Below are 57,061 nucleotides of genomic sequence, written 5' to 3'. Positions count from 1 at the left end.
AGGATGGGGAGTGCGCCGTAGGGATCCGGGCCGAGGGACAGCAGGGCTCCCTCGGCCAGGAGCGTGTGCGCGACGTCGTGCAGCGAGGGCGACGGCGCGGAGGCCCTCCCCTCGACCAGGGAACGGGCTCCAGCGGCGTCACCGGCGGCCAGCAGCGCGAGCGCGCCGAGCGGCTCCACTCCCGGTGGGCGGAGGGCTGCGGCCCAGCGGTGGACATCGGCCGCACGCGCCATCATGCCGCGGTGCGCCCAGAGCGCGCTGGATACCCGTACCGCCCGGGCGAAGTCCGGGAGGGTCAGCTCCTCCTCCGGTGGCTGATGCCCGAAGTAGGTGTCCAGGACGCGGGAGGCGGCATCGAGATCGCCCACCCCGAGCGCGGCCTCGGCCCGGCGCGGCGCGGTGGCCAGGGCATCGGCGCCGGCGGCGACCGCGAGGTCGAGCGATTCCAGCGCCCCGCCGGGATCGGTGCCGAGGAGGCTGGTGCCCTCCTGGTCGAGCAGGCCCGCCAGGCGTTCGTCGACGAACCCCTCCGCGGCGAGCTGGCGCGCGAGGCGCCCGAGCGGCAGTCCTTCGGAGCAGTACAGGTCCACCAGCGCGCGCTGCAGCCGCCGCACCTGGTACACATCCGCATCCTCCAGCACGGAGGCGCGGAGCTCGGGGGATGGCCGGCCGTCCGCCTGCACGAAACCGGCAGCCCTTGCCCGGTCCACCAGGTGCTCGGGCGGCGTTCCCTCGCTGTACAGCAGCGGCGGGACGAGACCGGGGATCGAGAAGCCGACGCACAGCGCGAGGACGACCTCGTAGGTTGCGGTGTCCAGTTCCAGCGGGTGACTGCCGTGCGAGCGCACGTCCGCCTCGAGGTAATGGGCCACCACGATCAGGCCTCCGCGGGTGCGGAGGACGCGGTGGGGTCCCCACCAGGCGCCGGCGGATCGGTGGGCGTCGGCTCGACGGCCGGCGGTGGCGGCTCGGACGCAGGCTCGGTGGTGGGCGAGGGGTCCGGCGAGGGAGGTGGGGGCGTGGTGGGGTCTGGGGTGGGGTCGGGAGTCGGTTCGGGTGCAGGCGGCGGGGTGGTCGGCTGCACGACGGGCGGCGCCGGAGTGGGCACCGGGGCCGGGCTCGGAGCTTGGCTCACGGGAACGGTGGGGCTCGGGGAGGGGCTCGACGGCGGGAAGGGCGCGGGCGGCGTCGGACCGACCGGGCTCGTCCCGGGCTTCTGCGCGGACGCCGGTGCCTGCGAGGACGGCGCGGGCGAGGACCCTGCGCCTGCCGGTGCTCCGCCGGGTGCTTCCTCCGCTGTCGGGGCTTCGGGCCGTGCGGCCTCCGAGGCCTTGCTCGTGCTGCGGCTCGTGCCGTCGGCAGGAGACTCTTCCGCGGCCTTGGGCTTGTCCTCCGATGCGGCGTCCTTGACCCCTGCCCGCTCCAGGAAGGTCTGGCCCTCGTCCGGGGCCAGGGGTCCGACGGGCCCTTCGCTCGCGCTCCCACCGGGCTCGGGGGTTGCACTCGGCGTCGCCGGTGCAGCTACCGGCTTCTCGGCGGCCTCGGCCCGGGGGTCCCCCGCCAGCGCCGAAATGGCAGGAAACAGGTTCGGGGCGTTCGTCGCACTGGCTGTCGCGACGCCCAGCAACGCCACGGCTGCAGCGATGGCCCCCACCCGGATCCCCAGCCGCTTGTTCGGCGCCATGGACACCGGGCCGTGACGGGGCGCCGTGGCCGGCCGCCGGGCGGAGGGCAGGGAGAAACCAGCGGCATTGGTGCGGGCGGCGGGTACTCCGCTCCCCTGCACCGCACTGCCGACCTCCTGGTCCGCGGCGCCTGCCGCGGCCGGGTCCTGGTCGGAGGCATCCTCGAGGGCCGCCGTCGCGAAGGCCGCGCCGAGGGCCACGGAGGCCTTGGGGTCGAGGTCGATGGCCAGAGGGCGGTTGAATTCGTCGGAGAGCAGCTGAGCCACCAGCGGGATGCGCGACGATCCGCCGATCAGCAGGATGGCGGTCAGGTCCTCCGGGCCGACCTCCGCACTCTCGAGGGCCGAGCGCAGGGTGTCGACCGTCTCCGCGAGCGCGGGTTCGATCATCGCCTCGAATTCCGACCGCACCAGCCGTACCTGCGAGTGCACTCCGGGAATCATCACCGAGACCGTCGCCTCGGAGTCCGACGAAAGGGCTTCCTTCGCTTCGGCACACTCCCGGCGCAGCCGGTTGAGGGCGGCAAGGACCTCGGGAGCGGACGGATCGAGGTCCGCCGGGGAGATCTTCGCGCTGGCCAGGACGCTGTGGAAGACCTCCTGGTCGAAGTCCGCGCCGCCGAGGCGCTCGAGGCCCTGAGGAACCCCCAGGACCGTGAAGGAATCGGCGTCGGCCTTCCGGACCACCGTCGCATCGAAGGTCCCGCCGCCGAGGTCGTAGACGGCGAGCGTGCTCCCGCTCGCGACCTGCTCGCGGGAGGCGTACGAGAGCGCTGCGGCCTCGGGCTCGGTCAGCAGCTCGACGTCGTGGATGCCGGCATCCGAGAGCGCTCCCCTGAGGAGGGACTTCCTGTGCTCTCCCCAGCCCACCGGATGGGTCAGGGTGACGACGTCGGGAGATCCGCCCTCCCGCTCGACGGCGACGCCGACCACCCACGAGACGACGGCGGCGAAGAGGTCCTGCGGGAGGACCTCCGTGCCCCCCACCATCAGGGGGACGTCATCGCCCATCCGCCGCTTGAATTCCCGGGTGACACACTCCGGCTGCGCAAGTCCCCTGCGCTCCGCCGCCTCTCCGACCAGGCGTGTCCCGTCGTCACCGATGAAGACGACCGTCGGTATGGCCGATGCGCGGCTGCCCAGCGGGAGGATCTGCGGCGCGTTCGGCCCCTGGCCGCCTGTCCGGATGACAGCCGCGGCCGTGAAACTGGTTCCTACATCAATGCTGAGACCGTAACTCATAGTTTCCCCATGTCATGCTCGTCCTTGACCACCAGGGCCCAGCTAACCGGACGGTCACGAGCAAAACGAGAGTAGTCTCGCGCACCCGATACTTGTCTTCCGCGCAGGACTACTTGCCCCCTTCGGCGTCACTTCGCGCAAGGATTTGCAAGCATTCACTCAGGTTCCCCTTTTTATTGCAAGGCTGCGCCCCGGACAGTACAAGCCCTGCCGGGAGCTTCGCTAACCTCTGACGAACTGGCCCGCAGACGCGGGAAGGTCTCACCAGAAAGTAGCCCATGCATTCTTCCTTCAGCCTGCGCGCAGGCCGAGCAGCGGCCGGCGTCGCCCTCACCGCCGTTGCAGTGTCCTCCCTCGCAGCACCTGCGTCGGCGGCACCGCCCACCGTCCTCGCCGATGGGACGGCACTTGCCGGCACGCTCCAGGGCGATGGCGCCTTCACGGCATCCGTGGATGCCCCTGCCGGCTCGAAGGTGAAGTTCAAACTGGACGGCACCTTCCTGGGCCAGGACGACACGGCCCCCTACTCGTTGCCCGTGACCACGGGCGCCGGACCGCATAAGCTCAACGTCCGGTGGGAGACGCCCACGGGACGGGAGGAGGCCACGGTGTCCTTCTCCGTCGGCGCATCCGCGCAGCCCGCGCCTCCCGTGAAACCGGCCGCTCCCGCACCGGCACCCGCGCCTGCTCCTGCGCCGGCACCCGCGCCCGCGCCCGCACCTGCGCCCACGCCCGCACCCGCGCCCGCGCCAGCCGGCGTCGTCCAGGTCTCGACCGCGGCCGGGCTCAAGGCGGCCCTCGCCTCCGCCCTGCCCGGGCAGGTCATCGAACTGCGGGACGGCCGCTACGTGGGGGCCTTCACGGCGTCGGCCTCCGGCACGGCCCAGGCGCCCATCACGCTCCGGGGATCCCGCAGCGCGGTACTCTCCTCCGGATCGATGTCCTCCGGCTACGGCCTGCACGTCACCGGCTCGAACTGGCGCATCAGCGGCCTCTCGGTCGCCTCGTCCAGCAAGGGGATCGTCCTGGACGGATCGAGGAACACGGTCATCGACGGCGTCGACGTCGGCACCATCGGCGCGGAGGCCGTGCACTTCCGCTCGGGCAGCTCCGACGGCGCCGTCCTCAACTCGTCCATCCACGACACCGGGCTCACGCAGCCCGAGTACGGCGAGGGCATCTACCTCGGCAGTGCCAAGAGCAACTGGGTGGGCGGCGCACCGGACCGGTCCGACCGCATCACGGTGCGCGGCAACCGCATCACCAACACGGCCGCCGAGGGCATCGATATCAAGGAAGGGACCACGGGCGGCATCATCGCAGGCAACGTGTTCACCAACGCGGGCTCCTCGGGCGAGAACTACGCCGACTCCTGGATCGATGTGAAGGGCAACGGCTACCGGGTCGAGGGCAACTCGGGCACCGGCACCAGGCTCGATGCCTTCCAGGTGCATGCGGCCCTGGACGGCTGGGGAACCGGGAACGTGTTCACCGGGAACTCCGTGCAGGGTGGTGTCCCGGGCTACGAGGTCTGGGTCCAGTCGGCAGGCCTCGGCACGACGATCACGTGCACGCCGAGCGGTGCGGCGCGCGGGTTGAGCAACATCGCCTGCCGGTAGCGGCACGGCGAAGCACGAAGGCCCGGGCGGGACGATTCCCACCCGGGCCTTCGTGCGTCCGGTCGAGCTAGAGCGCGAGCGTCGGGGCCTCGTCGCGGACGTCGGAGGCGAGCTCCACCGTCGCCGCCTGGGCGGGACGGCCGAGCGCCCGGTACTGCCAGCCCTTGGCGGTGTACTCGTTGGCGTTCAGGGCGTGGCGTCCGTCGAGGATGCGCCGGTGGTTCACCAGGGCGCCGAGCGTGTCCGGATCCGCGTTCCTGAACTCGGACCACTCGGTGAGCAGCGCGACGACGTCGGCCTTCTCCACCGCCTCGGCCATGGAGCCGACGTAGTTGAGGTCCGGGTAGGCACGGTGCGCGTTCGCGTTGGCCTCCGGATCGTACACGGAGACGATCGCACCCTCGAGGTACAGCAGGCGTGCGACGTCCAGGGCCGGAGCGTCGCGGACGTCGTCGGAGTTGGGCTTGAACGCGGCACCCAGGGCGGCCACGCGGACACCGGCCAGGCTGCCGCCGGCCAGCTCGCGGATGAGGTCCACGGTGCGCACGCGGCGGCGGTTGTTGATGGAATCCACCTCGCCGAGGAAGCTCACGGCCTGCCCGACACCCAGCTCTTCCGCGCGGTGCTTGAACGCCCGGATGTCCTTCGGGAGGCAGCCGCCGCCGAAGCCGAGGCCCGGCTTGAGGAAGCGGCCGCCGATGCGGTCGTCCAGGCTCAGGGCCTTCGCCAGCTGGTTCACGTCGGCGCCGGTCGCCTCGCAGATCTCCGCCATGGCGTTGATGAAGGAGATCTTCGTGGCGAGGAAGGAGTTCGCGGCCACCTTCACGAGCTCCGACGTCGCGAGGTCGGCGACGATCACCGGCGTGTCGAGGTCGAGGATGGGCTTGAAGACCCTGCGGAGCTGGTCCTCGGCCCACTCGGAGCTGACGCCGAAGACCAGGCGGTCCGGGAACAGCGTGTCCTGCACGGCGAAGCCCTCGCGGAGGAACTCGGGATTCCAGGCGAGCTCGAGCTCCGTGCCGAGCGGGGAGAGCGACTGCACCATGGACGTGATGCGGGCCGCCGTACCGATGGGAACGGTCGACTTCCCGACGAGCAGGGCCTTCCGGTCGATGCGCGTGGCGAGCGCGGTGAACGCGGCTTCGACGTAGCGGAGATCGGCGGCCGAGGAATTGGGTGCCTGGGGTGTTCCCACGCAGACGAAGTGGACGTCGCCGAAGGCGGCGGCCTCGTCGAAGTCGGTGCTGAACCGGAGGCGGCCGGAGGCGAGGGCTTCCTCGAGCTTCTCGGGCAGCCCCGGCTCGAAGAACGGCACCTTGCCGGCGGACAGCATGTCGATCTTGCGCTGGTCGACGTCGACGCCGAGGACGTCGAAGCCCATGATGGCCATGCAGACGGCGTGGGTGGCCCCGAGGTAGCCGGTGCCGATGACCGTCACCCGGGGTGCGGGCTGGTCGTTCTCGTGGGAAATGCTCATCGTGTGTCCTCTTTTGGGGTAGGGGATAGCGCGGATTGTCAGGGGAGGTGCAATGCGGGGTAGGTGGTGGGGTCAGCCGGAGGTGCAGGGTTCGTTGGACAGGCCTTCTCCGGCGTCGGAGGCCGTGTTGCTGCATTCGACGACGTTGTCGCGCACGGGCTTCAGGGAGTAGCCGAGGCCAGGTCCGTTGACCTGGGCGACGTTGTCCCGGAAGACGTTCTCGGTGCCCCAGCCGTCAACGATCTCGTGGGTCTGGAAGCCGTCCTGGGGTGAATCGGCACCGGTGTTCTCCTCGATCACCCAGCCGCGGCCCTTCACGTCCACCCAGGAGTCCGCCTCGATGATCCCGGAGCCGTTGAAGCTGTTGGCCCGCAGGACGCCGTCGGAGGTGCCCTCCTTGATGTCGACGTTCTCCGAGGTGGTCCCGGAGATGGTGTTCCCGGAGATCTCGTTGCGGTCGCTGCGATCGGGCTCGCAGTTGCTGATGTCGCACCAGTTGCTCTCGGCCGTGCCGATGTAGATGCCCTCACCGAACTTGGGCTTCCGCAGGCCGGTGTCGCTGATGGTGTTCCCGATGACCTGGTTGTCGGTGCTGAATTTCCGCAGGTGGATCGCCTCGTCGCCGATGGTCGTGACGGTGAGACCGGAGATGACGGTGTTGGTGCTCTGGTCCACCATGACCCCCTTCTGGCCGTTGCGGACGGTGAATCCCTGCAGTACCCAGTAGGAGGAGTCCTCCAGGTGGAACACGTAGCCGTCGTCCGTGGTGCCGCCGTCGAGGATGCTCTCCGCGTTGCCGCAGAGCATGATGGGCTGCTCGGCCGTGCCGGCCGCGGCGGCCGTGAAGTTGCCCGTGTACACGCCGGCCCCGAGGCCGATCACGTCGCCGGGCTGGGCGGCGTCGAGCGCGTTCTCGAGCTCGGTCGAGTTCGCCACCCGGACGGTCGGCTCAGGGCACTCGACGGGCGTGGCCACCGGTCCGGGCGCCGGTTCGGCCTCCTGGCTGGTCTGCGGCGCGGGCTCCTGCTCGTCCCGCGCGGAGCCCTTCCCGTCCGTCCGGTTCAGGGCCACCACCACGACGACGGCGGCGACGACGAGCGCGACGACCGCGAGGACCAGCGCGGTGATCCCGCTGCGGCGCGTCACTGGGCCTTCCGGACGTCGTCGATGCGGACGATTCCCCGGCTGAGGGCCGTCAGCGGGACGCGCTCCTCGTAGGGGTTGCGGATGGTCCGCACGCGGAGGTGCCGCTTCCGGGTGAAGGCGGTGGCGACGAGCAGGGCTCCGAGGATCAGCCAGACGAAGGTCAGCGGCTGGAAGACGGAGTTCATGACGCTGTGGACGGTGGGAGCGGGATGCCAGTTCAGCAGTTCGTTCTCCTCGACCAGGGCGCCCGTGGAGGTCTCGTCCCAGATGGCCACGGTTCCGTAGCCGCCCACGTTGTTGCCGGTGACCTCGGTACCGGGGACGTTGCCCAGCAGCGAGATGCCGTGACCGGACAGGGAGGTCATGGTGTTCCCGGTGACCGTGGCGGTGGCGTCACGGACGTACACGCCGGTGTCGCCGCCGGAGATGGTGTTGCGGCGGATGTCCGCGTTGGCGCCGGCGTCCCGCACGGCGATGCCCTGCCGGCGCTGGTCGCGGATCTCGTTGTCGATGATGTGCACGCTCTCGGCCGCGTAGTTGACCACGACACCCACCTCGTTGCCGCGGATGGTGTTGCCCGTCAGGCGCAGGTTGTTGCCGCCGCTGAGCTCGACGCCGTAGCGCCCGTTGTCGGCGAGGGTGCTCTTCAGCACGCGGTTCCCGCCATAGGTGACCACGGCGGTCCCGACGGCGTTCGGGCCGTCCGCGAGCGGCTGGCCGTCGAGCGAGATGCCGTTCCGGCCGTTGCCGCTCGCCGTGACCTCCAGCAGGTCCACCCGCGTGCTGGAGCGGCCCACGGTGATGCCGTCCACCGCGTTGTCCGAGGAGGTCGTCGCGGTGATCGTCGCGTCCTTGACGGAGCGGTGCAGCACGAGGCCGTCCACCAGGCTTCCGGTGATGGCGGTGTCGCGGATGGCGACATCCCGTGCGTTGGTGACGAACAGGCCGAAGGCGTTGTCCTTCACGGTCAGGTTGTCGATGCCGGCGGTGACCACGCTGTAGTCGAGCTCCGTCTGGTCCCCGAGGGACTGCAGGTCCGCCTCCGGCAGCAGCCGGGCGCCCGCGGGGGCCACGGGCTCCGGCGTCGCCGGGGCGTCCTGGAACGTACCGGCCGTGTCCGTCCCGGTGAGGGCGAGGCCGCCCGTGTTGCCGCTCCAGAAGCCGAGCGAGGAGACGGTCGCGTGGGAGAACGAGGCGTGCCCGCCGATCACGCGGACGTAGGCGCGTCCGTCGGAGGTGTCGGTGTCCGCTCCGGAGCCGTCCCAGCTGGTGATCGCGACGTCGGACTCCTCCGTGCCGGCGATCGTGAGCGAGCCGCCGAGCGCCACGACGGACACGAAGGCGTCCTCGTTGCTCTGCATCCGGACCGTGATGCCCTCTCCCCCGGCGAACGAGAGCGTGGCGCCGGGCAGCACCACGATGTTCTCGGTGAGCATGTAGGTGGACGACGCCAGCTGCTTGAAGGTGTCCGGGGCGAGCTGGAGCAGGTCCGCCGTCGTGTACGGCTCCGTGCGTGCCGGCAGCACGAGCGTGTTCGTGGCTCCGGTGTGGAGGCGGTAGGGCCCCTCGAGCCCGTCCACGCGCCAGCGCGCGGCGGAGGCGATGGTCCGGACGTAGACGAGGCGTTCCTCCTCGCTCTGGACGATGCGCGCCTCGCTGCGGGGATCCCCCGTGTAGAGCTCCCCCTGCACGTTCCCGTTCGCGGCGATCTCGTTGCGTCCGACGGCGTCCGCCTCGGACTTCTTCCAGACGTTCCCGGCCGCGATGAATCCGGCCCCGACGAGGGCGATGAAGACGAGCGCGAGGAGGCTGAGGAGGATCGGTTTACGGTTCGTCATGCCACGGCCTCCTGTTCGTTCCGGGCGTCGTCGGTCTTGGACTCGAGGCTCACGGCGTCCTGGCCGTCGCCGCCGATCTGGTCCGCATGACGCGTCAGCCAGCCCTGCTTGTTCATGGTGGCGAAGGCGTAGAGCTTGATGGGCAGCGCCACGAGGATCACGGCGAAGGCGAGGACCGGGAGGATCAGGATGTCCTGCGGGTGGCGGCGGAGGTGGGAGATGCCGCGGATGCCGCGGCCGAGGAGCAGCCAGCACAGCGCGGCGGCGACGCCGAGCACCGTGAAGTCCAGGCGGTTGAAGATGAGGTAGAACATGGTCAGGCCCATGGTCACCGGCGTCAGCAGGATCTGCAGGACGGTGATCTTGGTGATGAAGGGGACGCGCCACAGCCACCCGGTGCCGATGGCCGTGAGGTAGCAGCGGTAGGAGTTGCGGCTCCAGCGGATGCGCTGCTTGACGAAGGCCCGGAAGCTGGCGGGGAACATCGAGAGGGCACGCGCGGTGGACTGGTGGACCGTCTTGTAGCCGGAGGCGAGGACCAGCCAGGTCAGGCGGCCGTCGTCGCCCGAGATGCAGCGCTTGCCGAGGAAGTACTCGTTCTCGAGGTGCTCGAGGACGGGCATCACGGCGGAGCGGCGGTAGACGGCCGTCCTGCCGGAGATGCAGGGTACGGCGCCCGCGGCGCCCATCGCGGGCACGTAGTCGAGGTAGCGCAGGTTCACGAGCCAGTCGGCCACGCGGCGCCAGACGCTCGTCTCCCGCTTGTAGACGGTCTGGTGGGTTCCCACGGCTCCCACGAGCGGATCGATGAACGGCATCTGGACGTTCTGCAGCAGGTCCGGCTGCCACCACGTGTCCGAGTCGGTCAGGACCAGGATGTCGTACTTGGCCAGGCGGATCCCCGCCCCGAGCGCGGACCGCTTGCCCACGTGGTGGAAGAGGATCGGCTTGATCGTGGGGTCCTGCAGCGCCTCGATCCGGGCGTAGGCGTCGAGGTCCTCGACGTCGAGCACGATGATGATCTCGTCCGGGTGCTGGGAGCGCCATGACTCGAGGGCGCTCATCAGGATGTCCGGGTCCTCGTGGAAGGACGGCACCACCACGGACGTCGTCGTCCGGTAGTTGGTCACGATCGGCTTCGCCCGGTGCGAGAGGATGAACCGGTACAGCCAGAGCCCCCACACGATCGCGCCGGCCACGGCGACGGGGAAGTAGGGCGAGACCTCGGCCCAGAAGGCGCTGACGTCCGTCCAGTCGAGGCTGGAGGTCCAGGCGGACAACTGGGAGCCGAGGACATCGAGTCCGACGTCGAGGGTCGAGCCGGTGGTGGCTGCTAACGGAAATGGGTGCACGGGTGTCCTCGGGCAGAATGGAGCGGCTGGTGGACTGCACGTCAGCGGGCATGATGCGCCAGGCTGAAGCTTCGCAGTCGGGCTGCGGAGCGGCGGGCGCATGGTCGCTGAAAGAACATCAGCAACCTTCTGAATCGACACTAGGGCAGCCGCCCGGCGAGCTCATTACTCGAATATCCCGGCCGCTCCACTTGGACGCAGAGCCCCGCTTACTCTGATGGAAGACCGGGCGGCGACGCGTCCGCGGCCCGGCCGGCCAGGGTCCCGAGCGCGGCACGGATGCGCGGCGGCGGACGCCGACCAGCCCCTGACTAGGCCCTTTGCCGGCAACGCGGAGTGACCTGGCAGCCGGCAGGCAGGAGCGCCGGGGCGGAGCGAGTAGTTCCTGCGCTACTGCCCGGCGGAGGCCCCGGCCGGTGCTCCCGGCCCCGGGGAGAAAAAGTCAGGTGTAACAGAGCTCACCTCGACCGGAACGTGCTAGCGGGGTTCCGCCCCCCACCCGGTCGGGAGGAGCTACTCCCCCAGGACCTCGGCGGCTTCCATCCACTGCGCCTCGAGGTCCTCGATCTCCACCTGCAGCTCCTGCAGGCGCGTGTTGAGGCCCGCGATGTGCTCGAAGTCGGCGTCCGCCTTCGCGCCGGCGTCGTTCATCTGCTGCTGCAGCTTGCCCTTCTGGGCGTCCACCTTCGTGATCTGCCGTTCGATCCGCGCGAGGTCCTTGCGGGCCTGCCGCAGCTCCGCCTCCGACGAGCCGCCCGTGGAACCGCCGCTGATGGCGGGCGAGGCCGCGCTCCCGGTGGCCGTCATGGGGCCCGCGGCGTTGCGCAGCTCGAGGTACTGGTCCACGCCGCCGGGCAGGTCCCGCAGCCGTCCGTCGCCGAGCAGGGCCATCTGGGTGTCCGTGACGCGCTCGAGCAGGTAGCGGTCGTGGGAGACCACCACGAGGGTGCCCGGCCAGCCGTCCAGGACGTCCTCGATCGCGGACAGCGTGTCGGTGTCGAGGTCGTTGGTGGGCTCGTCGAGCATCAGGACGTTCGGCTCGCCGACGAGCAGCCGGAGGAGCTGCAGGCGCCGTCGCTCGCCGCCGGAGAGCTCGCTGACCCGCGTCCACTGCTTCTCGTTGGTGAAGCCGAGCTGCTCCACGAGCTGGCTCGCGGACACCTCCTTGCCGCCGACCGCGAAGACCCGCTTCTCCGACTCGATGACCTCGATGACCCGGCTGTCGGAGACGTCGTCGAGCTCGCGGACCTCCTGCGAGAGCACGGCCGTCTGGACGGTCTTGCCCTTCTTCACCTTGCCCGAGGTGGGCTGCAGCTCGCCGTTGAGCAGCCGCAGCAGGGTGGTCTTGCCCGAGCCGTTGACGCCCACGAGCCCGAGGCGCTGACCCGGGGCGAGCCGCAACGTGATCTTGTCGAACAGCTGCCGTTCGGAGCCCTCGCCGTCGTCGATGGTCAGGCTGACGTCCTCGAGGTCGAGCACGTCCTTGCCGAGCCGGGACATCGCCATCTTGCTGAGCGCGAGGGAGTCACGCGGCTCGGGGACGTCGGCGATGAGCTCGTTCGCCGCCTCGATGCGGAACTTCGGCTTCGCGGTGCGTGCCGGAGCGCCGCGCCGGAGCCAGGCGAGTTCCTTCTTGACGAGCTGCACGCGCTTGGACTCGATCACCGAGTTCATGCGGTCCCGCTCGGCGCGTGCGAGGACGTAGGCGGCGTACCCGCCGTCGAAGTCGTCGACGACGGCGTCGTGCACCTCCCAGGTGTGGTTGCAGACCTCGTCGAGGAACCAGCGGTCGTGGGTCACCACGAGGAGACCGCCCTCGGTGGCCCGCCAGCGCTGCTGGAGGTGCCGCGCCAGCCAGGCGACCCCCTCGACGTCGAGGTGGTTGGTGGGCTCGTCGAGCATGATGACGTCGTCGTCGCCGATGAGGAGCTTGGCGAGGGCCACCCGGCGCTTCTGCCCGCCGGAGAGCGAGGACACCTTCGCGTGCCAGTCGACCTCCGAGACCAGCCCGCCCATGACGTCGCGGATCTTCGGGTTCGAGGCCCACTCGTGGTCCGCCTGGTCGCCGACGATGGCCTGCCCCACCTCGAGGTCGCCGTCGAGCACGTCCGACTGATCGAGGTAGCCGACGGCGACGTCGCGGCGCTTGGTGACGCGGCCGTCGTCGGGCGTCATGCGCTGGGCGAGGAGGCGCATGAGGGTGGACTTGCCGTCACCGTTGCGCCCCACCATGCCGATGCGGTCGCCGTCCTCGAGTCCGAGGGACACGTTGTCCAGGATGGTGCGGGTGACGAAGGCGACGCTGAGGTTTTCCGCGCCGAGGAGGTGTGCCAAGGGGATGCTGCTTTCGGTTGGAGCGGTGGTGGGTCAGCCCGCGGGGTCGGTCGCGATGCGGGCGCCGTGGGCCGGGCCGTGCACGGACATCGCCTGGAGTCCCTCACTGGTGAGGAGCGACTCCAGTTCGGCCGCGTGGCCGGAGCTCTTGGTGAGGAAGGCGATGGTGGGACCGGAACCGGACACGATGCCGGCGAGTGCACCGGCGGCCTTCCCCAGGTCAAGGATATCGCCCAGGGCGGGAGCGAGCTCGAGCGAGGCCTGCTGCAGGTCGTTGTGCAGCAGCGGGGCCAGGCCCAGCGCGTCCCCGGCGCGCATGGCACCGAGGATCGCCGGATCGATGGACGGCTGGGGGTCGGGCTCCACGCCGTCGCGCAGGCGGATCTCGTCGAGCCTGCGGTACACCTCCGGTGTGGACAGCCCGTAGTCGGAGGTCACCAGGACCCAGTGCAGGGGCGTCTTCGAGATGGCCGGGGTGAGCCGGTCCCCCACGCCGAGGCCGACGGCGGTGCCGCCGACGAGGGCGAACGGGACGTCGGCGCCGAGGTCGACGGCGATCTTGGCCAGTTCGTCCCGGGAGAAGCCGCTGCCCCAGAGGGCGTCGCAGGCGAGCAGGGCCGCGGCGGCATCCGCCGATCCGCCGCCCATGCCCCCGGAGATGGGGACGCGCTTGGTGATGTCGAGGTGCACGCCGGTGCGGCCGGGGCTCACCTCGGCGAGGAGTTCGGCGGCACGCACCGCGAGGTTCGTCCGGTCGAGCGGGATGGACTCGGCGGGCAGGTTGAGCGTGCCCTGGCCGTTGACCGTCACGCTGATGCCCTCGACGGCCGTCTCGGTGGCCGTGACCTCCTCGTACAGGGAGACGGCGAGGAAGACGCTGGCGATCCCGTGGTAGCCGTCCTCGCGGGGCGGGCCGACCATGAGCGAGACGTTGATCTTGCCGGGGGCCCTGACGCGCACCGAACGGGCGCCGGAGCGCATGTCGACTGTTCTGCCCGAGACCATACCCTCCAACCTAGCCCACCGTTCCCCTGCGCCGTTCAGCTCGCGCCGGGGGCGCCCGCCGCTTGCACCCGGGCTTCCGCGATGCGGGCGAAGGCGACGACGTCGAGCACCTCGCCGCGGGCGGTGGGATCCACGCCCGCCGCACGCAGCGCCTGCTCCGCCAGCACGGGCGAACCCGCCCAGCCCGCGAGCGCGGCCCGCAGGGTCTTCCGGCGCTGGGCGAAGGCGGCGTCGATCACGGCGAACACCTGCTCGCGCGTGGCGGTGGTGGCCGGGGGTTCGCGGCGCGTGAAGCGGACCAGGCCCGAGGCGATCTTCGGGGCGGGCCAGAACACGTTCATGCCGATGATGCCGGCCTTGGACATGCTCGAGTACCAGGCCGCCTTGACCGACGGGACGCCGTACGTCTTCGAGCCGGGAGGGGCTGCCAGCCGGTCCGCCACCTCGTCCTGCACCATCACGAGGCCGTGGCGGAGGGAGGGGAAGCGTTCGAGGAGGTTGAGGACCACCGGGACGGCGACGTTGTAGGGCAGGTTGGCCACGAGCGCCGTGGGGTCCTGCGGCAGCTCGGTGACGCGCAGGGCGTCCCCGAGGACGACGTCGAGGGAGGCTGCGCGCTCCGGCCGCCACTGGGCGATGGTGCTCGGCAGCTTCCTCGCGAGCACGGGATCGATCTCGACCGCGACCACCCGCTCGGCGGCGTCGAGCAGGCCGAGCGTGAGGGACCCGAGGCCGGGGCCCACCTCGAGGACCGTCTCGTCCGTCCCGAGGTTCGCCGCGGCGACGATCCGGCGGATGGTGTTGCCGTCGATCACGAAGTTCTGCCCGAGGGTCTTGGTGGGGCGGATGTCCACCTCGGCTGCGAGGCGCCGGATGTCGGCGGCTCCGAAGAGGGGTGCGGGCGGGCCGGCGGCAGGGGGCGTTGTCACCCCGTCATCGTATCGGTCCTGCCGGAAGGACCTGTCGCGCGCCCGCGTCCGCCTCCTCCAGCCTGTGAGCGTTCCCGGGAGTCGGCGACGCCGGGTGGAAGCCCTGGTCTCAGGAGGGCTTCCGGCGCCGCCGACCCACTCGGGGGCAGAGTCCCTGCTGGGGGGAGGGACTCTGCCGGACGCACCGCCGTCTTCCGGTCTCAAGAGAAGGACGGTACTGGGAGGGCGGGCCGGCCACAGCACGATGGCGGGCGGACCGCGCTCTCCCTGCCCACACACTACGAACACGGTGCACTCCCGGGCACCAGTGCGCGCCACCTCAGTTGGGGAGGCCGGTACTCGGTACGCCGCCGAGAACTACTCGTGCCCGGCGGTCCGTGGTGCCGCGCGCCGGCCGGACCTCAGTCCCAGCTGCCGTACACGGCCTCGGTGTTCGCCGCCAGCCGGGCGCAGAGGGCGTCGAGGCCGGTGTCGAGGATCCCGGCCATGGCGCGCACCGTGTAGGGCACCATGTAGGCGGCGTTCGGGCGGCCGCGATGCGGATGCGGCGTGAGGAACGGGGCGTCGGTCTCGGTGAGCACGAGGGCGGGGTCGGCGACGAGCAGCGCCTCCCGCAGGTTGTCGGCGTTCCTGAAGGTCACCGTCCCCGCGAAGGACATGTACCAGCCGTGCTCGTTGCAGATCCGGGCCAGGCCCGCGTCGCCGGAGAAGCAGTGCAGCACCACGCGCTCCGGGGCGCCGTCGGCGAGGAGGGTGGCCACGACGTCGTCGTGGGCGTCGCGGTCGTGGATCTGCAGCGCCTTGCCCAGCCGCCTGGCGATGTCCAGGTGGCGGCGGAAGGACATGAGCTGGCTCCCGCGGCCGCCCTCCCCGGTCCGGAAGTAGTCGAGCCCCGTCTCGCCGAGCGCGCGGATGCGCGGACCGGCGGCGAGCTGCTCGATCTCCCCGAGGGCGTCCTCGAGCGTCCCGGCCTCCGCCAGCAGGGGCGCCTCATTGGGGTGCAGCGCCACGGCGCCGAGGAGCCGTGCGTCCTGTTCGACGACGGCAGCCGTGAAGCGCGACGACGCCCGGTCCGTCCCCACCTGCACCGCCCCCCTGACCCCGGCAGCCTCGGCGGCGTCGAGGGCCTCCGTGATGGACACCTCCACCGACCCCTCGCGGAAGTCGAAGTGCGTGTGGTTGTCGATCACGGGAACGGGCAGCGGCTCCGGCAGCGGCGGGTAGCCGCCCTTCCGGCGCCGTCGCGCCCCGGACGCGCCGCCGTCGTCGCCGGTCGTCCCCGTCGTGCCGTTGCCACCGTCCGTGGTTGCCGTGCCGGCCGGCTCCCGGTACGCCGGTGGGGTCTCCCCCGCCGCGTAGGGATGCCGGACGCCTGCTCCGCTGTTACACATGCTTCAAGCCTAGTTCCGGTGCGGAACTTATCCCCCGGGGAGCAAGTTGAGCTAGTAACCTGTTGAATCATTCAGCTGCGGCCTGTCCTGCCTCCCGCAGGGCGGGCCGCGGCCGTCCACTGCGTGTCGATCGCCCGGCCGTACGGCCGCCGCCTGCCACCGCAGCCGCACGCATGGAAGGTACCCATGGACGTCCAGCACAACATCGCCGAGGTCGCAGCGGATCCACGACTGGCGGTACCAGCGGAGCCGGACGTTCCCGGAGCCAGGTTCCACGACATCAGCACGCGGATCCTGCACTCCATCGACACGGTGATCGACGGAAAGCCCGAGGCCGCGCGGCTCGCCCTCACGGTACTGCTGGCGCAGGGCCACCTGCTCCTCGAGGACGTGCCCGGCGTCGGCAAGACCATGCTGGCGAAGACCCTCGCACGGACCATCGACTGCACGGTGAACCGCATCCAGTTCACCCCCGACCTCCTGCCCTCCGACGTCACCGGGGTGTCGATCTTCAACCAGGACTCCCGCCGCTTCGAGTTCCGGCCCGGTCCGGTCTTCGCGAACATCGTGATCGGCGACGAGATCAACCGTGCGTCCGCCAAGACGCAGTCCTCCCTCCTGGAATGCATGGAGGAGCACCAGGTGACCGTGGACGGGCACACCCACTCGCTCGGCGAGCCGTTCATGGTGGTCGCCACGCAGAACCCGATCGAGATGGAGGGCACCTACCCCCTCCCCGAGGCCCAGCGCGACCGCTTCATGGCCCGGATCTCCATGGGCTACCCGGATGCCCGTGCGGAGGCCGACATGCTCGAGAGCCACCAGTCCGTGTCCCCGCTCGCGGCGATCCGCCCCGTGGCGAGCGTCGCGGACATCGCCTCGATGATGCGCCAGGTCCGCGGCGTCTACGTCTCCCCGGCCGTCAAGGACTACACGGTGGCTATCGGCCGCGCGACGCGGGAGCACCCGCGGCTGCGGCTCGGTGCCAGCCCCCGTTCCCTGCTGCAGCTCCTGCGGGCGGCGAAGGCGGGCGCAGCCCTCGAAGGCCGGGACTTCGTCCTCCCGGACGACGTCGCGGCCATCGCCGACGCCGTGCTCGCCCACCGCCTCCTGCTCGACCGCAAGGCCACCAGCGCAGGCGAGACGGCGTCGACCATCGTGCGGGACGTCCTGTCACGCGTGCCAGTGGCCCGCGAGGCGCAGCGGCGATGACTCCCACCCCCGATACACGCCCCTCCTAGCCCCGGCGGATCCAGATGGCACTCCTCGACAAGCTCCCCTCGCGCATCCTGACCGTGCGCGGGTGGGGCTTCGTCCTCACCGCCGGAGTCGCACTGCTGTTCGCGCAGGTCCTCGGACGCCGCGACCTCCTGTACGTGGGCGTCCTGCTCCTGGCGCTGCCGCTGGTCTCGGTCCTCGTGCTGAGGATCGTCAAGCCCCGGTTCACGGTGGGCCGCCGCTTCCAGCCGCAGTCCATGGAGATCGGCTCGACGACGACCGTCACCCTGTCCCTCACGGCATCGGTGGCCGGCGGAGCGAGCATCTCGATGGAGGAGCGGCTCCCCGCGCGGTTCGGGCAGGCACCGCAGTTCACCTACCCGTCGCGCAACCCGACGCGCGACGGCGTCTCCCTCTACGAGTACCGGCTCCGCTCCGCATCGCGCGGCGTCTACGACATCGGCCCCGTCACGGCCGAGTTCACCGATCCCTTCGGGCTCGGCAAGTCACGCCACGTGCTCGGTGGTACGGACGCACTCGTGGTCACGCCGGCCCCCGTCGAGCTGCTCGCGTCCGCCCTCGCCGGCTCCCGGGGCAGTGACGGCAGGGCCGCCACGCGACGCCAGGCCAACCCGAGCGACGACGACGTCATGACGCGCGAGTACCGGCACGGGGACTCGATGCGCCGGGTCCACTGGGCCGCGACGGCGCGGCACAGCGAGCTCATGGTGCGGCAGGAGGAGTCCGTGACCACGCCGCAGGCCACCCTGCTCATGGACCAGCGGCACCACAGCTTCAGCACCGGGTTCAGCGCGGCGTTCGGCGTCGACGGCGGCAACGGCCTGTCCACCTCGCCCACCTTCGAGTGGGCCGTCACCGCGGTGATGTCCATCAGCGCCCACCTGCTGGAGCGCAACTACGCGCTGCGGTTCCTCGACCACCAGGGCGCGCCCGCACTGCTGCACTCGCCGTCCGCACCCTTCCCGTCCGACGAGGAGCACCACGGCCAGGGCGCCGTGGCAGGCATCGCGGAGGGGCTCGCCGCCCTCGAACTCGCTCCGGAGACGGGGCGCCGCGCACCGGCGGACGAGACCGGTGGCAGCACGGTGGTGCGGGCGGGCGAACTGGCGCGCAGTGCCGCGCAGCGCATCCGCCGCTCCGCCGTGGAGACCGCCCAGAAGACGCCGCACGCCGCCTACGGGGACGATCTGCTGGACAAGCTCGCCGCGACACGGCACCGCGGGCCCCTCATCGCGGTCCTCGGCACCCTCACCAGCGAGGAGGCACGGGCCCTGGCCTCGGCATCCGACTACGGCTCGGCGTCCTACGCCATCATCACCACCGAGCGGCCCGCCGACTCCCAGCGGCAACTCGACATCCTGCGCGGAGCCGGCTGGCACGCCACAGCCGCCTCTCCCGCCGCGCACCTGCCCGCCGTCTGGGCCGGACTCGAGAACGCGGTGCACGCAGCGTCCGCCCAGCCCTCGCCGTCGTCGCATCCCTCAGGACCGATCCGCGCCTCCCGCGCCACCGCACGAGACACTGCACGAGACACCACCTCCAGGGGACCAGCATGACCTCGACGCTCTCCCGCCCGGCACCCGCCTCCGCGCCCGCGCCGCCGGCAGCCACCCGCCCACCCCTCGCCGACCCCTGGCACTGGGCGGTGACCGGGGCGTCCCTCCTCGCGGTCCTCGCGGCGGCGACCAGCCTGAACGGCGTCGTGGAGCCGTGGGTCTGGCTGTCCCCCGTGCTGCGCACGCTCGTCCCCGTGCTCCTGGCCATGGCGCTGACCCGGACCCTTCGCCTGAGCGGTGTCCTCTCGGCGCTCGTGGGCGTCCTCGCGCTCGTCGGCGCGCTCACCGCCCAGTTCTTCCCGCGGCAGAGCATCCTCGGCGTCGTCCCCGGGCCGGGCACGACGTTCGAGCTCCGGCGCCTCCTCGCGCAGGCCGAGGAGACCGTCGTCTCCCAGGTGGCCCCGGTGCTGCCCGGCGCCGGCATCTTCCTCGTGATCTGCGCGGCGCTGGGACTCATCGCCATCATCGTGGACGTCTTCTCGACGACGATGCGCATGCCCGCGGCCAGCGGGCTCGGGCTCCTCACCGTCATGATCGCCCCGGCCATCGTGAAGCCCAACGGTGTGGGCATGTTCGCGTTCATCACCACCGTGCTCGCGTTCCTGCTGCTCCTCGCGCTCGCGCAGTGGCGCGAGAACCGCATAGCGGCCGGTGGTGCCCGCGCGTCCTCCGGCTTCGCGGGTCGCAGCGCGATCATCGGCGCGGCGGCGCTCGCCGTGACCGTGATCCTGCCGCTGTTCATCCCCGGCTTCAATTCCGGCGCCTTCCCGCAGGGGGCGCGCATGAACGTCTGGGGCAGCGCCACGGGCCTCAACCCCGCGGTGACGCTCGGCAACGACCTGCGCAACCCCACGGGCTTCGGGCGCATCGCCTACTCCACCAACTCCGATGCACCCCTCTACCTGCGCGCGGTCACCCTGGAGGACTTCAGCGGGCGGCGGTGGGAACCGGACCAGAGGATCGACGACCGCGAGGGGGGCGTCGCCGAGATCGGCGCGGAGGAGGGCACCCCGGTGAACCCCCCGGAGGGCAGCACCGTGTTCACGCGCATCACGACGCAGAGCTACGCGAGCCCCTGGCTCCTCTCCCCCTACGCGCCCGTCGGGATCCGCAACCTCTCCGGGAACTGGGAATGGGATCCGGCGAACCTCTCGATCCTCGCCACGGACGGAGGCTCCACGGCCCGCCAGGAGTACGTCGTCGAGAGCCGCGCAGCCGAGCTGACGCGTGAGGGCCTCGGCTCCATCGGGCCCTCCGACTCCGAGCTCGTCCCGGAGGTCTTCTCGGAGCTGCCCGAGGACACCCCGGATATCGTCCGCTCGACGACCGATGAGGTCGCCGGCGAGTTCGTGAACCCCTACGACAAGGCCCTGGCGATCCAGAGCTACCTCCGCAGCGCCCAGTTCACGTACTCCGTGGAGGCGCCGGTGGACGGCGGGTACGACGGCAGCGGCATGGACGTGATGGCCCGCTTCCTGGAATCGAAGTCCGGCTACTGCGTCCACTACGCCGGCACCATGGCCGTCATGGCGCGTGCCGCCGGGATCCCCAGCCGCGTGGCCATCGGGTACACCCCGGGCAGCCCCACGGGAGATACCGAGGAGGGCCCCGAGGGCACGGAGCTGCGCGAGTTCGTGGTCGATTCCCGCAACGCCCACGCGTGGCCCGAGCTGTACTTCGAGGGCGTGGGGTGGGTCCAGTTCGAGCCGACACCGTCCCGCGGCGTCGTCCCGACCTACGCCCAGCGGGCGTTCGCGCCGGTGGGTCCGCGGGCAGACGACACCGACGCCCTGAACCCCGGCGGGATCCTGGGCGGAACGGGCGCAACGGACCCGTCCGCCGAGGCCTCGGAGAACGCCGACGACCCCCAGGGGGCGGGCCCGCAGGACGAGGCACGGCCCATGGCGGGCCTGCTCGCCGTCGGGGGGATAGCGCTCCTGGCGCTCCTGCCGCTCCTCCTGCGCACGGCGAGGACGCGGTCCAGGCGCCGCGCCGTCACCGTCGGCGGCGCCAGCGGAATCACCGACGGCGCCGCGGACACCCCCGGTGCGGCCACCGCCGCGTGGGCCGAGACGACGGAGATGGCCGGCGACTACGGCTACCCGCTCGAGCCCACCGACACCCCCCGCACCTTCGCCGGACGCCTCCTCCGCGAGGCAGGGCTGGAGGGTGGGCCCGCGACGTCCCTGGGCAGGCTCAGGACCGCCTACGAATACGAGGAGTACGCGGACCACGCCCCCGACGGCGCACCGGCCGGCGGCCCCTCCCGGCCTGTCGCGACGCTCGCCCGCCGGGTGGCAGCGCCGCGGTGGGAGGACGTCGACGCCGTCACGCGCGCCCTCCGGCGCGGCAGTTCCTGGTCGAGGAGGATCAGGGCGCGCCTGTTCCCGCAGTCCCTGCTCAACCGCTTCCGGGAACGCCCACGCCGCTGAATCCGGGCCGGCGTCGCCGCCGCTGAATCCGGGCCGGCGTCGCCGCCGCTGAATCCGGGCCGGCGTCGCCGCTGCGTCCGGGCCGATCTCGCGCCGGCCTCGCGCTACGACGCGTAGGGGTCGGCGATGCCCACGTACTGCGTGTACAGGTACTCCTCGATGCCCTCCGCGCCGCCCTCGCGGCCGAGGCCCGACTGCTTGACCCCGCCGAAGGGCGCAGCGGCATTGGAGACGACGCCCGCGTTGAGCCCCATCATGCCCGTGTCCAGCCGCTCGCCGAGGCGGAGGCCGCGGTTGAGGTCGCGGGTGAAGACGTAGGCCACCAGCCCGTACTCGGTGTCGTTGGCCAGTTCCACCGCCTCGTCCTCGGTGCTGAACGTGATGATCGGCGCCACGGGGCCGAAGATCTCCTCCTGCATGATCCGGGAGGTCCGGGGCACGTCCTTGAGGACAGTGGCCTGGTAGAAGTAGCCGTCGCCCGTGACCGGGGCGCCGCCGGTCACGGCCTGCGCGCCGTCGCCGACGGCCGCCGTCACGAGCTCGTGCACCTTGTCGCGGCTCTTCTGGTCGATCAGCGGGCCGAGCTTCGACTCGTCCTCCGTGCCGCGCGCCGGGGTCATGGCATCCATGCGCTCGGCCAGGGCGGCGGCGAAACGGTCGGCCACAGATTCGTGCACGATGAAGCGGTTGGCCGCCGTGCAGGCCTCGCCCATGTTGCGGAGCTTCGCGAGCATGGCGCCGTCGACCGCCGCGTCGAGGTCGGCGTCCTCGAAGACGAGGAACGGCGCGTTGCCGCCGAGTTCCATGGAGGTCCGCAGCACGTTCTTCGACGCCGCGGCGAGCAGGCTGCGACCGACCGGGGTGGACCCGGTGAAGGAGAGCTTGCGCAGGCGCCGGTCCTCGATGAGCGGCCCCGTGACGTCGCCGGCGGTGGTGGTGTTGACGATGTTGAGCACACCGGCGGGAAGGCCCGCCTCCTGCAGGACGGTCGCGAACAGGGAGGAGGTCAGCGGTGTGAGGTTCGCGGGCTTGAGCACCATCGTGCAGCCGGCGGCGATCGCCGGGGCGACCTTCCGCGTGGCCATGGCGAGCGGGAAGTTCCACGGCGTGATGAGCAGGCAGGGGCCCACGGGCTTCTTGCTCACGAGCAGCCGCGACCGGCCGTCGGGGGACGTGGAGTAGCGGCCCGAGGTGCGGACGGCCTCCTCCGAGAACCAGCGCAGGAACTCGGCCCCGTACGTGACCTCGCCGCGGGCCTCGGCGAGGGGCTTGCCCATCTCGAGCGTCATCAGCAGGGCGAACTCGTCGGCACGGGCGGTGACCAGGTCGAAGGCCCTCCGCAGGATCTCGCCCCGCTCGCGGGGCGCCGTGCGCGCCCAGTCCGCCTGGGCGGCGACCGCCGCGTCCAGTGCCGCCATGCCGTCCTCGGGGGTGGCGTCCGCGAGGGTCAGGAGGGTGCGGCCGGTGGCGGGATCCTCGACGTCGAACGTGGCACCGGAGGACGACGCCCGCCACTGTCCGTCGATGAGGAGCCCGGTGGGCACCTTGTCGAGTACTGCCTTCTCCTGCTCGGCCGTGACAGCCATACTGGGCTCCTTCGCGAAGTGTCGGGGGGCGTGCCCCGAGGGGGCATTCCCGATCACGCTAGACCCGGCGGAGAAGCAGTGTCCAGTGAAGGATGCACGGCAGGTCCGCGCTTCCTTTGGACACCTGCACAGTCTGGCGAGGCGCCGATCAGCGCGCGGCGATCACCGCTGCATAGAGCTCACGCTTGCTGACGCGCGTCTCCGCCGACACGGCCGCCACCGCGTCCTTGAGCCTCATCCCGCCGCCGATCAGGGCGTTGACGTCGGCCACGTGGTCCTCCGGGCGCGACGGCGGCGCCTCCGGTGCTCCGGCGACGACGACGGCGATCTCGCCGCGCACCTCGCTCGCCTGGGCCCACTGCAGGAGCTCCAGGAGGGAGCCCCGGACCACCTGCTCGTGCACCTTTGTGAGCTCGCGGGCCACCGCCGCCTGGCGCTCCGATCCGAACACCTGCTGCAGCGAGCGCAGCATCGGCTCGATGCGGTGGGGCGCCTCGAAGAACACCATGGTGCGGCGTTCGGCGGCGAGGTCGGCGAGGCGCCCGGCGCGGACCCCGGGCTTCCGCGGCAGGAACCCTTCGAAGCAGAACCTGTCGGTGGGCAGGCCGGACAGCGCGAGCGCCGCGAGGACGGCGGAGGCACCCGGCACGGCCGTCAGGTCGAGGCCCTCGGCGACCGCAGCCTCCACGAGGCGGTAGCCCGGATCGGAGACCGAGGGCATGCCGGCGTCGGTCACCATCAGCAGGGTGGCGCCGTCGCGCACCAGGTCGAGGAGTTCGGGCGTCCGCTCGGTCTCGTTGTGTTCGTGGTAGCTGATCACCCTGCCCGTCACGGTCACGCCGAGCGCCTGCACCAGGCGGTGGAGGCGCCGGGTGTCCTCGGCCGCGACGACGTCGGCTGTGTGCAGCAGACCGATAAGGCGCTCGGTGGCGTCTCCCATGTTCCCGATCGGCGTCGCCGCGAGGACGATGCGCCCCCGCCCGCTGCTGTCGCCGGCGGTGCCGCGGTACGCCGTGACGGAAGCCCGGGACCCTCCTTCGGCGGTGTCCCCGGCGTCGGCCGGGTCCTGGTCGGCGTCCGGATCCTGGTCCTCGCGCTCGTCCTGGCGCTCGAAAGGGTCCTCGTCGGGCAGGTCGGGGCCGGCGGCGTCGTATGGCTGGTTCACCGCACCAGCCTAGCCGCCACCGCCGGCGAGGAACCCGGACGTGGCCGCCGGCCCACCTGCCGGGACCGCGCGGGGTCCGCCGGTAGCATGACAGCGTGAGCCACACCGCCGTCCGTCCCCGCCGGGACAGCCCGAACGAGGCCGGATCCTGGGTCGTCGCTCCGGCGCAGGCCTATTCGCGGGATGCCCTGGCAGCCCGGCTCCTCGGTGCCGCCGCTCCCGGCGGGGCGCTGCGCTGGATCCTCCCGCTCGCCATGGCGCTGATCGGCGGGGTGCTGCGCTTCGTACGGCTCGGTGAGCCCGGCTCGCTCGTGTTCGACGAGACGTACTACGTCAAGGACGCCTACTCGATGCTGCAGTCGGGCTACGAGCGCGAGTGGCCCGAGAATGCCAACGAATCCTTCAACGCCGGCAACCCCGACGTCCTGCTCGACGCCGCGAACTACGTGGTGCACCCGCCCGTCGGCAAGTGGATGATCGCCTTCGGGATGCTGCTGTTCGGTTCCGACGATGCGTTCGGCTGGCGCTTCTCGGCGGCGGTGGTCGGCACGCTCTCGGTGCTGCTGCTCGCGTTCGTCGCCCAGCGGATGTTCGGCTCGGCACTCCTGGGCGCCGCGGCCGGGCTGCTCCTCGCCGTCGACGGCCACCACATCGTCGAATCGCGCACCTCCCTGCTCGACATCTTCCTGAGCTTCTGGCTGCTCGCCGCCTTCGCGGCGCTCCTGGTGGATCGCGACGACGGCAGGCGCCGCCTGGCCCGCCGCCTCGCCGCGCTGGCGGGACAGCGGGATGACGGCCTGCCCTCCGCGCACCGGCTGTCCTACGGGCCCTTCCTCGGGTTCCGGCCCTGGCGCCTGGTCGCGGGGGTGTGCCTCGGACTCGCGCTCGGCACCAAGTGGTCCGCCCTGCCGTTCATCGCCGCCTTCGGGCTCCTGACCGTGGCCTGGGACATGAGCGCCCGGCGCATCGCCGGCGTGCACCACTGGGTCCTCGGCGCGGCGGTCAAGGACGGCCTGCTCGCCTTCGCCTGCCTCGTGCCCGTGGCGCTGCTGACCTACCTGGGAACCTGGACGGGCTGGTTCCTCTCGGAGGACGCCTATGACAGGACCTGGGCGCAGCGGAACCCGTCGGAGCAGTGGGGCTGGGTGCCGGACGGCCTGCGCTCGCTCGCGGAGTACCACCGCAGCGCCTACACGTTCCACCAGGGCCTCGGCTCGGACCACCCCTACGAGGCGAGCGCGTGGTCCTGGCTGGTCATGGGGCGCCCGACGTCGTTCTTCTACGAGAAGCCGGCCGGCTGCGGGGCCGATGCCTGCTCGCAGGCCGTGACCGTCCTCGGCAACCCGCTCATCTGGTGGAGTGCGGCGCTGTCGCTCATCGTGCTGCTGTTCTCCTGGCTGGGCCGCCGTGACTGGCGCGCCGCCGCGATCCTCACCGGCGTCGCCGCCGGCTACCTCCCGTGGTTCCTCTACCCGGAGCGCACCACCTTCTACTTCTACGCCGTGGCCTTCGAGCCGTACCTCGTCCTCTCCCTGGTCTACTGCCTCGGCCTGGTGCTGGGCGGGCCGGACGCGGGCCGGGCCCGGCGGCAGCGGGGTATCGTGCTGGTGGGGGTCTTCCTGGCCGTCGCCGTCGCGCTGTCGGCCTATTTCCTGCCCATCTGGACCGCCGAGATCATCCCCTACGACCAGTGGCGCACGCGCATGTGGCTGCCGAGCTGGATCTAGGGCCGGGCCCTACCCGACCCCTCCGCAACGAAAGCGAGCAATGGTGCGCGAAGCCATCACGGAACTCCTCGTCGGGCTTCCACCGACCAGCAACACCACCGACCTCCTCCTGCGCACCCATACCGCCGACCCGCAGCGCGCGCTGTACGCGGTGCGGGGGGACGGCCGGTGGCGGGACGTGACGGCCGCGGAGTTCCTGCAGCAGGTGTCCGGCCTGGCCAAGGGCCTGCTGGCACGCGGCGTGCGGCCCGGGGACGCCGTCGCGGTGATGTCGAGGACCCGCTACGAGTGGACCCTGGCCGACGTCGCCATCTGGTTCGCCGGCGCCGTCACCGTCCCGATCTACGAGACGTCCTCGGCGCTCCAGGTGGCCTGGATCCTCGAGGACGCGCAGCCTTCGGTCGTCTTCGTGGAGGACCAGCAGAAAGCGGACATCGTGCTCGACGCCGCCGGACGCGCGGGCCGCTCGGACGCGACCACCGTGGTGCGCCTGACCGGCGACGGGTCCGGCGGGGACGAGACCCTCACCTCGCTCACCGAGGGCGGTGCCGGGGTGACCGACGGGGCACTGGAAGCGGCGAGATCCTCCCGGGGCCTCGGGGACACCGCATCGATCGTCTACACCTCGGGTACCACCGGGCGCTCCAAGGGCTGCGTGATCACGCACGGCAACTTCGCGCTGTTCGCCGTCAACACGCTGGAGTTCCTGCCCGAGTTCCTGAAGCAGGAGAACGCCCGGACCCTCATGTTCCTGCCCCTCGCCCACGTCCTCGCGCGGGCGGTGCAGGTGGTGTGCTTCACCGGCGGCATCAAGCTGGCGCACTCGGGTTCCGCAGCCCAACTCCTCGAGGACCTGACGACGTTCCGGCCCACGTTCCTCCTGGCCGTGCCCCGCATCTTCGAGAAGATCCACGCGACCGCCGGCCGGCGTGCCGCCGAGTCCGGCAGGGGGAGGCTCTTCGCGGCGGCCGAACGGACCGCCGTCGCATACTCGCGGGCCGTCGACGCCCGGGGCCGCGGAGGGCGCGGGCCCTCCCCCGCCCTGCGTGCCTCGCACGCCGTCTTCGACCGCATCCTCTACCCCCGGCTGCGCGCCGTCTTCGGTGGCGAGGTCACCTACACGGTCTCCGGCGCCAGTCCGCTCAGCGAGCACCTCGCCCACTTCTTCCGGGGCGCCGGCATCCTGGTCCAGGAAGGCTACGGCCTGACGGAGAGCACCGCGCCGTGCACCGTGAACACGGTGCCCCTGACCCGCGTCGGCTCGGTGGGCATCCCCATGCCCGGCACCAGCGTCCGCCTCGACGACGACGGCGAGGTCCAGGTGAAGGGCGCCGGCATCTTCGCCGGGTACCACCGCAACGACGCCGCGACGGCGGAGGCGTTCACCGACGACGGCTACTTCCGCACCGGGGACCTCGGCGTCCTCGACGAGGACGGCTTCCTGACCATCACCGGCCGCAAGAAGGACCTGCTCGTGACCGCCGCCGGCAAGAACGTGGCGCCCGGTCCCCTCGAGGAGAAGCTCCGCGAGAACCCGCTCGTGTCCCAGGCCGTCGTGGTGGGCGAGGGCAGACCGTTCATCGGCGCCCTCATCAGCCTGGACCGCGAGGCCCTCGGACCCTGGGCAGCGGCACACGGGAAGCCGGGCCTCACGGCCGGGCAGGCCACGACGGACACCGGGGTGCTCGCCGAGCTGCAGGCCGCCGTCGACGCCGCGAACGCGACCGTCTCCCGGGCCGAGCAGATCCGGCGCTTCACGGTGCTCGACGTCGAGTTCACGGTGGAATCGGGGCACCTGACCCCCACGCTGAAGCTGAAGCGCGCCGCCGTCGTCGCCGACTGCGCGGACGCGCTCGAGGACCTGTACGGTTCCGCGAAGCGCCAGGTGCGCTAGGCCGCGTCGAGGTCCTCGCGGTAGCGCGATCGCAGGGCGTCCTGCGCCAGCATCGACCGATCCCGCCGGGCCTTCGTGGGCCAGGTGAGGACGAGCGTGAGGAGGACCGCCACCAGGACGAGCACGGCGACGGTGATGGCGGAATCCGTCCAGAACTGCTCGGGGAACAGCCGGATCAGTGTGTCGTCCACCCGGAAGGTCCACGTGCCCTCGGCGAAGAACAGGGCGTGCACCTGCGTGAAGAAGGTCTGCCAGGCGAGGATCGCGAGCACGGCCAGCACAATGATGCCCACCAGCGTGAGGACCGCACCGGAGAACAGTGCCCGGCGGACACCGCCCTTGTACCTCCGGGCGAGGTAGGCGCACGCCAGCACGGACAGCACGAAGAGCACAAGGGCGAGGGCGAAGGACAGGCCCAGCACGCCCTTCACGTCGGCCATGTGCCCCACCTCGGACTCGAGGAACAGCGGCTCGCCCTCCGGGGTCACGAGGCCGCCCAGGTAGCGCGGCGGCGCGAAGTTCAGGACGTAGTCGAGGGCGTAGGACCCGTAGGTCATGCGGTCGTCCAGCGAGAAGCCGTACTGGTCGGCAGGGAACCCGGGGCGGTGGTACTCGAGCCACAGGAACGACGACGACGCGACGGCACGGACGGCCGCGGCCACCACGATGACGGGGAAGAAGAGCGCGACGACGACCTGCAGCAACCGTGCCAGGGCGGGCTTCGCGGCCACGGCCTGATCCCGGACCGCTGCCCGGCGGGCTGCCTCCTCGTCCGGCGGGCGCACCGAGAGCGCCGCCGTGTCCGTGGAGGGTTCCTCCGCGCCCACGGCCGTCGCGCCTCCCGGACGATCGGGCTGCACCTCGTCCTCCTGACGATCGGGCTGCACCTCGGTCTCCTGGTGGGTCTCGGACCCGTCGGCACCCGGACGGGTAGCCGTGGAGGTGCCATCTCCGGGATCGGCCGCACCGGCAGCTGAGGCACCGGTCGTCGCGCCCGCCACGGGGCTGCTGGGCGTCACCGGCATCATCCGGGTCACCGGGTCGTCGCCGTCACCTCGGCCATCGGTCGCGCCGTCTATCCCGCCATCGGTCCCGTCACCCCGGCCATCGGTCCCGCCACCGGCCGGGCGAGCGTCGTTGTCGTCGACCTGCCGCTCGGGCTGAACGCCCTCCGCGCGGCTGCCGTGTCCACCGGAGTCGGCGCGGGCCCCGGCGTCGTCCTCGACCTGCCGCTCGTGGTCCCCGGCGTCGTCCTGCACCCGCGACAGGTCGGGCAGGGTGCCCGCCTTCCGCATCGGCAGGTTGTGGCGCTGCGCGACCCCCGAGACCGTGCTGCCTTCCGGCTCCGGGGAAGCCCCCGGGGCCCCGGCCGGGGGTGTCGCCGACTCGTCGTCCAGGCGCCGGGCGCCGGAAGCGGTTGAACGGGTGCTGTCGGTCTCTGCCACTGCGCTGTCTCCTCGTCTGGTGCCCACCGGCACTGGCCCGGCGCCTTCGAGACTACCGGGCGCGGGCGGGCCCGGCCGGGAGGCTCCCCGCGTCCGGATCCCGGCATCAGGCGGTGGCGACGGCGTCACCCCGGTCAACGACGCCGAGATCGCCCTCGTGCCCTGCCGCCACGGCACGCCGCCCGAGGATCAGGGTGTAGGCCCAGTAGGCCGCGAAGACCAGGAACCCGATCGTCAGGCGGAGCCACGGCGGGAGCGTGCTCGGGGTCACGAAGCCCTCCACGAGTCCCGAGACGAGCAGCACCAGCACCAGGCCGAGCGCCACCGTGATCAGGGCACGCCCCTCCTGGGCCAGGGCGACCGATCGGAGCCTGCGGCCCGGGGACACCCAGGCCCAGAAGATGCGCAGGCCGGCGGCCGTGGCGATGAAGATCGCCGTGAGCTCCATGAAACCGTGCGGCAGGATGTAGAGGAAGAAGACGTCCAGCCGGTCGTAGGACGCCATCATGCCGGCGGCCATCCCGATGCCCTGGGCGTTCTGGTACAGGATGAAGGCCGGCCAGATCCCGGTGACCCCGAAGGCCACCGCCTGCAGCGCGATCCAGGCGTTGTTCGTCCATACCAGCCCCGCGAAGGACGCGGCGGGATTCTCGGAGTAGTAGTTGATGAAGTCCTCCTCCACGTAGCGGCGGAGGTCCTCGTCCGTGCCGAGGGCGCGGATGACGCCGGGCGTATCGACCACCCAGAGTGCGTAGAGCGATGCCACGGCGACGAAGAGCACGCCGATCACGGCCGTGAGCCATCGGATCCGGTAGAAGGCCGCCGGCAGGGAGAACACGAAGAACCGGGCGATGTCCTCCATCCCGTTGGACCTCGCTCCCGTGAACCGGGTCCGCGCACGGGACAGGCGCGTGGACAGTGCACCGGACAGGGCGCTTTCGGGATCGACCGAGCGGATGATCGACAGGTGCGTCGACACGCGCTGGTACAGCACGAGCAGTTCGTCCGATTCCGCGCCGTCGAGCCGCCGACGCCCCACGAGCTCATCCAGTCGCTGCCAGTCGCTCCGGTGCACGGCGATGAATGCGTCCACGTCCATGCGCCCCACCCTATAGTCCGGCCGCCGCTCCGGCGCTGAACGGCGTCCCACCACCCGCGCCGCAGTCCAGGCCCGGGACCACCACGGCTGGCGTCGCCGGCGCTAGGCTGGCTGCACCGGCACCGCATCACAGCACTAATCAGGGGGGGAACATGAGTTCGGTCGTCACGGGCGAGGCCGTCGTCCTCGAACTCAGACCGGCAGGATTCGCCGCCCGCGGGCTGAGCATCATCATCGACATCATCGCGCAGGTCATCCTCGCCGCACTGATGCTCCTGCTGATCGGCAACGTCTTCGGCGGGGTCCTCGATCCCGCGCTCACCACAGCGCTCCTGCTGGCCACCGTCGTGCTGCTCCTCGTCGTCGTCCCCGTGACCGTCGAGACCCTCACGCGCGGCAAGTCGCTGGGGCGCCTCGTGATGGGCCTGAGGATCGTGCGCGACGACGGCGGGGCGATCCGCTTCCGCCACGCCTTCATCCGCGCCATGCTGGCGATCCTCGAGATCTACATGCTGGGAGGCTCGCTCGCGTTCCTCGTGTCCCTGTTCAACGAACGTTCCAAGCGCCTCGGCGACCTGCTCGCCGGGACGTACGCCATGCGGGAACGCGTCGTGGCGAGGCCGCGGGCGCCTGCGGCCATGCCGTCGCGGCTCCGGAGCTGGTCGGAGACAGCGGACATAGGACGCCTCCCCGACTCCCTGGCCCGCAGGATGTCGCAGTTCCTCGCGCAGGCTCCACGCCTCACTCCGCAGGCGCGGCAGGCGCTGTCCCTGGACCTCGCGGCCGAGGCGAGCCACCACGTCTCACCCCCGCCGCCCGGGGACACGCACCCGGAGGAGTTCCTGCACGCCGTCATCGCCGCCCGCCGGGACCGCGACTACGGCGCGATGATGCGCCAGCGCGAGCGGACGGAAGCGACGGCACGGAGAATTCACACCCTGCCTTTCAGCTAGGGCGTATCCGCCGGCCCGGGTCGTGGGCGGGACTGCCGTGCTTCGGCAGTCCCCGACGAGAACGCCCGGCCCGGGCTTTCCTGTCCGCGGCCCGTCGTCGTCCTACGCCGCAGGGCGGTCGACGTGCGGGGACTTGGGGGTGGGTGACGTCGGCAACGGATTCGGGGCCACAGGGAGGTGGGAGCGTAGCCAGCGGATCGCCTCCAACTCCGAGAGGAAGTATTGCGCCGGGTGGCTGGCCTGTTCGGAGCCGGCGGAGAGCATCCGGTCCATCGGCCCGGAGCCCAGCATTCCGGCCGCCAGCACCAGCGGGTCCCGCGCGAAGACATGATGCGCTTTCAGGCTCATACTGACTATCTCGCGCACGTCGATCAGGATCGCATAGGGGGCTCCGGCGAGCAGGTGAACGATCCGTTCGACGACCTGGGCTGCGTCGCACTCCCGGACGGCCGTGCCCGGCGCCCAGGTCAGACGGACCACACCGGGACCGAGCATGCCGAGGCGGGCCGTACCGTTGGCTGCTTCCCAGATGGTGATCGCGTGTGTCCCTAGCTTCGTACCGCTGTGAGCTGAGTCTAGGGATGGAAGGTGCAAAGCGCACCATGGTCTCATGCCAGCCGATGAACCAGTCCCTGGGTGAGGGCTCCCCAACCTGTTGAACTTTTCTCGACCGGCAACTCCTGATCAGCCGGTCTAGCTGTTGTCCGTCCGTACTGGACTGTCGTCGATTTCTTCCAGTACAGGCGATGCTTCGTCATTGACAGGCCCATCCGTCGAGGAGTCGTCGGCCGTTGCTGCAGACGAATCGCCGCTCCTGTCCGGGAGTCGGGTATGACCAGCCAGCGAGGTGGAAAGCTCCTCGTCTGCCGACCCGCCATGGGCCGGTTCTACAGAATCATTCATGCTTCGTCCTTTCAGCGGTGGTGCTTGATTTCGCTACCGCAGCCATGGGTTCGGCCGGCGTTATGGCTCCACCGGGGGTCAGTGGCCGGCTTCCGTGGTGCCGAACATCAGGGTCCGGCGCTGAACGTCGTAGTACACGGTCTCAGCTGAGGAGAGCAGGTCCTGAAGGTTGTCGGCATCATCGGCGTCAATGGTGAGGACTTCCTCCCACGCGCCCTGGTCGAGGACCAGCTGCAAGGTCCACGAGCCAGGCCGGCCCGGTTCTCCGGCCACCCAGCTGAACTGGTAGTGGCTGAGCTGCCGGACCTTGATGCTGTCATCGGTGACGGGCTGATTCAGGTTCTGTGCCATGGCGCTGTCTTCCTCCTTGTACAACCCACCCATCAGGTGGGCTTCTGGACTGGATGGAGCAGGAACCGGGACACCCCTTGGCTTCACTCGATGAACAGGCGGACCCGATGCCCTCAACGTAGTCGCACCGAGGGCACGAAGGCAGAATCGGTCGGATCCCTCCACCGCTTGACGGACGAGGAGACGGCGAAGAACGGTAGTACTGATGCCGACCCTCGATCCCCATATTCGGGTACACGCTGATGCTGGTCGGCTCGACGGGCCGGGTTGGTCCAGGAGACCCGTGGCGATGCTTGTCACGCAGGCGCGGGCCCGAGCCTGTTGATGATGGCGATGAGCTGGTTCCGGAGAACCTGGTCAGGCATCTTGGCTGATTCAGCTGCAGCCCCCCGCATCTGATCGATGCTTTCCACGACCGTCTGGCCGCGGGCTGTGATGCGAGTGCGTATCGAACGTGCATCCAGGGTGTCGCGGGCCCTGGACACCAGCCCTTTGACCTCGAGTTTCTCCAGGACTTTTCCCATGGTCTGAGCCTGCACATGAACCAGATCGGCAAGGTGCGTCTGGCTGACCGGGCCGCTGTCAGCCAGTGCCTTCAGCGTCGTAGCACCAGCATGGGTGACCTCCAAGTCCATCAGACGCTGGTTCTGGTACTGATCGTTCAATCGGGCGGCCGTACTCAACAAGCGACTGGTCGTCCAGTGTGCTGTATTCACGTACACCTACTTTCTCCCCGTACCCACCGTAGCCTCTGCTCCCGATCAGGGTGCCGAGCTGAGGCGGGCAGCGGGTCAGATCCGCCGGCGGTAATGGTCATGGGTGAGCTTGAGTTGCTCGGCCCAGAACTCGGATCTCCGTTCCCCGGACGCGCCAGGCTCGAGGTGGCCCAGGTGTTCGGCCAGTAGGTAGAAACCCTCGCCTGGTCCGTTCGAGGCCGAAAGCTTCACCACGGAAGACACCATGAACCGGCTGTGCAACAGGTCTGCTTTCACGATGTCAGCCAGTAGAGTCCCGAGCGCCCCGCGGTCCGCGGCGTGGCCGAAGTCGAACGGCACTGTACCGGCATCCTCGCTCACCTCATGATTCAAGGTCGAGTAGAGGATTCACCCCTGCCTGCGCGCCGTGTGCACCATGACATTCCTGGCGGCCTCCCTCATCAAAGCCCAGTCTTCATCGCTGCGTCCGTGCGGCATCCTGCCCCTTTTCCTCTGGTCTCTCGAAAGCCTAACGGGCGGGCATTCAACGTCAGCCGGGTCGAAGCGACCCACCGCCGTCGCGAAGGCCACTTCGACACAGTGGCTTCCGGTGAGCGTCGGTCCCGAAGGCAGGAAGCGTGGGCTGCGACGCATGACTACCTACACCGAAGGTAACCCGATCCGGCTTCCTCTCACCGAATACTCCGAGCAGTGGGAGATTGACGCGATGAACTCCGCTGCAGCGCTCGGACAGCACCACCCCGCGGGCTGTCGATCTGCCTCGAAGGCACCCGGGTCAGCGCGGGCCCGGGCTCCGATGGTGGGATTCGCGGTAGCAGGGTGCACACTGAAGGAACTTGGCTGTCACCGGATCACGGTACGTGAGATTCAGTCGGAGACATTGCCGGAATGTGAACGTGGCGGTGGGTTTCCCTCTCGCGGTCAAGAAGCCGGCCGCATGAGGGAGACACTAAAGTCCCTCCCGTCAGCCACGCCGTGTCGCCGTGGGTGGGCGTAGTCGTTCAGTAGAGAGCGGTGTAGGTTTCCTGACCGCCGCGTTCGGGCTTTCCGGGCGTTGACGCACCATGAACGTTGATCTCCTGGATAGGAGAATCATGAATGACGATCTTCTGACCTCGCCGCCCAAAGGGCGGCTCCTCGATCCGTCACCCGCATCACTGCAGGGATCCTCGGATGAGGTGCCCGGTAATACCGCCCTCTACTTGCAGGACCTCGTGCTCGAGAGCATGGATGTCGAGCATTTCCTCACCAATCTGGCCCGTGTGGCTGCCGAGTACTTGTCGGAGCCCGGACACGAGGTGTTCTGCGGTGTGACCCTCCTGCGGCCCCGGCACGCCGAGACCCTCGCCAGCAGCAGCCTGACAGCCCTGAAACTCGATGAGATCCAGTATGCGTTCGGTGACGGTCCCTGCCTGAGGGCTGCCCGTACCGAAGAACTGGTCCAGGTGCGGGACACGCGCGCGGACGGGCGGTGGCCGGAGTACTTCGCGGCGGTTGCCGAGCACGGCATGCTGTCCATCCTCGGGGTGCCCATTCCGTTGGAAGGTGAAGCCGATTGCGGGTTGAACCTGTATTCGGGCACGGTGGACGGATTCACGCCCGAGGCGATCCGGGCTGCCGAGGTCTTCGCCCGCGAAGCATCCCGCTCGCTTCGACTGGCGGTGCGTATGGCGACCCTGTCCGACCGACAGGCGCACCTGAGCGCCGCACTGGAATCAAGGACCATCATCGACCTCGCCGCGGGCATCGTCATGGGCCAGAACAAGTGCAGCCAATCCGCAGCGATCACCATCCTCAAAGCCGCCGCCAGCCACCGGAACATGAAACTCCGCGAGCTCTCAGCGCACATGGTCTCCTTGGTCAGCGACGAAGATCCCGCCACGCACTTCGACTAGGAGCCGGGCCAGTGCTCTACGGCTGGTTGACCCATTCGTCCCAGGGCACGTTCCAGTCCCCGAAGCCGTCCCAGACGTACATGGGCCCGTAGTCCGTGTTGAGGATCTGCACCACGTCCCCGGGACCGAAGGTGTTGTAGAAGTACTCTGCACCCTCGGGCGACATGCCGATGCACCCGTGGGACACGTTGAAGCTGCCGAGGGCCACCTGCGCGGCGGGCAGCGCCTCATGGACGAAGGCCCCGCCGTTGCTCAGGCGGCTCGCGTGGTTGACGACCGTTGGCGGGTAGTAGGCGGGGTCGCCCGGCTTCAGCCCGATCGACTCGGCCGTGAACCTCGTGGTCTCGTAGTGCTCCATGACCACCATGTAGCCCTCGGTGGACGGCCATTCCTCGGTGCCGAGCGTGATGGGGAACGTGCGGTCCAGCTTGCCGTCGAGGTAGACGTTCATGGTCTTGGTGTCGTTGTCGACGACGGCGAGGCGCGTGTTGTGCGTCTTCACCGTCAGCGTCTTGTCGGCGTTGCCGATCATGCCGCTGCCGAAGTCGACACCGAAGAGGTTCAGCTCGACCGTGATCGTGCTGTTGGGCGCCCAGAACGTCTCGGGCCGGTACCTGACCTTGGTGTCCGACAGCCAGTAGAAGGCGCCGGGCTGGCCACTCGTACTCGTCACGGTGATCGCCTTCTCCACTGCATCCCGCTTGGTGACCGGCTCGCTGAAGGAGAACTCGAGCGGCTGGCCCGTGCCCACGGTGCTGCGGTCAAGCGGGAACATGGACGCATCGGCCTCGTTGGCGGGCTGCACCGTGGTGAAGGATGTCGTCTCCCGCTGGGGCCGGCCCCCGGCATCGATCACCGTGTAGGAGAAGACGTAGTCGGTGTCGAAGGCGAGCCGCTCCGTCGCGGTCCAGCTGGCGCCGTCGGCCGAGACGGTGCCGGCGATGGGCGTGCCGCCGTCACGGGGCGCCAGTTCGACGGCGTCGAGCGTGGCTCCCTCGACGGTGACGGCTGCGACGGTTGCCGGGTTGACCGCCAATGCCTTGTCCGTGGGTGTCAGGCCCACCGTGTACTCGCCGTCGGCCTGGGCGGCGGGGGCATCCGGAGCTGCGCTTTCCGATGTTCCGGGCTGCGGCGTCGCGGTCGGGGACGTGGACGACGTCGGGGAGGACGACGGCGTCGCGTCGTCGTTCCAGGGCGATGCCGTGGCGATGCCCACGCCGCCTCCGACGACGACGACCGCCGCGGCACCGATGGCCGCGAACTTCCAGCCCGCCCGGTGTGCCGCTGCCCTGCTCGACTCCTGCTTCATGCGCATGCGCCTGCCCTCCGATGTAGCTGCCCCGGAAGCGATAGTACGCGACGCGGGCGCGGCTCACCGTGCAGGTGGAGGGCGGTTCCCACAACGATTCGGCCGCTGCCGGTACCCGGGAGGCACCAGCGGCGGCCGAAGGATTCGGACCTAGTAGCGGTACTGCTCGGGCTTGTACGGCCCGGCGACGTCGATGTCGAGGTACTCCGCCTGGCCCTTCGTCAGTTCGGTGAGCTCCACGCCGAGGGCGTCCAGGTGCAGGCGTGCCACCTTCTCGTCGAGGATCTTCGGCAGGACGTAGACCTCGTTCTCGTACTCGCGGTTGCCCTCGGCGTCGTCCTGCTCGAACTTCGTGTACAGCTCGATCTGGGCGATCGTCTGGTTCGCGAAGGAGTTGCTCATGACGAACGAGGGGTGGCCGGTCGCGTTGCCGAGGTTCAGCAGGCGGCCCTCCGACAGCATGATGATCGAGTGCTTCTCCACGCCCTCGGCCTCGTCCGCGGGGAGAACCCACTCGTGGACCTGCGGCTTGATCTCGATCTTCTCGACGCCGGGGATGCGGGCGAGCCCCGCGATGTCGATCTCGTTGTCGAAGTGGCCGATGTTGCCCACGATCGCCTGGTGCTTCATGCCCGCCATGTGGCGGGCCATGATGACGTCCTTGTTGCCCGTGGTGGTGATGAAGATGTCGCCCTGTGCGAGCACCGTCTCGAGCTTCGCGACCTGGTAGCCGTCCATGGCGGCCTGCAGGGCGCAGATCGGGTCGATCTCCGTGACGATCACGCGGGCACCCTGGCCGCGGAGGGCCTCCGCCGCGCCCTTGCCGACGTCGCCGTACCCGCAGACGACGGCGACCTTGCCGCCGATCAGCACGTCCGTCGCACGGTTGAGGCCGTCGGGCAGCGAGTGGCGGATGCCGTACTTGTTGTCGAACTTCGACTTCGTGACGGAGTCGTTGACGTTGATCGCCGGGAAGAGGAGCTTGCCCTGAGCCGCGAGCTGGTACAGGCGGTGCACGCCCGTGGTCGTCTCCTCGGTCACGCCCTTGATGCCGGCTGCGATGGTCGTCCACTTCCGTGGCTCCGACCCGATGGTGGACCGGAGGGTGTCGAGGAACACCGTGTATTCGTGCGAGTAGTCGGCGTCGCCCTCCTGGGGGTTCGCCGGTACCGCGCCGAGCGCCTCGAACTCGGCACCCTTGTGGACGAGCATCGTGGCGTCGCCGCCGTCGTCCAGGATCATGTTGGGGCCGAGGCCCTCGGCCTGGCCGGGCCAGGTGAGGATCTGCGTGGCGGTCCACCAGTAGTCCTCGAGCGTCTCGTTCTTCCACGCGAAGACGGGCACGCCCGCGGGCTCGTCGACCGTCCCCTTGCCGACCACGACGGCCGCCGCGGCCTCGTCCTGGGTCGAGAAGATGTTGCAGGAGGCCCAGCGGACCTCCGCGCCGAGGGCCGTCAGGGTCTCGATGAGGACGGCGGTCTGCACCGTCATGTGGAGCGAACCGGCGATCCGGGCGCCCGCGAGGGGCTGGGCCTCGGCGTATTCGCGCCGCAGGGCCATGAGCCCGGGCATCTCGTGCTCGGCGAGGCGGATCTGGTGGCGACCCGCCTCCGCGAGGGAGAGGTCGGCAACTTTGAAGTCGAACGTCATGGTGGCTGTTCCTAGCTGGAGTTCGGGGAGTTCGGAGGGGTGCGCGGGGTCGCTATGAGGCCGAGGCAGTGCCGCCGTGTGGTTCGGGGCGGAGGAGGACCGGGATGCCTTCGACGAGGCCGTAGGTGAGGGGTTCGCCGTCGGGCCCTGGGGCGGAGGACGTGAGGACGGCGCCGTCCTGGACGAGCTGCGACCCGGTGACCGGGCAGCGGAGGACATCGAGCAGCCGTGCTGGGAGGTTCGCCATGGGAAGCTTTCGCTCGGAAGGGACGGGATTCTGCCTCCAAGTCTAGCGCGGGAGCCTCCGGCGGCGGTCATCGGGATGCCCCTGGCAATCGCTCCCCCGGGCGGTCCGTCAGGGATCGCGCAGGATCCTGAGGTGGCCCCGCCGCGGGCCCGGAACACCGGCCGGAGGCTCCATCGGGGCCTTGCTGCCGCGCTTGCCCACCGGCTGCTGGTCGGAGGACGGCTCCGCCGCCGCTTCGCGCACCGCGTCCGCGAGGGCCAGGAGATCGTCCGAGTTGTGCTCGGGAGCCGCGCCAGGAAGCGTCAGCCGCACCACCTCCCAGCCGCGGGGCACCGTCAGGCGCCCGGCATGGACGGCGCACAGGTCGTAGGTGTGGGGTTCGGCATAGGTCGCGAGGGGGCCGAGGACCGCCGTCGAATCACCGTAGACATAGGTGAGCGTGGCTACAGCCGCCCGCTGGCAGGCTGATCTGGAGCATTGACGGAGTGATCCCACGATCGGCAAGCCTACCGGGGTTCAGACGCCCCGGTGGTTCCGACGCGCACCGCGGCACCGGTGGCCCTCGGCACGGCGGCCTGTTTCGGGAGTGCGGGCGGAAGGCCCAAGGCTTACAGTCTTTACATGCAGGATGCTTCCACTTTCTCGGTCAACCTGACCGATCCGACGTCGTCGGGCAGACGTCCCGCGCGGTCGTTCTACGAACGCCGTCGGAACCGGCGCGGACGCGGCATGCGCGGGGAACTGCTCCCGCAGCACCTGCCGGGATCCCGCACCCGGTCCGAGCAGTTCGACGACTGGGTCATGGAGTCGGCGCAACGCCTCGAGCGCCTGTGGGGCGAACGCATCCAGGACCTGCAGATCGTGGTGCAGGAGATCCCCGACGGCCTCGAGGACATGACGCCCGAGACGCTCCGGGGGCTGCTCGGCTCCTGCTCCCCCGCTGCACCCGGTCGGCCCGCGGTCATCACCATCTACCGGCACCCCGTGCTCATGGCGGCGCGCGCCCTCCTGCCGGTCAACGAGCTCGTGCACGACGTCGTCGTCGAGCAGACCGCCGAACTGATGGGCCTCGCGCCGGAAGCCGTCGATCCCGCCTACGGCCGCTCGCAGGCCTGATCGCAGCGGGCGTTCCGACCGCGGCTAGTAGCGGAGCTCCACGGGAATGCTCAGCGGACCCGTGGCGCCGGCCGGGATGCCGGACACCGAGATCCCGGCGCTTCCCCCGGGCAGCGTCATGACCTGCGCGCCGTAGACCGGGTCCCCGGTGGCGTTGATGACCACGGCGGCAGGCGCGCTGCCGATCGACGACGTCGGCACCGTCACGGAGGTGCCACCGGCGATGCCGATCACCACGGGTGCCCCGAGCGCACCGTCGGCTCCGACCGGGGTCAGGGTGACCTCGCCCCTGCCGCCCGGAGCGCCGAGCACGAGGGAGGTGTCCACGCCCTCCGCGAGCGCCACGGCGTGGTCGCTGCCCAGCCGCACGGCGGCCGGCGCTCCGGCGAGGTCCACGGGTTCGCCGGTGCTGATGCCGCGCGTGACGCGCGCGGACGCGACGATCGAGACGTCGGAGGTGATCGCGATGGTGTAGTTCCCTTCGGGGAGGGAGGCGAGGGGCACGGCCGTCACGCCGCCGGCGGCAGCCGTCACGACACCCCCGCCGGGCAGCTCCACCTCCCCGCCCGCGCCGAAGACCCTGATGTCGAGCACGGCGTCGTTGGATCCGGGCACGAGCACGTGCAGCTCGGGGGACGCAGAACCGTAGCCCTCCTGCTCGCGGATGCGCTGCGCCGTCGCGGCGTCCTGCACCACGACGCCCGGTACCACCTGGGTGAGACCGGCTGCGAGGCTCGGTGACAGCAGTTCGACGCCGCCCGGGGTGAGCCCGCGCAGCACGCTCTGCTGGATGACGCCGGTGATCCGCCCGCCGTCGCTGCGGACGCGGACGGCCACCCGGTCCTGGTTGCCGGCCGGCCCCGCGAGGACGATCTGCCGGCTCGCGCCGGGCGCGACCAGCTGGCCCCTCGTGCCGGCCGCCTCGATGGGTCCGTCCTGCCCGTACAGCTCGAGCGTCACGGTGGCGGGGGTCCCCGTCGGGTTGGTCAGCGTCAGGATCGACGACTGCCCCACGGTCGTGGAGGCGCCCAGGAGCCAGAAATCGCTCGACGGCACCTGGCAGGCGGTCGCGGCGAGCCCCCGGAGATCGCCGTCCGCAGCGGTGTAGGTGGTGGTCGCCGCGGCCACGGGCGTCAGTCCGCCCTGCGGCTGCGCCCGGAACAGCGACGGGGCATCGACCGCTGTGCCACGCGAGACGCCGGCGATCCGGTTGGTCAACCCGTCAGCGCCGCTGCTGGCGGGCGCGTCCGTCGCGAGGGAGGCTTCGGGCGCGAACTCCTGGATCAGCGCGAGCGGTGCGGTGCCGCCGACGGGCAGCAGGCCGCTCCCCGTCAGGGTGGCGCTCAGGTCGCTGAGCACCATCGCCGACACCGTGGTCCTCGCGGTGGCGGAGGCCGGGCTGAACTCGGGGTCCGCTCCCTCGACGGCGCTCTGGAGGAGGCGGGGCGGCGCCGGGCAGACGGCCGTGTAATCACCCGCCGGCACGGCCGCGGCGGGAACCGGGAGCTCGGACGCTGCCGGCCCGACGAGCGTGTCGGTGACGGCCCCGGAGGCGACTGCGGCGGTCGCGGCGAGAAGGAGGACGCCCGTCGCCGCTCCGGCGACGGTGCCCACCCGCGAGCGACGGCGGGAGCCGCCCCCGGCTGCCTTGTCGCGGGCCACTGCACGCGCCGCGACGGCGGCATCCGCGGATTCCGGGACAGCGGCGCCGGGCGCGGCCGCACCCGCCTCGGGCTGCGGGGAGCTTCCCTGCACGGGGACCTTCGGGCCGCCCCCGGTCGGCTCGGGCTTGCGCTTGCGTCCCATCACGTCGAACTGCTTCCACTGGTCGCGGGGTGCGGCTGGTCCTCGTGGGCCTCGGCGCCGGTCCCGGTGCCGCCGTCCACGCCGGTCTCCCCGGCTGCCCGCCCGGACCCGGCGGCCGGCCGGGGACGCCGTCCGCCCTTCGGCAGGGCGACGCGGGGCCGCGACGGGATGGGAACCGCCAGGAGCACCGTCAGCCCCAGGACGACCGCCTGCACGCCGCCGGCCCAGGGCTGGTACGGGCTGACGTACGAGACCGTCACGGTTCCTCCGGCGGCCGGTAGTGCGAAGGCCTGCCGCCAGTCGTCGGAGGTCGCCTCGAGCCTCTCCCCGTCGAGACTCGCCTGCCAGCCGGCGGCGGCTTCCTCCGCGAGGACGAGCCTCCTGCCCTCGGCTCCGGCAGGGATCGCCCCGTCCGCGGCGACCGCCGAGGACGGGACCGTCGCCTCGGTGCGCCCGTCCGCGCCGACCACGCGCACGCGGGCCGTGCGGTCACCCTCGTCCTCGGTGCCGTCGTCGCGCGTGGCCGGGACCACGCGCCACAGGCGCCCCGCGTCCGTGTCGCCCACCGCGGTGAGGCCCGGCACGGAATCGATGCGCCCGCTCAGGAAGTCCCCTGCGGTCTCGGACTGCTGGAGGACCACGAAGCCGACCCCGAGGTCGCGCAGGTCACCGCGCGGGTCCGCGCCGGTCGCGCCGACGATCACGGCGACCGTGGTCCGGAGCACCCGCACCGCCTCGCTGTCCTTCGCGGGCGCCACGTCGACGCCGCCCTGCAGCGTGCGGGCGGAGTAGAGCGGGTTGAGTGCATCGAGGGTGGTCCCGGAGCCGCGCATGAGCGAGGCGGCGACGTCGTCGTCGTCGTCCACCGTGATGACGAGCGTCCGGGTCTGGTCGGGACCGCTGCCCCGGTCCGCGGCCGTGGCCGGCAGCGGGCGTCGGGCCACGGATTCGAGCCCGACGGCGGTGCCGAAGTCCGTGGTGCCGGTGGCCGGATCCGGCACCTCCTCGGCCGGGCTGCCCGCGATGACCACCGGTTCGGCGGCGACCGCGGGTGGACCGGCGAGTTCCGGCGCCAGCCACAGGCCGAGGCTGAGGAGCGGGCCGACGGCGAGGACGGCACCCGCGGCGGCCGGGAGCAGCCGCCGCGGGCGGGCCGCCGGTGCGTCCGCGTCCCGCCGTCCGGGCAGTCCCGAGAGCGCGGCGGCCAGCAGGCCCAGGGAGACCACCGACACCAGCGGACCGGGGAACACCGGGATCAGGACCGCGGTGCCCGCCGCGACGGGGAGGACCGGCGCCACAGCGGCCAGCGCGAGGGCCAGGACGGCGAGGAGCCAGAACGAGCGCACGAGTGTCCTGCGTCCGCGCGGGAGGAACAGGGCGGCGGCCGCGAGCACGATCACCGGCGCGCCGATGACGACGGCCGCGACGAGCGACCAGGGGCCGTCCCCGAGGAACGCTGCCGCTGCCGGTGGGAGCATCGGGTCGAAGGACACCGGGAAGCCGAGGAGGTGCTGCCACGGAGCACCCGGATCGAAGGCGGAGGGCACGCCCGGGTCGCCGAGGATGCCCCGGGGACGCCCCACCGCGGACAGGGCGTACGGCAGGTGGAGGGCCAGGACGGGCAGCAGCGCCCACCACAGGACGCGGGCGCGGCGGCGTCCGACGATCAGCGCCACGACCAGTCCCACCACGACCACGGGAAGGAGGGACGGCGCGCAGGCCGTGACGGCGGCGAGGACGAGGCCGGCCGCGGCACCCGCGGTCCAGCTGCGCGTCCCGTTGATGCCCGGCTTGATGATCCCGTCGGGGAGCGTGCGCGAGGTCAGCCCCGCCCCGACCGCGCGGACGAGCCCGAGCAGCGCCAGGGGCAGGAGGATATGGGCGATCAGTGCGCCGAGGCGCCCGCCGCCGAGGGCCACCTGGAGGGCGGGGGCCGCCCCCCAGAAGAGTGCAGCCCACAGGCGCAGGCCCCGCGACCGCGTCAGGGCACCCGCCGTGAACCAGGCGCTGAGTCCCGCCAGCGGCAGGGCGCACACGACCGTGACGACGATGGCGGTGTTCGCCGAGCCGAGCCCCAGCAGGGAGAGGACCCAGAGCACGTAGGAGAACGGCGATCCATGGGCGGCGAAGCCGGCGCCGAGCCCGGTCCACCAGGACGTGGCGTTCGCCCAGATGGCGCCGGGGGTAGCGGCCGCCGGAAGCAGTGCGCCGCCGGCGAGGGCCGAGGCCCCGACGAGCCGGTGGAGGCCCACGAGGGCCGCGGCCAGGAGGACGACGACGGCGAGGACCGCCCCGGCGCCGACCCACAGGCGCGTCGGCGTGGCCAGCGCGGCGAAGTCGTCATTGCTGTTCCCCGACGGGATGTACTCCTCCGTGCCCTGCCCGTCCTGCCCGCCGGCGCCCCTCGAGGTGAAGGCGTCGACGACGGACCTGCGGTGGGACCAGACGTCGCGGCGGGAGGTGATCAGGGGCCGGACGATGGAGCGCGGACGCTGCCGGCTCCGGGCCGCCGAACGGCGCGAGCGCCAGAGCTGGACGGGCCGGGCGACACCGGCGAGGCTGCCGAGCAGCTGGCCGGTCCCGTGCGCGGGATCCTTCGCCAGGAGGCCGAGCAGGAGCCGGGCCATGCCGCCGAGGACGGCCCCCACGGCGAGGAGGGGCACGTTCCACGGGGCTGCGTGCTTGAGGCGGAGGTACACCTCGGCGGCGCGGGCTGCACGAGGAGTGGCCACGGGGTGGGGCCTGGCGGTGGCGTGGTGCAGAACGGCGGCCGGCACCACCACCACGCGGTTCCCGGCGAGGCGGTTCCGCCAGCACAGGTCGACGTCGTCCCCGACACCGTGGAAGGCCGGGTCGAAGCCGTCGAGCGCGTCCCACACGTCCCGGCGGACGAGCATGCCGGCGGAGTTCACGGCGAAGACGTCGCTGCGGGCGTCGTACTGCCCCTGGTCGTGCTCGTCGACGTCGATGAGCGTCAGGCGCTCGGCCCACCGGCTGATGGACAGCCCCACGTCCACGAGCTCGCGGCGATCATCCCAGGCGACCTGCTTCGCGCCGGCGACCGTGACGGACGGCGCGCGCTCGACGGCGAGGAGGAGTTCGGCCAGCGCGCCCGGCTCAGGGGCGGAATCGTCGTGGAGGAGCCACAGCCAGTCATGCGCGGCGGCCTCCCCGGACGTGCGCCGGACCGGGATCTCGGCGACCGCGGTCCGGACGGCGGTGCCGAATCCGGCACGGGCCGGGGCGCCGACCACGGGGCTGCCGGTGGGCAGGCCGAGCTGCAGGATCGAGGCGGACCCGTCCGTGGAACCGGTGTCCACTCCGACGCAGAAATCGGCCGGGCGGCTCTGGCGTGCGAGGGCCCCGAGAGTTGCGGGAAGGTACTCGGCGCCGTTGTGGGCTACGACAACGGCGGTGACGCGGAGGTGGAGCTGAATCAGACCGCTCGCTTCCGCAGCCTGCGACGTTCGCGCTCGGAGAGCCCGCCCCAGATGCCGAAGCGTTCGTCGTTCTCCAGCGCGTACTCGAGGCACTCGGACTTCACCATGCAGGAGCCGCAGACCTTCTTCGCGTCACGGGTGGATCCGCCCTTCTCGGGGAAGAACGCCTCCGGATCCGTCTGCGCGCACAGGGCATCGGCCTGCCAGGACAGCTCGCCGTCGTCGTCCATGGTGCCGGGAGCCAGGGGCATCCCGATCCAGGCGGGCCGACCGGCCGGAGCGGAGTGCGGCCGTGCATCCTCCCGGACGTCCGGCAGGATGCCGTAGGACGCGGGATCGACGGTCGGGAGAACCAGGAGGCTGCTGGGGCGCTCCTCGATGTCGGGAAGCCCGGCGAGCGCCTCGTGGGCGGTGAGGAAGGCCGTGGCCTGATCCTCGAGCGAGGACCGGGACCCTTCGCGGTACCGCTCGCCGGCCAGCGGATCAGCGGGGTCGAGGAACCAGTCGGCAGGGACACCCCTCGAGCCGTAGCGGGCCGAAGCCTGCGCTGCGATGTCTGGCGGTGTCTGCTGGCGTTCTGCCTGCCCCATGGTCAACCTTCCCGGTGTTGCCGTTCCAACATCAGCATGGGTCGACCCTCGCGCCCCGCTGCTGGAACAAATCCGATGTCTAATTACAGGGGTGTAAGTCGATTTTCGTCAAGCGGCGGCCGGAATCTTATAGAGTCGGAGCCGGAGAATCACGGGCGCCACGCCGGGTCGACTACCTGTCTTCATGGGCGAGTCGCAAGTAGTCCCAGTACCGATCACGGAGCGAAAGAGGCCTCATCATGCCATACAGACCTGCGGGAATCCTGGCCCGGATGAGGTCGATCGATCCCTCCTCGCCGCGGCTCGTGTGGCACGGCCGGGAGGGCCGGATCGAACTGTCGGGCCGCGTCTTCGACAACTGGGTGGCCAAGAGCTCCAATCTCCTCGTGGACGAACTCGATGCGACCGACGCGACCGTCGTCGCGCTGGACCTGCCGGTCCACTGGAAATCCCTCGCCCTGGCCTTCGCGTGCTGGCAGGTGGGCTCCGTCGTCGCCCTGCAGGACTCCGGCGACGACGGCTCCTCCCCTCGCGCGGCGCAGTCGACCGCGGACGCCGACATCATCCTCACCTCGCGCGCCGTCGAGGAGGTCGAGCCGCCCCGCTTCCTCGTGTGCGTGGCCCTGGGGTCGCTCGCGCTTCGCTGGGAAGGCCCCCTGCCACGCGGCGCCGTGGACTTCGCGGCGGAGGTCCGCTCCCACGGTGACGTCTACCTGGGCCAGGACGGCGACGACGCCGCTGCGCAGCTCATGCGGGCCGACGGGCGGACGTGGACCGCGGCGGACCTGGCGGACGGCGTGACCCTCCCCGCCGATCCGGGGGCCGCCGGGCAGGAGGCCGGACGCGCCCGCACCGTGCTGCTCGAACCGGGCTCGGACCTGCGCCGCGCGCTCGCCGCCGCACTCGCGGTGTGGCAGGAGGACGGTGCCCTGGTCCTCGTCGAGGACGGCGTGCCCGTGACCGAGCGGATGCTGGCCGGAGAGCGGATCACGGCGCGGCTGGGGACTTCCTGACCGGCTCGCCCTCGGGTGCCTGCGCCGTTCCGCCGGCCGTGCCCGCCTGCGTGGCGTGCGGGTGGATCAGCTCCTGGTCGTGGCTGAATTCGGGCTCGTCGTCGAGCTCGGCGTTGAACACCCAGAAGCGGTAGGCGACGAAGCGCACGAGGGTGGCGAGCGCCGTGCCGAAGATCCCCACGAGGAACAGGGGGCTCGGCTCCACGATGTCGAAGACGTACTTGGCGACCCACACGCAGCCCGCCGCGATGCCCATCCCGATGACGTTGATGAAGACGAACATGACGAGCTCGCGCGCCGCGTTGGGCTGTCGCCGGTGCCGGAACGTCCAGTAGCGGTTCGCGACCCAGGCGAAGACGGTCGCGACGCCGGCCGAGACGAAGCGCGCCTTGACCTCGCTGCCACTCATGGGACCGTGGATCAGGTACCAGTACAGGCCGTTGTCTATGACGAACGCCACTCCGCCGACGGCCCCGAACTTCGCGACCTCGCGCCAAAAGAGGGATGCGAGGCCCCTGATCCGATCCATGAGTCCTGCCACTGCGTACCTCCGCGGTCTGGGTCCGAACGCCACGCGCCGCGGGCGTCAACCCGGGCGGCTGCAGGACGAACCGCGACGGGGGCCGGCCGAGCAAGCCACCCAGGCCGACCTTTGCATGGCGTGTTTTCCTTCATTTTACGGGCTCGGCGCCGCCACCGGTTCGGGAAACAGCTGGTGGCAGCCTGTCAGCTTCCCGGTAGCCCGGCGCGGGCAACCGCCCTTCCGGAGGTAAGGGCGGGCCCGTCGGTGCGGCCGATGGGGGGCCCGGCCCCTGCCGTGGGTACCCTGTGATGGTGACTTTTCCCGTGATAGGCGTGGTCGGCGGCGGCCAGCTCGCCCGCATGATGGCCGGGCCCGCCGTCGAACTCGGCCTCGAACTCCACGTCCTCGCTGAAGGACCCGATGTCTCCGCGGTGGCGGCAGTCGCCCACGCTCAGGTCGGCGACTACCGTGACCGGGAGACGCTGCGGGCCTTCGCGGCGGGCGTCGACGTCGTGACGTTCGACCACGAGCACGTGCCGGGTGAGCTCCTCGAGGAGCTGGTCCGCGACGGCGTCGCCGTCCACCCCGCGCCGTCCGCCCTGCGCCATGCGCAGGACAAGCTGGTGATGCGTCGCGCGGTCGAGGACCTGGGCCTGCCCAATCCCGCCTGGGCCGCGGTGTCCACCACGGACGACGTCGCGGCCTTCGCGGCCCGCACGGGCTGGCCGGTGGTCCTCAAGACGCCCCGCGGCGGGTACGACGGCAAGGGTGTGCTCGTGCTGCGCGACGCCGCCGGGCTCGCGGACGCCGAGGGCTGGTTCACCGGCGGCGACCTCCTCGTCGAGCAGTTCGTGCCCTTCAGCCGGGAACTCTCCGTGCTGGTGGCACGGCGCCCGTCCGGCGACGCCGTGGCCTGGCCGGTGGTCGAATCGATCCAGGTGGACAGCGTCTGCGACGAGGTGCTCGCACCGGCGCCGGACCTGCCGCCGGAGGTCGCCGATGCCGTCACCGCGGCGGCGCTGCGGCTCGCCGAGCAGCTCGGCGTCACGGGCGTCATGGCGGTCGAGCTGTTCGAGACGCCCGGCTCCGGCGCGGGCTATCTCGTCAACGAACTGGCCATGCGACCGCACAACTCCGGGCACTGGACCATGGACGGTGCCGTCACGGGCCAGTTCGAGCAGCACCTCCGCGCGGTCCTGGACCTTCCGCTCGGGGCGACGGCGGCGGTAGCACCGCACGCGGTCATGAAGAATGTCCTCGGCGGCGCGAACACCGACCTCTACGGGGCCTACCGATCAGCCCTGTCCTCAGGACCGTCCGCTAAAGTGCACGTCTACGGCAAGGACGTGCGTCCCGGCCGCAAGATCGGCCACGTGAACGCGCTGGCCGCCCAGGACGAACCGCTCGCCGCCGTCCGCGCGCGGGCCACGAGGGTCGCCGCGATCCTCCGCGACGGCGCCGAACCGCCCTCCTCAGACCAGGATTGACCGAAGGGAACGCAGTGACGAACGCCCAGGTAGGCCTTGTGATGGGCTCCGACTCGGACTGGCCCGTCATGGAAGCCGCAGCCGCGGCCCTGGCGGAGTTCTCCATCCCCTACGAGGCCGACGTCGTGTCCGCCCACCGCATGCCGGCCGCCATGATCGAGTACGGGCGGACCGCCCACGAGCGTGGCCTGCGCGTCATCATCGCCGGGGCCGGCGGCGCCGCGCACCTGCCGGGCATGCTCGCTTCCGTGACGCCGCTGCCCGTGATCGGCGTGCCGGTCCCCCTGCGCTACCTCGACGGGATGGACTCGCTGCTGTCGATCGTCCAGATGCCCGCAGGCGTCCCCGTGGCGACGGTGTCCATCGGCGGTGCCCGCAACGCCGGGCTCCTCGCCGTCCGGATGCTCGCCACGGGCACCGACGACCAGGCCCGGACGCTGCGCCGGCAGCTCGTCGAATTCGCCGACGCCCTCCGCGAGACCGCGGAGGCCAAGGGTGCCGCGCTGCGGTCCCGGATCGCGGAGTCCACGGCGGACGGCGCATGATGACCGGTACCCGCGTCCGGCCGACCGACGGCGGAGTGCTCGGCGGGAGCGATCCCGTCCGGCACCCGCAGACGGCTCCCCCGGCGGTCCGCACCAAGCGTGCCTTCGTCCTGCTGGCCCTGACGCTCGTGCTGCCCGGTTCCGCGCAGGTCGTCGCGGGCGACCGGCGGCTCGGGCGCAGGGCGCTGAGGACCACGTTCACCTGCTGGGCGCTGATCCTCCTCGGACTGGTCCTCGCGCTGACCGACCGCACCGCCGTCGTCGGCATCGTGACGCACCGCTGGTGGTCCCTCCTGCTGATCGCGGCGCTGCTGGGGATCGCCCTGGCCTGGGCGATGCTCTTCCTCAACACCCTGCGCCTGATCAGGATGCCCCTGCTCGACCGCGGCGCGCGCCCGCTCGTGGCCGGCACGCTGGCGCTGCTCATGGTGCTCACCAGCGGGTCCCTCGCGTACGGCGCGTACGTGCTCAACGTCGGCCGCTCCACGGTCGGCTCCATCTTCCAGTCCGGTCCGGCCTTCGATCCCGTGGACGGCCGCTACAACTTCCTGCTCATGGGAGGTGACGCCGGAGAGGACCGCACCGGCCGCCGGCCCGACAGCATCTCGGTCATCAGCGTCGATGCCAAGACCGGCGCGACCGTGACCTTCAGCATCCCGCGCAACTTCCAGAACGCGCAGTTCTCCGAGGACTCCCCGCTCTGGGAGGTCTACCCCGAGGGGTACAACTGCGGAGACCCCTGCATCATCAACAGCCTGTACACCGACGTCGTCCAGAACTACCCCGATCTCTACCCCGAGACCACCGACCCCGGCGCCGAGGCCATGATGGATGCCGCGAGCGGTGTCCTCGGGATCGAGGTGCAGGCCTACCTGCTCGTCGACATGGGCGGCTTCGAGCAGCTCGTGGACGCCATGGGCGGCATCAGGATCGACGCGGGCGGCTGGGTACCCATCACCGCCGCCGAGATCCCGGGCAGCGATCCGATCCGCCACTATCCGCCGGACGGCTGGATCAAGCCCGGCGTGCAGACCCTGAACGGGTACCAGGCGCTCTGGTACGCGAGGTCACGCGAGTTCGTCACGGACTACGACCGCATCGCGCGCCAGCAGTGCGTCCAGCAGGCGATGATCGCGCAGCTCGATCCCGCCACCGTCCTGACCCGCTTCCAGTCCATCGCGGCAGCGGGCACGCAGATCGTCGAGACGGACATCCCGCAGGACCAGCTGGCGAGTTTCGTCGACCTCGGGCTGAAGGCGCAGGGCCAGGAGACCCGCCGGCTGACCATCGGCCCACCCGACTTCGGCACGCCCGCCGAGAACTTCGTGACCTACCCCGACTTCGACATCATCCACAGCCGCGTGCAGGACATGTTCGCCCAGGGTGCTGCCGATTCCTCGGCCACGGGGACACTGCAGCTCGAACGCGCGGGCGTGGTCTCGGGCGTGCCGGCACAGACCACCGACGACGGCATCACCGAGGAGTACCTGCAGGAGCTCGCCATCATCGGCGACGACGCCACGCTGGGCGACCTGCTGGCGAACAACGGCCAGTGCTCCCCCGCCTGACTCCCCCCGCCACGAGCCGAAGGATCCGACGATGTACCTGCTCGACAATCCGCTCCGCCCCTACGCCTGGGGATCGGAGCACGCCATCGCGGACCTCCTCGGCCGAACGCCGTCCGGCGGTCCCGAAGCCGAACTGTGGGTCGGCGCGCACCCCGACTCCCCGTCGCAGGTGGTGCATCCGGACGGCAGCCGGCACAGCCTGCACGAGCTGATCGGCCGGGATCCCGAGGGTCTCCTCGGGGAGCCGGTGGCCGGGCGCTTCGAGAACCGGCTCCCCTTCCTCCTCAAGGTGCTCGCCGCCGGGTCCGCCCTGTCCCTCCAGGTGCACCCGAGCCTCGAGCAGGCGGCCGCGGGATACGACGCCGAAGAGGCCGACGGCGTGCCGCAGGACGCGCCGCACCGCAACTACCGGGACCGGAACCACAAGCCCGAGATGATCTACGCCCTCACGGCGTTCGAGGCGCTGTGCGGCTTCCGGCCGCTGCCCGAGGCGCTGCGCATCTTCGCGGTCCTCGCCTCCGCCGTCGAGCCCGGCTCGGGGGCCCGCGAACTCCTCGACTCCGTCGCCGCCCAGCTCACCTCCGGCGCGGACGAGGCGCTGCGCTCGGCCTTCACCCTGCTGCTCGAAGCGTCGCCGGAGGCCGTGGACGCCGTCGTGTCCGCGGCCGCCGGTACGGAGGCGACGGGGCCGGCACGCGCCGCCCGCGCCGAGGATGCTGACGCCGTGGCCGCCGATCTCGCGACCATCTCCGAGCTGTCCGGGCAGTACCCGGGTGATCCCGGCGTCCTCGTCGCACTGTTGCTGAACCGCGTATCGCTCCGGCCCGGGGAGGCCCTCTACCTGCCGGCGGGGAACATCCACGCCTACCTGCAGGGCCTCGGGATCGAGGTCATGGCGTCCTCGGACAACGTCCTGCGCGGAGGCCTCACGCCCAAGCACGTCGATACCGCAGAGCTGCTCTCCACCGTGGTCTTCGAACCCCTCGCACCGCCCGCGCTCGCGCCGCAGTACACGCTCCTCGACCAGGAGCTGTACCGCCCGCCGTTCGAGGAGTTCCAGCTCCAGCGCATCGTACTCGGAGACCCCGCCGCGGGCCCTGGCGGGGAACCGGCGGACGGAGCCGACGACGGTCGCGGGGACAGCGCGCTGCCGGCCGGCGAGAGCCTCACCCCGGCGCATGTGCCCGTGCTGCAGAACGGGCCCGTGGTGGTCCTGGCCGTGAGCGGTCCGATCCTGCTGGACACGCCGAACTCCACCATCATCGTCCCGCGTGGCGGCAGCGCCTTCGTGCCGGCGTCCGAGGCACCCCTCGTAGCCCGACCGGCGGCGGACGGGCACGGGGCGACGGACGGTCCGGTGCTGGCGTTCGCCGTCACCGTGGGCGGCGATGCACCCTCGCTCTAGGAGCGGCTGCCGCGTACCGTCCGCAGGGCGCCGACAGCGCGTGCTGCCTGCGTGCGCGCCACCCGCATGCCGCGCTTGGCAAGCGGCAGCGCGCGGCTGAACACGGGGTAGAACGGCGAGAGCGGCAGGTCCCAGGTGCCGGCCAGCTGGTCCTCGTGCTGGGCCCAGCCCATCTTGAAGCGGGAGACGCCGTCGTTGAGGAGCCCGTTGAAGTCGTAGCGGGCCACGCCGCGGGCCTTCATCTCGGAGATCGCGAACCACTTCAGCGCATAGTTGGCCCGCAGTCGCTCGCCCTCGTCCGTCATGCCCCCGTACAGCTCGAAGGCCGTGGACTCGGTCGCCGAGAGCCAGAGGAACGCGACGACGTCCTCGCCCTGGAAGGCCGCGTACACGGGCGAGGCGTCGCCGAGGTTGTCGAAGATGTCGAGGTAGTACGCGTCCTCGTGGATGCCGAACCCGGCGCGCTCGGCCGTCAGCCGGTACACCGCCAGGCAGGCGGCGAGTTCGCTGCGGACCACGCGGCGGATCTCCAGGCCCTCCCGGCCCGACTTGCGGATGTACTGGCGGTGCTTCTTCGTCATGTCCGCGAGCAGCTCGTCCTCCGAGCGGCGCAGGTCCAGGATGAGCGTCCGCCCGATGAGGATGGTGTTCGCACTCGCCGTCCAGCCTGCCCCGGGCAGCGCCTGGACGACGTCGCTTGCGGCATCCCAGTCGGGTTCGATGGAGAGCGCCACCGAGCGGTGGGCTGCACGCACGTACCCGGCGAGGGCCTCGAGGACCTCGACCCCGCGCCCTTCCGCCGTCTGCGGACCGCGGGGGATGTAGGCCAGGTTCCGCAGCGGCAGCGGGAGCGCCTTCAGCACGAGCTGGGCCGCGCCGACGACCACGCCGTCCTCGGTCACGAGCACCCGGTCCGCGGTCCAGCCGTGCGCCGCCTTCGTCTCGCCCCATCCCCACAGCTGCTGGGGATGGCCTCCCAGCTGGTTGACGGTGGTGTCCCACAGGGCGCGGTCGAAGCAGGGCGAAACGGAAAGGCTCATCCGACCAGCCTATAGGGGTACGCCGCCCGCCCGTTCCCCGGGCGGCGCGCCGCACTCCCCTGCCCCGCGCTAGTCCTTGATACGCGCGTAGGTCTCCCACTTGTGGGCCTGGTGCTCGCCGTCGACGACCCGGATGGTCCCGGACTTGGAGCGCATGACGATCGACTGGGTGAGGACCTTGTCCTTGCTGTACCGGACCCCGCGCAGCAGGTCGCCGTCGGTGATGCCGGTGGCCGCGAAGTAGCAGTTGTCGCTCGTGACGAGGTCGTTGGTGGAGAGCACACGGTCCAGGTCGTGGCCGGCGTCGAGGGCCTTCTGCTTCTCCTCGTCGCTCGTGGGCCAGAGCCTGCCCTGGATCACACCGCCCAGGGACTTGATCGCACACGCCGCCACGATGCCCTCCGGGGTGCCGCCGATCCCCATCAGCGCGTCGACGTCGGTGCCCTCGCGGGCCGCGGCGATGGCCCCGGCGACGTCGCCGTCCATGATGAACTTCGTCCGCGCTCCGGCCGCCCGGATCTCCTCCACCAGGGGTTTGTGCCGGTCGCGGTCCAGGATCATGACGTTGAGCTGGCTGACCTTCTTGTTGTTCGCCTTCGCGATGAGGTGCAGGTTCTGCTTCACCGGCAGGCGCAGGTCCACCATGTCGGCGGCCTCGGGGCCGGTGACGAGCTTCTCCATGTAGAAGACGGCCGAGGGGTCGAACATGGAGCCGCGCTCGGCGACCGCGAGCACCGCGAGGGCGTTGTTGATGCCCAGGGCGGTCAGGCGTGTCCCGTCGATCGGGTCGACGGCGACGTCACACTCGGGTCCGCTGCCATCGCCGACGCGTTCTCCGTTGAACAGCATGGGCGCCTCGTCCTTCTCGCCCTCGCCGATGACGACGATCCCGTTGAAGTGCACGGTCTGCAGGAGCGAGCGCATGGCATCCACTGCGGCGCCGTCGGCCAGGTTCTTGTCGCCGAAGCCGACCCAGTGGCCGCCCGCGATGGCGGCGGCCTCCGTGACGCGGACGAGTTCCAGGGCGAGGTTCCGGTCCGGTTCGTCGTCCCCGACGGCCAGGGCCGGTGACAGTGTCGAGTACTGGGCATTGGTGGCGTTCTGGGACACGTCTATCCTCATCGTCGAAGGTGTGCGGCAGTACGCGGGCGTACCTGTTCCGTGCTGACATCATAGGCGGGCCGGGCGGGGCCGCACCCTGTGACGCTGCATACGTCGGTGCCCGCGCAGTCCCTCCCGGTTAGGTCGCGCGGCCTGCATCAGCGAAAATGGAGGGGTGAGCGATTCAGGCGATGAGCGGGCGACCCCAGGAACCGGTGAGGGCCGGGAGGCGGCTGCACGTCCGGTGCACCAGGTCGGTGACGCACGGCTCGAGGCGGAACTGAACGACGACGCGCCGCCCATCACGCTCACGCCGAACCAGGCCAAGCGTGCCAGCTCCACGGCGCGGGGCATGCTGATCGCCACGGGCGCGACCATCGCCGTCGTGCTTCCCGTCTATTTCCTGAACCCCACCTACACGGCCGAGACGTACCGGCGCGACATCGATGTGGAGACCGTCGCGCGCCAGGCCGCGGGCGACGCCGGCTACCTCCCGGCGGCTCCTGCCCTGCCGGACGACTGGACCTCGAACTACGCCCGCTGGGTGAGCGGCCGCAGCGACGGCGTCGATTTCTGGGAGGTCGGGTTCCTGACGGCGGACACCGGCTTCATCCAGCTGACCCAGACCGACGACGCCAATCCGACGTGGACCGCGCAGCGGGTCGGCGACGCGCAGCTCTCCGGCACGCGCACCATCGGCGGGCTCGAGTGGGACCTGCTCGACGCGCCCGACGGCGACACGGTGCTGACGTCGGAGGTCGACGGCGCGACGGTCATCCTGAACGGCGAGGCAGCCCTGACGGAGTTCGACACCCTGGGTGCGGCCGTGATCGACGAGGTCCGCCGGAACGCGGTCGAGGAGGCCGAGCGCCTGTCATCTTCCGACACGGACGGCTCGTGACGGCCGGGAACAGTACAGTGGGCGGCGTGACTCAGCAACTGACCCCCGCCGCGGCATGGCTCCGCCTGCAGGAGGGCAACGCCCGGTTCGTCGCCTCGGACGTCTCGCACCCGAACCAGGACGCGTCCCGCCGCACCGCCCTCGTGAACAACCAGAACCCGTTCGCCGTGATCTTCGGCTGCTCGGATTCGCGCCTGGCCGCCGAGATCATCTTCGACCTCGGCCTCGGTGACGTCTTCGTGGTGCGCACGGCGGGGCAGGTGATCGACGACGCCGTGCTCGGCTCCCTCGAGTACAGCGTCAGCGTCCTCGGCGTGCCGCTGATCGTGATCCTCGGACACGACAGCTGCGGCGCGGTCACGGCGACCATGAACGCCGTGGAGACCGGGGACATGCCCGTCGGGTTCATCCGGGATCTCGTGGAGCGCATCACGCCGTCGGTCCTGACCGCACGCAGGCAGGGCATCACCGACATCAACACGACCGTCATCGAGCACACGAAGCAGACCTCCGGGCGGCTCGTCGACAGTTCGCGGGTGATCGCTGAGGCCGTGGAGAACGGTTCCGTCGCCGTCATCGGAGTCTCCTACCGCCTGGACGAGGGCAAGGCCGTCCTCGTATCAGGATTTGGCGCACTGTAGCGCCGAAGGCGAGAATTGCGGCATGACTCCAACGCCTGCAGCCAGCCCTGAATCCAGCTCCACGACCGGCGCCGCGCCCGGTACGGAGGGTGCGGAGTACCGCATCGAGCACGACACGATGGGCGAGGTGCGCGTCCCGGTCAACGCCCTGTACCGCGCACAGACGCAGCGTGCCGTCGAGAACTTCCCCATCTCCGGCACAACCCTCGAGCGTGCGCACATCGAGGCGCTCGCCCGGATCAAGAAGGCCGCGGCGACGGCCAACGCCGAACTCGGCGTCCTCGACGAGGAGCGTGCGCGGGCCATCGAGGCGGCCGCCGAGGACGTGGCCGCGGGCAGGTACGACGGCGACTTCCCGGTCGACATCTACCAGACCGGCTCCGGCACGTCGTCGAACATGAACGCCAACGAGGTCATCGCGACGCTCGCCAGCCGCGCGCTCGAGGCCTCCGGCAGCAGCACGCAGGTCCACCCGAACGACCACGTCAACGCCTCGCAGTCCTCCAACGACGTCTTCCCGACCTCCGTCCACGTCGCCGCGACGTCCGCCCTCGTCAAGGACCTCATCCCGGCCCTGGCGCACCTCGCCGAAGCGCTGGAGCGCAAGGCGGCCGAGTTCAGCACCGTCGTGAAGTCCGGCCGGACGCACCTCATGGATGCGACGCCGGTCACGCTGGGCCAGGAGTTCGGCGGCTACGCGGCGCAGGTCCGCTACGGGATCGAGCGCATCGAGGCGTCACTGCCCCGCGTCGCCGAGGTGCCGCTGGGCGGCACCGCCGTGGGCACCGGCATCAACACCCCGGCAGGCTTCTCGGCACGCGTCATCGAACTCCTCGCCGAGGACACCGGCCTCCCCCTGACGGAAGCGCGCGACCACTTCGAGGCCCAGGCCAACCGCGATTCCCTCGTCGAGGTCTCGGGCATGCTGCGCACGATCGCCGTCTCGCTGACGAAGATCCACAACGACCTGCGCTGGCTCGGCTCGGGTCCGAACACGGGCCTCGGCGAGATCGCGCTCCCCGACCTGCAGCCCGGCTCGTCCATCATGCCCGGCAAGGTGAACCCCGTGATCGCCGAAGCCGTGATCATGGTGTGTGCGCAGGTGGTGGGCAATGACGCCACCGTCGCGTGGTCCGGTACCAACGGTGCGTTCGAGCTGAATGTCGGCATCCCCGTGATTGCCCGCAATGTCCTGGAGTCCATCCGCCTCCTGAGCAATTCGACTCGGGTCTCGGCCGACCGCATGATCGACGGCATCACGGCGAACGTCGAGCGCGCACGCTTCCTGGCCGAGGCTTCGCCCTCCATCGTGACGCCGCTGAACAAGTACATCGGCTACGAGAACGCGGCGAAGATCGCCAAGAAGGCCGTGGCCGAGGGCCTCACCGTGCGCGAGGCGGTCCTCGCCCTCGGCTTCGTGGAGCGCGGAGAACTCACCGAGGAGCAGCTCGACTCGGCCCTCGACGTGCTCTCGATGACGCGGCCTCCCCAGGCCTAGCAGGCCGGAGACATCATCGCTCGAAAGGGGCGCACCGTCTGAACTGCTCCCCGGAAGTTGGACTGGCTAAGTAAGTAGGTTAAGCCGCGAGGGTCTGAGCACGGTATTGCACCGGGCTCAGGCCCTTGAGCTTTGTGGAGATCCGCTCGGTGTTGTACCAGCGGATGTACTCGTGTAGGGCTTCAGTGAAGGCGTCGGTGCTG

Annotated in this window: 47 protein-coding genes (1 of these 47 cut by a window edge); 17 read left to right on the top strand and 30 right to left on the bottom strand. The window is 70.9% G+C overall.

Going from position 1 to position 57,061, the window contains the following annotated elements:
• Positions 1-875 carry the 5' end (the start) of a LuxR C-terminal-related transcriptional regulator gene (locus ACIQCY_RS15105; protein ID WP_400484716.1) on the bottom strand. It extends 1,240 nt beyond the left edge of the window, so the window shows 875 of its 2,115 coding nt (coding positions 1-875); it begins with the start codon at positions 873-875; its stop codon lies off the left edge, out of view.
• Between the two features lie 2 nt (positions 876-877).
• Positions 878-2,926, bottom strand: a complete 2,049-nt coding sequence (locus tag ACIQCY_RS15100; RefSeq protein WP_400484715.1) for an Hsp70 family protein — start codon at positions 2,924-2,926, stop codon at positions 878-880.
• 278 nt (positions 2,927-3,204) lie between these two features.
• Between ACIQCY_RS15100 and ACIQCY_RS15095 the strand changes: the two genes are divergently transcribed.
• Complete coding sequence (locus tag ACIQCY_RS15095; protein ID WP_400484714.1) at positions 3,205-4,545, top strand: right-handed parallel beta-helix repeat-containing protein; 1,341 nt, start codon at positions 3,205-3,207, stop codon at positions 4,543-4,545.
• 67 nt (positions 4,546-4,612) lie between these two features.
• Here the strand turns inward: ACIQCY_RS15095 and ACIQCY_RS15090 are convergent, their stop codons facing one another.
• From ACIQCY_RS15090 to ACIQCY_RS15055, 8 genes are all read right to left on the bottom strand, one after another.
• On the bottom strand, positions 4,613-6,022 hold the full coding sequence (locus tag ACIQCY_RS15090; protein ID WP_400484713.1) for a UDP-glucose dehydrogenase family protein: 1,410 nt from the start codon (positions 6,020-6,022) through the stop codon (positions 4,613-4,615).
• Between the two features lie 72 nt (positions 6,023-6,094).
• Positions 6,095-7,168: a nitrous oxide reductase family maturation protein NosD gene (locus ACIQCY_RS15085; protein ID WP_400484712.1), complete on the bottom strand. Its 1,074-nt coding sequence runs from the start codon at positions 7,166-7,168 to the stop codon at positions 6,095-6,097.
• Positions 7,165-9,006 carry a nitrous oxide reductase family maturation protein NosD gene (locus ACIQCY_RS15080; protein ID WP_400484711.1) on the bottom strand — a complete coding sequence of 614 codons (1,842 nt, stop codon included), beginning with the start codon at positions 9,004-9,006 and terminating at the stop codon, positions 7,165-7,167. The genes ACIQCY_RS15085 and ACIQCY_RS15080 overlap by 4 nt, the downstream gene beginning before the upstream one ends.
• Positions 9,003-10,358, bottom strand: coding sequence for a glycosyltransferase (locus tag ACIQCY_RS15075; RefSeq protein WP_400484710.1), 1,356 nt, complete (start codon positions 10,356-10,358; stop codon positions 9,003-9,005). Before ACIQCY_RS15075 ends, ACIQCY_RS15080 begins: the two co-directional genes overlap by 4 nt.
• Before the next feature lie 513 nt (positions 10,359-10,871).
• Positions 10,872-12,692, bottom strand: coding sequence for an ABC-F family ATP-binding cassette domain-containing protein (locus ACIQCY_RS15070; protein WP_400484709.1), 1,821 nt, complete (start codon positions 12,690-12,692; stop codon positions 10,872-10,874).
• A 33-nt stretch (positions 12,693-12,725) separates the two neighbouring features.
• Entirely contained in the window at positions 12,726-13,673 is a 948-nt protein-coding gene (locus tag ACIQCY_RS15065; RefSeq protein ID WP_400484708.1) for a 4-(cytidine 5'-diphospho)-2-C-methyl-D-erythritol kinase, read from the bottom strand.
• A gap of 59 nt (positions 13,674-13,732) precedes the next feature.
• On the bottom strand, positions 13,733-14,626 hold the full coding sequence (gene rsmA / locus ACIQCY_RS15060) for a 16S rRNA (adenine(1518)-N(6)/adenine(1519)-N(6))-dimethyltransferase RsmA (RefSeq protein ID WP_400484707.1): 894 nt from the start codon (positions 14,624-14,626) through the stop codon (positions 13,733-13,735).
• 401 nt (positions 14,627-15,027) lie between these two features.
• Positions 15,028-16,017, bottom strand: a complete 990-nt coding sequence (locus ACIQCY_RS15055) for a TatD family hydrolase (RefSeq protein ID WP_400484706.1) — start codon at positions 16,015-16,017, stop codon at positions 15,028-15,030.
• Between the two features lie 186 nt (positions 16,018-16,203).
• On the opposite strand from ACIQCY_RS15055, the gene ACIQCY_RS15050 reads away from it, so the two are divergent.
• From ACIQCY_RS15050 to ACIQCY_RS15040, 3 genes are read left to right on the top strand one after another with little or no spacing between them, the layout of a single operon-like run.
• Positions 16,204-17,229 (top strand): AAA family ATPase, encoded by a 1,026-nt coding sequence (locus ACIQCY_RS15050; protein ID WP_400484705.1) that lies wholly within the window; start codon positions 16,204-16,206, stop codon positions 17,227-17,229.
• Between the two features lie 44 nt (positions 17,230-17,273).
• Positions 17,274-18,812: a DUF58 domain-containing protein gene (locus ACIQCY_RS15045; protein ID WP_400484704.1), complete on the top strand. Its 1,539-nt coding sequence runs from the start codon at positions 17,274-17,276 to the stop codon at positions 18,810-18,812.
• Positions 18,809-21,244, top strand: a complete 2,436-nt coding sequence (locus tag ACIQCY_RS15040; RefSeq protein WP_400484703.1) for a transglutaminaseTgpA domain-containing protein — start codon at positions 18,809-18,811, stop codon at positions 21,242-21,244. The genes ACIQCY_RS15045 and ACIQCY_RS15040 overlap by 4 nt, the downstream gene beginning before the upstream one ends.
• A 104-nt stretch (positions 21,245-21,348) precedes the next feature.
• Here ACIQCY_RS15040 and ACIQCY_RS15035 read toward each other — a convergent pair whose 3' ends face one another.
• Positions 21,349-22,830, bottom strand: coding sequence for an NAD-dependent succinate-semialdehyde dehydrogenase (locus ACIQCY_RS15035; protein WP_400484702.1), 1,482 nt, complete (start codon positions 22,828-22,830; stop codon positions 21,349-21,351).
• Between the two features lie 148 nt (positions 22,831-22,978).
• Positions 22,979-23,770: a 16S rRNA (cytidine(1402)-2'-O)-methyltransferase gene (gene rsmI / locus ACIQCY_RS15030; RefSeq protein ID WP_400484735.1), complete on the bottom strand. Its 792-nt coding sequence runs from the start codon at positions 23,768-23,770 to the stop codon at positions 22,979-22,981.
• A gap of 479 nt (positions 23,771-24,249) precedes the next feature.
• On the opposite strand from rsmI, the gene ACIQCY_RS15025 reads away from it, so the two are divergent.
• On the top strand, positions 24,250-25,722 hold the full coding sequence (locus tag ACIQCY_RS15025) for a dolichyl-phosphate-mannose--protein mannosyltransferase (RefSeq protein ID WP_400484734.1): 1,473 nt from the start codon (positions 24,250-24,252) through the stop codon (positions 25,720-25,722).
• A 43-nt stretch (positions 25,723-25,765) separates the two neighbouring features.
• Positions 25,766-27,616: an AMP-dependent synthetase/ligase gene (locus ACIQCY_RS15020; protein WP_400484733.1), complete on the top strand. Its 1,851-nt coding sequence runs from the start codon at positions 25,766-25,768 to the stop codon at positions 27,614-27,616.
• On the opposite strand, the gene ACIQCY_RS15015 is transcribed toward ACIQCY_RS15020, so the two are convergent.
• Both ACIQCY_RS15015 and ACIQCY_RS15010 read right to left on the bottom strand, forming a co-directional pair.
• Complete coding sequence (locus ACIQCY_RS15015; RefSeq protein WP_400484701.1) at positions 27,613-29,061, bottom strand: DUF1461 domain-containing protein; 1,449 nt, start codon at positions 29,059-29,061, stop codon at positions 27,613-27,615. The two genes, ACIQCY_RS15020 and ACIQCY_RS15015, sit on opposite strands and share 4 nt — an antisense overlap.
• 106 nt (positions 29,062-29,167) lie before the next feature.
• Positions 29,168-30,160: a stage II sporulation protein M gene (locus tag ACIQCY_RS15010; protein ID WP_400484700.1), complete on the bottom strand. Its 993-nt coding sequence runs from the start codon at positions 30,158-30,160 to the stop codon at positions 29,168-29,170.
• A 152-nt stretch (positions 30,161-30,312) separates the two neighbouring features.
• Here ACIQCY_RS15010 and ACIQCY_RS15005 point away from each other — a divergent pair, with 152 nt between their 5' ends.
• Positions 30,313-31,113 (top strand): RDD family protein, encoded by an 801-nt coding sequence (locus tag ACIQCY_RS15005; protein WP_400484699.1) that lies wholly within the window; start codon positions 30,313-30,315, stop codon positions 31,111-31,113.
• Positions 31,114-31,215: 102 nt separating this feature from the next.
• Here the strand turns inward: ACIQCY_RS15005 and ACIQCY_RS15000 are convergent, their stop codons facing one another.
• From ACIQCY_RS15000 to ACIQCY_RS14980, 5 genes are all read right to left on the bottom strand, one after another.
• Positions 31,216-31,608, bottom strand: coding sequence for a hypothetical protein (locus tag ACIQCY_RS15000; RefSeq protein ID WP_400484698.1), 393 nt, complete (start codon positions 31,606-31,608; stop codon positions 31,216-31,218).
• A 198-nt stretch (positions 31,609-31,806) separates the two neighbouring features.
• Positions 31,807-32,016, bottom strand: a complete 210-nt coding sequence (locus ACIQCY_RS14995) for a hypothetical protein (RefSeq protein WP_400484697.1) — start codon at positions 32,014-32,016, stop codon at positions 31,807-31,809.
• 78 nt (positions 32,017-32,094) lie between these two features.
• Entirely contained in the window at positions 32,095-32,367 is a 273-nt protein-coding gene (locus ACIQCY_RS14990) for a hypothetical protein (RefSeq protein WP_400484696.1), read from the bottom strand.
• 296 nt (positions 32,368-32,663) lie between these two features.
• The gene (locus tag ACIQCY_RS14985; RefSeq protein ID WP_400484695.1) at positions 32,664-33,083 is read right to left on the bottom strand and encodes a MarR family winged helix-turn-helix transcriptional regulator; all 420 of its coding nucleotides are present in this window, start codon (positions 33,081-33,083) and stop codon (positions 32,664-32,666) included.
• A 75-nt stretch (positions 33,084-33,158) separates the two neighbouring features.
• Positions 33,159-33,443 carry a hypothetical protein gene (locus tag ACIQCY_RS14980; RefSeq protein ID WP_400484694.1) on the bottom strand — a complete coding sequence of 95 codons (285 nt, stop codon included), beginning with the start codon at positions 33,441-33,443 and terminating at the stop codon, positions 33,159-33,161.
• Between the two features lie 734 nt (positions 33,444-34,177).
• Here ACIQCY_RS14980 and ACIQCY_RS14975 point away from each other — a divergent pair.
• A complete protein-coding gene (locus tag ACIQCY_RS14975) occupies positions 34,178-34,978 on the top strand; it encodes an ANTAR domain-containing protein (RefSeq protein WP_400484693.1) in 801 nt (266 codons plus the stop codon).
• 16 nt (positions 34,979-34,994) lie between these two features.
• On the opposite strand, the gene ACIQCY_RS14970 is transcribed toward ACIQCY_RS14975, so the two are convergent.
• From ACIQCY_RS14970 to ACIQCY_RS14955, 4 genes are all read right to left on the bottom strand, one after another.
• Positions 34,995-36,293: an Ig-like domain-containing protein gene (locus tag ACIQCY_RS14970; RefSeq protein WP_400484692.1), complete on the bottom strand. Its 1,299-nt coding sequence runs from the start codon at positions 36,291-36,293 to the stop codon at positions 34,995-34,997.
• A 144-nt stretch (positions 36,294-36,437) separates the two neighbouring features.
• Complete coding sequence (gene ahcY, locus ACIQCY_RS14965; protein WP_400484691.1) at positions 36,438-37,937, bottom strand: adenosylhomocysteinase; 1,500 nt, start codon at positions 37,935-37,937, stop codon at positions 36,438-36,440.
• 52 nt (positions 37,938-37,989) lie between these two features.
• Positions 37,990-38,184: a Trm112 family protein gene (locus ACIQCY_RS14960; protein ID WP_400484690.1), complete on the bottom strand. Its 195-nt coding sequence runs from the start codon at positions 38,182-38,184 to the stop codon at positions 37,990-37,992.
• 108 nt (positions 38,185-38,292) lie between these two features.
• Complete coding sequence (locus tag ACIQCY_RS14955) at positions 38,293-38,679, bottom strand: DUF3499 domain-containing protein (RefSeq protein ID WP_400484689.1); 387 nt, start codon at positions 38,677-38,679, stop codon at positions 38,293-38,295.
• A 126-nt stretch (positions 38,680-38,805) separates the two neighbouring features.
• Between ACIQCY_RS14955 and ACIQCY_RS14950 the strand changes: the two genes are divergently transcribed.
• Positions 38,806-39,300, top strand: coding sequence for a metallopeptidase family protein (locus ACIQCY_RS14950; RefSeq protein WP_400484688.1), 495 nt, complete (start codon positions 38,806-38,808; stop codon positions 39,298-39,300).
• Positions 39,301-39,324: 24 nt separating this feature from the next.
• Here ACIQCY_RS14950 and ACIQCY_RS14945 read toward each other — a convergent pair whose 3' ends face one another.
• The 3 genes from ACIQCY_RS14945 to ACIQCY_RS14935 are packed head-to-tail and all read right to left on the bottom strand — an operon-like array spanning position 39,325 to position 45,136.
• The gene (locus ACIQCY_RS14945) at positions 39,325-41,106 is read right to left on the bottom strand and encodes a DUF5719 family protein (RefSeq protein WP_400484732.1); all 1,782 of its coding nucleotides are present in this window, start codon (positions 41,104-41,106) and stop codon (positions 39,325-39,327) included.
• Positions 41,106-44,543 carry a glycosyltransferase gene (locus ACIQCY_RS14940; protein ID WP_400484731.1) on the bottom strand — a complete coding sequence of 1,146 codons (3,438 nt, stop codon included), beginning with the start codon at positions 44,541-44,543 and terminating at the stop codon, positions 41,106-41,108. Before ACIQCY_RS14940 ends, ACIQCY_RS14945 begins: the two co-directional genes overlap by 1 nt.
• The gene (locus ACIQCY_RS14935; protein WP_400484687.1) at positions 44,543-45,136 is read right to left on the bottom strand and encodes a WhiB family transcriptional regulator; all 594 of its coding nucleotides are present in this window, start codon (positions 45,134-45,136) and stop codon (positions 44,543-44,545) included. Before ACIQCY_RS14935 ends, ACIQCY_RS14940 begins: the two co-directional genes overlap by 1 nt.
• Positions 45,137-45,375: 239 nt before the next feature.
• Between ACIQCY_RS14935 and ACIQCY_RS14930 the strand changes: the two genes are divergently transcribed.
• Positions 45,376-46,149, top strand: coding sequence for a TIGR03089 family protein (locus ACIQCY_RS14930; protein ID WP_400484686.1), 774 nt, complete (start codon positions 45,376-45,378; stop codon positions 46,147-46,149).
• Here ACIQCY_RS14930 and ACIQCY_RS14925 read toward each other — a convergent pair.
• On the bottom strand, positions 46,124-46,678 hold the full coding sequence (locus ACIQCY_RS14925; RefSeq protein ID WP_400484685.1) for a GtrA family protein: 555 nt from the start codon (positions 46,676-46,678) through the stop codon (positions 46,124-46,126). The genes ACIQCY_RS14930 and ACIQCY_RS14925 overlap by 26 nt on opposite strands.
• Before the next feature lie 302 nt (positions 46,679-46,980).
• On the opposite strand from ACIQCY_RS14925, the gene ACIQCY_RS14920 reads away from it, so the two are divergent.
• Genes ACIQCY_RS14920 through manA form a run of 4 tightly spaced genes read left to right on the top strand, consistent with a single transcriptional unit; the run spans position 46,981 to position 51,677 of the window.
• Positions 46,981-48,159 (top strand): 5-(carboxyamino)imidazole ribonucleotide synthase, encoded by a 1,179-nt coding sequence (locus ACIQCY_RS14920; RefSeq protein ID WP_400484684.1) that lies wholly within the window; start codon positions 46,981-46,983, stop codon positions 48,157-48,159.
• 41 nt (positions 48,160-48,200) lie between these two features.
• Positions 48,201-48,704 carry a 5-(carboxyamino)imidazole ribonucleotide mutase gene (purE, locus tag ACIQCY_RS14915; protein WP_400484730.1) on the top strand — a complete coding sequence of 168 codons (504 nt, stop codon included), beginning with the start codon at positions 48,201-48,203 and terminating at the stop codon, positions 48,702-48,704.
• The gene (locus ACIQCY_RS14910) at positions 48,704-50,272 is read left to right on the top strand and encodes an LCP family protein (RefSeq protein WP_400484729.1); all 1,569 of its coding nucleotides are present in this window, start codon (positions 48,704-48,706) and stop codon (positions 50,270-50,272) included. Before purE ends, ACIQCY_RS14910 begins: the two co-directional genes overlap by 1 nt.
• A gap of 31 nt (positions 50,273-50,303) precedes the next feature.
• Positions 50,304-51,677 (top strand): mannose-6-phosphate isomerase, class I, encoded by a 1,374-nt coding sequence (gene manA / locus ACIQCY_RS14905; protein ID WP_400484683.1) that lies wholly within the window; start codon positions 50,304-50,306, stop codon positions 51,675-51,677.
• Here manA and ACIQCY_RS14900 read toward each other — a convergent pair.
• A complete protein-coding gene (locus ACIQCY_RS14900) occupies positions 51,674-52,717 on the bottom strand; it encodes a lipid II:glycine glycyltransferase FemX (RefSeq protein WP_400484682.1) in 1,044 nt (347 codons plus the stop codon). The genes manA and ACIQCY_RS14900 overlap by 4 nt on opposite strands.
• 69 nt (positions 52,718-52,786) lie before the next feature.
• A complete protein-coding gene (gene glpX, locus ACIQCY_RS14895; RefSeq protein WP_400484681.1) occupies positions 52,787-53,839 on the bottom strand; it encodes a class II fructose-bisphosphatase in 1,053 nt (350 codons plus the stop codon).
• A 154-nt stretch (positions 53,840-53,993) separates the two neighbouring features.
• Here glpX and ACIQCY_RS14890 point away from each other — a divergent pair, with 154 nt between their 5' ends.
• Genes ACIQCY_RS14890 through ACIQCY_RS14880 form a run of 3 tightly spaced genes read left to right on the top strand, consistent with a single transcriptional unit; the run spans position 53,994 to position 56,858 of the window.
• Positions 53,994-54,719, top strand: a complete 726-nt coding sequence (locus tag ACIQCY_RS14890) for a DUF4245 domain-containing protein (RefSeq protein ID WP_400484680.1) — start codon at positions 53,994-53,996, stop codon at positions 54,717-54,719.
• 26 nt (positions 54,720-54,745) lie between these two features.
• Entirely contained in the window at positions 54,746-55,360 is a 615-nt protein-coding gene (locus ACIQCY_RS14885) for a carbonic anhydrase (protein WP_400484679.1), read from the top strand.
• A gap of 22 nt (positions 55,361-55,382) precedes the next feature.
• Positions 55,383-56,858: a class II fumarate hydratase gene (locus ACIQCY_RS14880; RefSeq protein ID WP_400484678.1), complete on the top strand. Its 1,476-nt coding sequence runs from the start codon at positions 55,383-55,385 to the stop codon at positions 56,856-56,858.
• A 79-nt stretch (positions 56,859-56,937) separates the two neighbouring features.
• Here the strand turns inward: ACIQCY_RS14880 and ACIQCY_RS14875 are convergent.
• On the bottom strand, positions 56,938-57,061 hold a 124-nt coding region (locus tag ACIQCY_RS14875), incomplete at its 5' end, for an IS3 family transposase (protein WP_400484728.1).

It is taken from the genome of Arthrobacter sp. NPDC092385, assembly GCF_044755105.1.
Taxonomy (GTDB): Bacteria; Actinomycetota; Actinomycetes; order Actinomycetales; family Micrococcaceae; genus Arthrobacter_D.
The sequence above is the reverse complement of the archived record's forward strand: the minus strand, read 5'-3'. Positions and strand labels throughout refer to the sequence as shown.

Excerpts from the sequence above, each read along its gene's own strand:
- ACIQCY_RS15100 (WP_400484715.1), bottom strand. The coding sequence starts at position 2,926 with ATGAGTTACGGTCTCAGCATTGATGTAGGAACCAGTTTCACGGCCGCG.
- ACIQCY_RS15095 (WP_400484714.1), top strand. The coding sequence starts at position 3,205 with ATGCATTCTTCCTTCAGCCTGCGCGCAGGCCGAGCAGCGGCCGGCGTC.
- ACIQCY_RS15090 (WP_400484713.1), bottom strand. The coding sequence starts at position 6,022 with ATGAGCATTTCCCACGAGAACGACCAGCCCGCACCCCGGGTGACGGTC.
- ACIQCY_RS15080 (WP_400484711.1), bottom strand. The coding sequence starts at position 9,006 with ATGACGAACCGTAAACCGATCCTCCTCAGCCTCCTCGCGCTCGTCTTC.
- ACIQCY_RS15065 (WP_400484708.1), bottom strand. The coding sequence starts at position 13,673 with ATGCGCTCCGGCGCCCGTTCGGTGCGCGTCAGGGCCCCCGGCAAGATC.
- ACIQCY_RS15055 (WP_400484706.1), bottom strand. The coding sequence starts at position 16,017 with ATGTGTAACAGCGGAGCAGGCGTCCGGCATCCCTACGCGGCGGGGGAG.
- ACIQCY_RS15050 (WP_400484705.1), top strand. The coding sequence starts at position 16,204 with ATGGACGTCCAGCACAACATCGCCGAGGTCGCAGCGGATCCACGACTG.
- ACIQCY_RS15045 (WP_400484704.1), top strand. The coding sequence starts at position 17,274 with ATGGCACTCCTCGACAAGCTCCCCTCGCGCATCCTGACCGTGCGCGGG.
- ACIQCY_RS15040 (WP_400484703.1), top strand. The coding sequence starts at position 18,809 with ATGACCTCGACGCTCTCCCGCCCGGCACCCGCCTCCGCGCCCGCGCCG.
- ACIQCY_RS15035 (WP_400484702.1), bottom strand. The coding sequence starts at position 22,830 with ATGGCTGTCACGGCCGAGCAGGAGAAGGCAGTACTCGACAAGGTGCCC.
- rsmI (WP_400484735.1), bottom strand. The coding sequence starts at position 23,770 with ATGGGAGACGCCACCGAGCGCCTTATCGGTCTGCTGCACACAGCCGAC.
- ACIQCY_RS15025 (WP_400484734.1), top strand. The coding sequence starts at position 24,250 with ATGGCGCTGATCGGCGGGGTGCTGCGCTTCGTACGGCTCGGTGAGCCC.
- ACIQCY_RS15010 (WP_400484700.1), bottom strand. The coding sequence starts at position 30,160 with ATGGACGTGGACGCATTCATCGCCGTGCACCGGAGCGACTGGCAGCGA.
- ACIQCY_RS15005 (WP_400484699.1), top strand. The coding sequence starts at position 30,313 with ATGAGTTCGGTCGTCACGGGCGAGGCCGTCGTCCTCGAACTCAGACCG.
- ACIQCY_RS15000 (WP_400484698.1), bottom strand. The coding sequence starts at position 31,608 with ATGCTCGGTCCCGGTGTGGTCCGTCTGACCTGGGCGCCGGGCACGGCC.
- ACIQCY_RS14995 (WP_400484697.1), bottom strand. The coding sequence starts at position 32,016 with ATGAATGATTCTGTAGAACCGGCCCATGGCGGGTCGGCAGACGAGGAG.
- ACIQCY_RS14990 (WP_400484696.1), bottom strand. The coding sequence starts at position 32,367 with ATGGCACAGAACCTGAATCAGCCCGTCACCGATGACAGCATCAAGGTC.
- ACIQCY_RS14975 (WP_400484693.1), top strand. The coding sequence starts at position 34,178 with ATGAATGACGATCTTCTGACCTCGCCGCCCAAAGGGCGGCTCCTCGAT.
- ACIQCY_RS14970 (WP_400484692.1), bottom strand. The coding sequence starts at position 36,293 with ATGCGCATGAAGCAGGAGTCGAGCAGGGCAGCGGCACACCGGGCGGGC.
- ahcY (WP_400484691.1), bottom strand. The coding sequence starts at position 37,937 with ATGACGTTCGACTTCAAAGTTGCCGACCTCTCCCTCGCGGAGGCGGGT.
- ACIQCY_RS14960 (WP_400484690.1), bottom strand. The coding sequence starts at position 38,184 with ATGGCGAACCTCCCAGCACGGCTGCTCGATGTCCTCCGCTGCCCGGTC.
- ACIQCY_RS14950 (WP_400484688.1), top strand. The coding sequence starts at position 38,806 with ATGCAGGATGCTTCCACTTTCTCGGTCAACCTGACCGATCCGACGTCG.
- ACIQCY_RS14945 (WP_400484732.1), bottom strand. The coding sequence starts at position 41,106 with ATGGGACGCAAGCGCAAGCCCGAGCCGACCGGGGGCGGCCCGAAGGTC.
- ACIQCY_RS14935 (WP_400484687.1), bottom strand. The coding sequence starts at position 45,136 with ATGGGGCAGGCAGAACGCCAGCAGACACCGCCAGACATCGCAGCGCAG.
- ACIQCY_RS14930 (WP_400484686.1), top strand. The coding sequence starts at position 45,376 with ATGCCATACAGACCTGCGGGAATCCTGGCCCGGATGAGGTCGATCGAT.
- ACIQCY_RS14925 (WP_400484685.1), bottom strand. The coding sequence starts at position 46,678 with ATGGATCGGATCAGGGGCCTCGCATCCCTCTTTTGGCGCGAGGTCGCG.
- ACIQCY_RS14920 (WP_400484684.1), top strand. The coding sequence starts at position 46,981 with ATGGTGACTTTTCCCGTGATAGGCGTGGTCGGCGGCGGCCAGCTCGCC.
- purE (WP_400484730.1), top strand. The coding sequence starts at position 48,201 with ATGGGCTCCGACTCGGACTGGCCCGTCATGGAAGCCGCAGCCGCGGCC.
- ACIQCY_RS14910 (WP_400484729.1), top strand. The coding sequence starts at position 48,704 with ATGACCGGTACCCGCGTCCGGCCGACCGACGGCGGAGTGCTCGGCGGG.
- manA (WP_400484683.1), top strand. The coding sequence starts at position 50,304 with ATGTACCTGCTCGACAATCCGCTCCGCCCCTACGCCTGGGGATCGGAG.
- ACIQCY_RS14900 (WP_400484682.1), bottom strand. The coding sequence starts at position 52,717 with ATGAGCCTTTCCGTTTCGCCCTGCTTCGACCGCGCCCTGTGGGACACC.
- glpX (WP_400484681.1), bottom strand. The coding sequence starts at position 53,839 with ATGAGGATAGACGTGTCCCAGAACGCCACCAATGCCCAGTACTCGACA.
- ACIQCY_RS14880 (WP_400484678.1), top strand. The coding sequence starts at position 55,383 with ATGACTCCAACGCCTGCAGCCAGCCCTGAATCCAGCTCCACGACCGGC.